The sequence below is a fragment of the uncultured Mobiluncus sp. genome (genome assembly GCF_947254095.1).
In the GTDB taxonomy this organism is placed as follows: Bacteria; Actinomycetota; Actinomycetes; order Actinomycetales; family Actinomycetaceae; genus Mobiluncus.
Genome location: NZ_CAMYBV010000007.1, coordinates 57,088 through 104,187, shown reverse-complemented (window position 1 = coordinate 104,187; position 47,100 = coordinate 57,088). Strand labels below are relative to the sequence as shown.

Here is a 47,100-nt window from a genome sequence, read left to right as displayed (position 1 = left end):
CGCTAAACTCAGCCGACCATTTTCCATTCACACCCAACGCTTTCAAGGGAACCTGGTGTTCCCCGACGTCACCCTTAACCGGGGTGCCGGTGAGCGTCCCGTCCGGTTTCAGGGTGACCCCGGCCAGTCCGGGCAGCTTTTGTGGCGCATTGGGGCAGTTAGCCGAGGTGTAGTTTGCGGGCACAAAGCACTCGATTTCGGGGGAATTCTCCGCGTCAACCGCCCCGGTCACTTTCGTCGGGGCAGGACTGGAGGAAACCGGAATGCCCTGTTCCAGGCTGATGGCGACATTATTATTCGTCTTAGGGGTGCGCTGGTCCACCACGTGAACCCGCAAAGTTACAGTGCCTACCATTCCGTTAGCACCGGTGACTTTCAGGGTGACGGAGCCCTTATTGCCCGCCTCAGCCTGATTGGTGGCTACCAGAGTGTACTCCCCGGTGGTTTCGTTAACCTTGAGGGTGACTTCTGGCAGATTCAACGGGTTGGTTATTTCAAATTTCGTGGGCGTGCCCGAGGGGTCGTTTACCGGCAAGAACCCGGTGACTTTTTCCCCTACGTTCGCCGTGATGGAAGCATCCTCGGCCACACTCGGACGCCGGTCATCGTCCCGTTTCAGGTTCAAGCCGACATTCACCGAACATCCCCGTGGGCAAGAAACCGGGTCAGAATCGGTCACCACCACCCGCAGCTGGGGGAAGCCGGCGGTGCCCATAGTTGCCCCCACCAGTTTGCCGTTGCTATCCAACAACAGGCCGGAGGGGTTATGGTTTGTGTCCGCATTGGGAACCTGGTAGCGGCCCCCGGAAGTGGTGGCATTCTGCCATGAACCATTACCGTCCTTGTATTGCAGTTTGTAACTGTAGGGCGAAACCCCACCGGTAATGCCAGCATCAGAACTCACGTCCAGCAGCGGCTTGCCGGAAGTGTAGGTCGTTCCGCCTTGAGCAGTCGCGGACAGGGTTTCTGTTGTCGCCTTCAGGTCAGTTTTGATGCACAGATGGAAAGTGACGGAAGTCGAGGAGCGTTCCGCCGCGGTGCCGTCCTTGCCCCGCAGGTAAACCTTGACACTCACCCCTTCTTGCTTGGTGGTTTCCAAAGGCGTGCCAGTGATTACACCATCGGCGTCCATGGTCAAACCGGCCGGCAAACCGGCAGCGCTGAAAGTGTAATTCGCGAACTTCCCGGTGCCGCCCGACAGATAGGACTTTACGTTCCGAGTCCCGTAATCGGTACCTTTCGTACCATCGGGCAGTTTCGTGCTGGTTACGCCAGAGGCGGGGTTGGTGTCCGCCGTGATTTTTGGCAGCAAAGTCATCTTTATCCAGCCCTCCGACCCGTTCAGGGTGGTCAGGGCTTTCACTTGGGGCAGGGTGTATTTGGCGCCGTTCAAGGTGCGGCCATTTTTGTCGGTGTATTTCACCTGCAGGTAATAGGTCGTAGCCTTGGACACGCTCGGGGTGCCGGAACAGAGAATAAATTTCCCGCCGCCGAAAGTATTATTCTGGATCTCACATTTCACCCCGCCAATGTTGGTTGCATTGACTGAATTATTGGGATTGTCGCCGTCATACACCCCCAGAATTTCGGCATTAGCGTAGGTATTGCGGGACAGCTCAGGACCACCACTGACCTTCAATTTATTGGCCGTGGGTTCCCCACCGGAAACCCAAATCACAATGGGGGTTCCGTTCGCGTTCTGGTAGACACTGCCACCAGTGCCGGTGGGCAGCTGGGCACGCTGCAAAATCAAGGGCGAGCCGGGGTGAATTTCATACTTCATGGCGGGGGTGACCCCACCGTCCTCGTCGGTGGCTTTCACCCAGAAAACGGCAGATTCGTGCTCTTGGGTGGTGCCGGTGACTTGGCCGGTCGCCGTGTTGAACTTCAAGCCGCTCTCGCCCAGACTTACCATCCCGTTCTTGTCGGGCACGAGCGGGGTGCCGCCGCTCCCCGGGTCAGTGTCGAACACCTGATAGGTGAAGTGCCGGCCTTGCCAATCCGGGAAGGGCGAAACCAAACCGGAATAGGGCACCCCAACGGCGGGGAACTTTTCCAGCGGGGAGTACTGGCTCACCTCAGAATCCGGGGTCTCCGGTTCTATCTGCGGTTTTAGACGCGGCTCGACTGTCCAAGGCAGATACTGCACGATGGTGTGCGATTTGTTATCTGTGCCGTTGAAGGTGAATTTGACCCACAGCGAGTGAGTCCCGGATTTTTCCGGTGTACCGCTAAGCGTGCAGCCGTTACTGCTCGTAGAAGTATCCCGCGTCAGGTTATAGGGCAGGGCATCTGTGGCGGCCGTGGTATCAGTATTTGAAACCGCCTGGCACTCGGTGAGCTTGACCCCTTTGTTCTCATCCGGAGCCGTCTGAGTGATTTTAAAGTTTCCATTTTCGTTTACCACTCCAGGACTGATTGCAAGCTGAATCGGTTTGTACAGGAAACTTTGCGAAGCCAACACCTGCAGCTCAGGGCTACCAGTGGCGGCGATTTTTTCAGGAACGACATCGACCCAGTATTCCTTAAAGGTGTCGCCAGTCAGTGGCTCGGGAAATTCAATCGACCCATCAATATCATCGGCGGTAAACGAAACGTACTGCTCCGGTTTCCCGGAGCCACTATCGGTCAGATTTCCATTGTACAAGCGCGCCACCAGCGGGGTGTTCAGCGGCAATCGGCTGTAATCCACTTTGACTGTATCCCCATAGAAGGATTGGGTACCCGAATCCTTTCTCAAACTTTTCCCGTGGGGCAGCAGCTGCATTTGCAGCGGCCGCAACAGTACCCGAACCTTGTCCTCCCAGCGGGTGCCGGTCCAACCCTGGTTGGCGCTGCCGGAGATACCGTTAAGCGTAGTTCCCCAGCTATCAACCGTGGTGGGGAACGGACTCCAGTAGGCCATCCGCTTGGGCAACGGTTTGAGTTCGACTTTACTCGCGTTGCAGGTGCCTTTGAACACCTGGAACTTCATTTTATTAACATCAACATCGTTGTTAAAGTAAATCTTCCAGTTAGGGGATCTACCGTCATCACTCGATAGGTTCGTGGTAGTGGTGCAGCGAGCCTCGACACTGTTGTCTTTATTTTTCACTGCCGCGACCACCACATAGCCTTCGACCGGGGTATTCGCCGGATAATCTGCGATGTTCGCTCGCCCCACGTAAGCATTGCCGCCGCCCCTGTTAAGGGTTTGGTTTTCCCAACGCACATAGCCTTTCAAAACCTTTTTTCCGGTTCCTGCTTGAGATAAAGAGGGCTCAATCTTTACCCCGTCGAGCCCTAGTTCCCCTTGCGACTCCGCGACTTTAATGAGACCGATATTCACCTGGGATACCTGGGTAGAGTTCTGGCCTACAGAAAGGAAACCCCACTGCATCATCTGGCTGGCAGTCCAGTTGAAATCTTTCCTGGTGGAGTAACCTTGGATGACCCCGCCGGTTCGTTCCGAGAAAGTCAGGCGGTATCCACGAACCTGTTCGGGGTTAATCCACACCTGGAGACGCTGTGCCTTGCCTTCGCCGGGGCGGAATTGTCCCAGTTCCCCGTTGTAATCAACGAAGTCGCGCATTTTGATGGCATAGTTCGAGAGCCGCCCAGTTTTCGACTTGGTTGGGCTTGAGGTGGTGGTAGCTTTGAAAATCGGCGACCACGCCCCATTATTGGCCTGGTAGCGGGCAAATACATAGATACCAGCAACGGGCTCCTCACCCTGATCATCAGTCGCGCCAGCGCGTTCCCCCGAGAGATAGGTAACGACTTTCCCGGTCACCACCCAGTTATCCTGCGGAGAAGCATTGGATTCAATCGGTTCGCGTCCCCCGATAATCCAAGTCGGCAGGTCAATAGCACCGGGGAACGCGGCACGTTCCTGCGCCACCGCCATAGTTGGAAAAACCAGCCCCAACAGGGTCAAAGCCAACGCGGTGCCCGCGACAGTCAAACGACGCAAGATGCTCATCGTTCCCGCCCCCCTTTTTTCTTTAAAACTTAACTACTTCTCACACTACATGTTTTACATCGGCACTGCGGGGAGAAATCTTAGGAAAAAGTGGAGTCGTTTTGAGACTGACCAGGATTTATTCAAAATCCACGACCACCGGAGCGTGGTCGGAGGGCTGTTCCCCGTCACGTTCCGCAGTATCAATAAACGCGCCGGCCACACGCGAAACCAGGCGTGGAGTAGCCAAGGCGAAGTCGATTTTCATGCCTTGGTTACGCCGCCAGCGGGCACGTTGATAATCCCAGTAGGTCCAGCCGGGAGCGAACTTTCGAGTAATTTCGGTCAGATTTCCGGGCAAACCCGCGATGAGGTCATCGTGGAGGGTAACGGCATCGGCGACCGTGTCGGGGTCCAGGAGCTTGGCAAACACTTGCCGCTCCGGTTCGGAGACATGGGTCGCCTCGGCAAAGTCCGCCATGTCCCACACGTCCTCGTCACGGGGAGCCACGTTGAAGTCCCCCAGGTATAGACCCAAACTCTCCGGATCTGTGTCCAGAGTGCGAATCACGTGGGAACGCAGGGAATCGAGCCATTTTAATTTGTATTGGTAGTGAGGGTGGCCGACTTCGCGCCCATTGGGAACATAGAGCGACCAGCACTCCACCCCGGCCACACGTACCCCCAACACTCGTGGTTCCAGCTGGGGCGGTTTGGGCGGGACAGAAAAGTACGGTTGGGCGATAGCGCCGTAAAACTCAGTACCCAGCAGGTGAGCGCTAATCCCTTGGCGCACCGCCACCGCTACCCCGTTCCACTGATTCAAACCGTTAACAAATACTTGGTAACCTGCGGTTTCAAAAGCGGCAGTAGGGAACTGATCGTTGCGGCACTTGATTTCTTGCATCGCCAGAACGTCGATGTGTTCGCGTTGCAGGAACGCCGTCACTCGATTCAAGCGAGTGCGAATCGAGTTCACGTTCCAAGTCGCTATACGCACCGTTACCTCCCTAAGAACCAGCGTTTCCAGTCTACCGAATTCCCATTTTCCCTGGGCAAAGATGACTGATTTCGGGCAGCCTTTGCGAGAGCTTAACGCGCACCAACTATCAATCGTGAAAGACTCGCCCCGCGAGGTTACACTCGCGGGATGATGTCGACAATCGAGTCCACGACTTCGTTAGGCCGATATGAAAAATCCGTGATGTGTTCACGATGCGTGGAACCGGTCAACACCAGGAACGTATGCAGACCGGACTCTACCCCCGCCAGCATATCCGTATCCATCCGGTCGCCAATCATGGCAGTTTCCTCGGAGTGGGCACCAATCTTGTTTAATCCCGTGCGAAACATGACCGGGTTGGGTTTGCCGATAAAGTACGGATTCTTGCCGGTAGCGGCCGTAATCATGGCAGCGATAGCGCCGGTGGCAGGAATGGGGCCGTCCTTGGTGGGGCCGGTCATGTCAGGATTCGTGGCGATAAACTTGGCGCCCTTACTGATGAGCTGCACCGCCGTGGCAATCTGGTCGAAAGAATACGAGCGCGTCTCGCCCAACACCACGTATTCCGGATCTGTGGAAGTCATGATATAGCCCGCCTGGTACAGGGCGGTGGTCAAACCGGCTTCGCCCACCACATAAGCGCTGGATTTCGGGGACTGGGTTTTCAGGAAAGACGCGGTGGCCAGCGCGGAAGTCCAGATGCGTTCCTCGGGGACCTCCAGGCCGGAAGCCGCCAGACGTGCGGAGAGGTCGCGAGGCGTAAAGATGGAGTTGTTGGTCAAAACCAGGTATTCCCGGCCCTTGTCCCGCAGGGCTTGCAGGAACTCTGCCGCCCCTGGAATCGCCTTGGTTTCATGCACCAGCACGCCGTCCATGTCGGTCAGCCAGTATTTGATGGGTTTTTTAACCGGATTGATTTCCTTTTCCCGGTCCTCTTTCGTGCCGAAAGTCGCGTCCATCATCGCTTCGAGTTTGTCAGCTGTTTGGCTTTTCAATGTGTTCCCCTCAATTTTCTTCGGTCCCCAGATTCTGAAGTGGCGACAGAACCCAAACGCCGGAACACACCGGCAATGACTACCGGACGCGCCGGCTTTGGCAACTCAAACGTTCACTTATAAGGTTATGCAATAGAAGAATTTATTGCAATGATTGGGTGATTTTTGTGGCGAAATGGGCGCTGATTACAGGGGCTTCCAGCGGTTTAGGTGAGGAGTTTGCCTGGCAATTGGCTGCCGAGCCGCTCAACGTCGTGTTGGTCGCCAGGCGTCAAGACCGTTTGGAGGCTTTAGCGCAGCGGATTCACACCACTTTAGGTGTTGAAACGGAAGTTTTGGTCGCAGATTTGTCCACCAAGGCCGGTCAGTACGCGGTCATTCGCCGCCTGCGCGACGACTCCCGCCCGGTCGCGGTGCTGGTCAACAACGCGGGTTTCGGTTTGGGGCAAACTTTTGTGGGCGGAAAGTGGGACCGCGAGGACGCAGCCCTAGAGGTGATGGTGCGGGCCTTGTGCCGGCTGACGTTTGAGGGAGCACAAGCGATGGGGTCGCGTACCCATCGCCGCGCACCTGGCAAAGTGGAACGGTTGTTACAAAAGTTGACCGGCCAGCCCGCACTGGGGAAAGCCTCGGGCGGCGGGGTCATCATCAACGTTTCCTCCGCCACCGCCTACACCGCTATGGGCACCTACGCAGCGATGAAAACCTGGGTGCGGTTCTTTAGCGAGGCTGTTTCTACCGAGCTGCGCGGCACCGGCGTATCCGTCACCGCCGTGGCACCGGGACTGATGAAAACCGAGTTCCACCAATCAGCCCAGATGAACGCCTCGGTCTGGCCCGAGTACGGCTTTGTCGACCCCGAAACAGTCGTCAGAGCCGCCATCGAAGCAGCTCGCCACCGCCGCGTCCTGGTCACCCCGACCGTTCGGTACAAAATCGCGATGGCGGGCGCGCGCCTGGCTCCCCGCTGGCTCATGCGCGCCCTGTTCGACTCCCGCCTATTTTCCCGGGCGCTGAACCCCGAACCCAAACGGAACGCAAACTAAAAAAACGGAGGGGAACCCGGGCGGGCTCCCCTCCGTAAGACAGATGCGGGTTACTTCATCTTTTTGCCAACAGACCCCAGACGTTCGCAAGCCTCGACGACGCGCGCGGCCATCCCGGCTTCTGCCGCCTTGCCCCAAGCACGCGGGTCGTACTGCTTCTTAATGCCTACTTCGCCGTCAACCTTCAGCACGCCCTCGTAGTTCTTCATCATGAAGTCCACGACCGGACGAGTGAACGCATACTGGGTATCGGTGTCAACGTTCATCTTGATGACGCCATTGGCCACAGCGGTGGCGATTTCCTCGGCCGTGGAGCCGGAGCCGCCGTGCATCACCAGGTCGAACGGGCGGTTGCCGGCGTTGAAGTGCGCGCCGACTTCCTCCTGAATGGTGCCCAAGAGTTCGGGACGCAGCTTGACATGGCCTGGCTTGTACACGCCGTGGACGTTGCCGAAGGTCAAAGCGGTCAGGTACTGGCCGTTTTCGCCCAAGCCCAGCGCTTCGACAGTCTTAATACCGTCCTCGGTGGTGGTGTAGAGCTTTTCGTTGATTTCCCCAACAACGCCGTCTTCCTCACCGCCGACGACGCCGATTTCGACCTCCAGGATGGTCTTGGCCGCGGCTGCCTTAGGCAGCAGGCGCTTGGCAACTTCGAGGTTCTTTGCCAGAGGAATGGAAGAACCGTCAAACATGTGAGACTGATAGAACGGCAAGCGGCCGGCCTTCACTTCCTCGATTTCCAGGTCGATGAGCGCTTCGGTCCAGGAGGCCAGCTTGTCCTCGGTGCAGTGATCGGTGTGGATAGCCACGTTAACCGGGTAATTCTGAGCAACTTCACGAACGTAAGCCGCCATAGCCAGCGAACCCGCCACGCGATCCTTAATCGTTGAGCCAGACCAGTATTCCGCACCGCCCACGGACACCTGAATGATGCCGTCAGATTCGGCTTCCGCGAAACCACGCAGGGCAGCGGTCAGCGTCTGGGAGGAAGTCACGTTGATAGCCGGGTAGGCAAACTTGTTTTCCTTGGCGCGCTTGAGCATTTCCTTATAAACTTCGGGGGTTGCAAGAGCCACAATTATCTCCTTTTATATAGCGTCGGTTTGTCTGATGACGTGTCCCATTCTTTCATTTTTGGGCGCAGTTTTCGCGTCTTTCGCGGATTTCCCAGCCCGGTTTTAGCTAGCAAAGGCTGGACGGCAAAAGTCATCTGCCCCGTCACAAGGGGTGTCGGCGGCACGGCGGGCGAGGCGGGTTGGCGCTAAGGAAGGTTACGCCAGTCCCAAGTCCGCTAGACCCAGCGCTGCAAAATAGGGATAACCGGCAGATTCGATTTTTTCTTTCGCCCCGGTGGCGCGGTCGACTACCACGGCGACAGCAACGATTTCAGCGCCCGCGGCTTTCAGAGCTTGGGCAGCTTGCAGGGGGGAACCGCCGGTGGTCGAGGTGTCCTCCAGGACGACGACACGCTTACCCGCCACCTCTGGGCCCTCAATCTGACGTTTCATGCCGTGGTCTTTCGCTTCTTTACGCACCACGAAAGCATCGAGGCTCAAGCCTCGGGCCGCCGCCGCGTGCAGCATCGCCGTGGCGACCGGGTCGGCGCCCATCGTCAACCCGCCCACGGCGTCGATTTCCGAAACAGGGAACCCATTTTCTTCCAGCAAATCCAGCATGACATGACCAATCAGCGGGGCAGCCTCATGGTGCAGGGTAGCGCGGCGCATATCGACATAAAAGTCAGATTCTTTGCCTGATGCCAGGGTAACTTTCCCGTGGACCACGGAGAGGGTTTTCACAAGTTCAGCGAGTTTTGTTAGCTGCGGATCATTCTTTTTCACGCTTTAAGCATAAAGTGTAAAGCGTGGATGAAAGCAATATATCGGCGGATAGTCCCGCAGATTCGGTAGATTTAGCGCCTGGAACGGTGGGGGTGGGACCTTGGCCGGCTGATCGACCCGTGCCGGTTGGCTCCCAATACGACCCTGAGTTACTGCGGGTCGGCGATACTCGCAATGTGCCTGACCGTTACCGCTATTGGAGACTGGAGGCGATCAGCGAAGATTTGGACCGATTGTTACAGTCTGGACCGGGGGAACCCGCGTTGGAAATCGCGATTGAAAACGTCGGTCACGATTTCAACACCGGTTCCATCATCCGAACCGCGAACGGTCTGGGAGTGCGCCACGTACATATCGTGGGCAGGCGGCGTTTCAATCGGCGCGGAGCGATGGTTACCGACCGTTACCTGCACCTGCACTACCACCCGGAGGTACGGGACCTGGTGGCATACGCCACCGAGCAGGAACTCACGATAGTGGGGATGGATAATTTCCCCGACGCCGAACCGCTAGAAACCGTCACGCTGCCCCCGCGCACCCTGATGGTTTTCGGCGAAGAATCGCAGGGTCTGACCCCAGATATGCAAAACGTATTGGAACGATTAGTACAGATTACGCAGTATGGTTCCACTCGGTCACTGAATGTGGGCCACGCGGCCGCCATCAGTATCTGGGCTTGGCGGCGCACCTATCCGCCGCGCCTGACCAGCCTCGCAAGCTCGTAACCCGCCAGGACGCAACCCGAAAAGCCCGCACGTCACTGCTGCGCCAAGAGAGCAAGCTCACGAATCTGAGCGTTAAGGTCGGGCCACAGTGCCTTGTGGACGGGACCAAACTTTTGCGCGCCCAGGAATGCCCCGGCTGTCCCGGCCGCGCGATCCACCCAGATGAACGACCCGGACTGGCCGAAGTGCCCGATGACTTCCGGGGGAAAGGACGCCGGCAGATAGTGGGGCGACTTTACGCCGTGCAGTTCCACCCCGGTTGCCCAGAGGTTGTCTTTTTGCGGTCCGTATCCCGGCAGTAGTCCGCGCAGCCCGGGATGCTGCGGGGCACAGAATCCATCGAGGTCGCGCTCGGTAAAGCCGAGAACCCCGGTTTCGGGGCTTAGCAGCTCCCCCGCCAAGCGCGCCAAGTCGCTCACCGGACCCACCGCGCCCCACGCCGGGGAATGCGACAAAACTGTACCGTTCATTCCAAGGGGTTCCAAGACCGTTTCTCGCACCCATTCCGTCCACGGTTTGCCCACGACCTTTTCCGCTATCGCCCCAGCTAACTCGAAGTTGTAGTTCGAGTAGATTCGCTTAGTAAACGGCGCAATCGCACGCGCATCAGGGCGGGCTATTCCGAACTTTACCCCCAGGCGAGACTGGTCAGGTGAGGTCACCGGAGCGTCGAAAGGCAGACCGGAACAGTGTGAAAGCAAGTCCACCAGCTTGACTCCCGAAGCCGCCGGGGAGCCGACCGAGGTATGGAGAGACAGCGCGGGCGTGGCTAGGGATTGGCGCCAAAATCCAACAGCCACCAAGAACTTGGTGACCGACATCCAAGGAAAAGATTGGTTGAGGTCCCCGGGGTCGGAAGCGGTCGTCCACACGTAGACATTACCGTTGGATTGACGCGACAAAATCGCTAGGGCATAGGGAAAGTCAAAGCCCCGGCGTGCCGGTAGGTGCGCCGCCTCGAGGGAGCCGAATGCTAAACTCATCAGTTTTAAACCAATCGGTACAAATTATTGAATCCAGCCGGACTCCCGGTAGTGCAGCAACAGTTCCTCGCGATACTCGGGCAGGAACATCGAGAGGAAATAATGCGCCAGTTCCGAGGCAGCGTTGAATTCCCGGTCATAAAGCCAGTGAATCATGATTCCGTTATAGACGGCGGCCTGGATTTCAGCTAAATGAGTCGGATCCTCGGTGGCGGCGACTTTTCCATCCTGCTGCAGGCGAGACCAAACCCGCTTTAACATGGTGAGCAAACGTTCGGAGCGGCGCATATAGTGATCGTGCGCGGGGTGAGTCTCAGATGAGGCCTCTACCATCATCATGCATTCCACTTCGATAATCATGGGATTTTCGTTCAGCCGTGAGGTGACCTCTAAAAGGGTATCCAACACCGGCAGCGCGTCCAGCCTCTCTAGGCTATCCAGGTCAAAACCTAGCTGTGTTTCGTAGCGCTGTACCACGCTCATTAACAGGACTTCTTTGGAGGGGAAGTGATAGATGACCCCCGGATGTGAGATTCCCACGTGACGGGCGACGTCACGCAGAGACATACCGTGGTAGCCGACTTCAGCGAGTAAATCAACAGCCGCGTCCAGGATTGCTTCCCGCCTCGCTAAGCCCGATTGATAGGGGCCGCGCTCCCGTTTTTCCGCAACCATAACCTCTCCCGCTGGAAACCAACACTTAAAAGAGCTATTCCCAGCAAAACACCAGGGAACACACACTCAATCGTAACTTACCACTCGGTAAACTTCCACATTTTGAGACGCCTTCTTTGGGAAAAAACACGTCAAGGCGGCACGAAAACGCTTCCGTACCGCCTTGAACAGGTAATTTATGGAATTATTGGGGGTTTTTCACCCGCAACTCCAGCCGATACTGATCTGACATTGGTCCTGTCAATTCGCTCAGGTCCCCAGATTTTATTAGATCAGTAGGACTGAAGTCAGGCATATCCACGACCACCGTCGAACCAGGTGTGATGTCGCCAGCCAGCAGCTTTTCAGCCAGCTGGTCGCCGATTTCACGCTGTATGAGGCGGCGTAGCGGGCGCGCTCCGTAAGTCGGGTCATAGCCGGTGACCGCCAGCCAGGAACGCGCGGCCTCGGTGACTTCGAGGGTCAGCTGCGTTTCCGCCAAGCGCGTGGTCAGCTGGTGAATCTGAATGTCAACAATCTGTTCCAGATCCTCGGTAGACAGAGACTCAAACATGATGGTTTCGTCCAGACGGTTGAGGAACTCCGGCTTGAAGGCGGCACGCACCAAGTCCAAGACTTGGCGGTGCGCCTCAGCGGGGTCGGCCGCGCGGTCAATCAGGAACTGGGACCCCAGATTCGAGGTCAGCACCAGGATTACGTTTCGGAAATCGACCGTGCGGCCCTGGCCGTCAGTCAAACGGCCGTCGTCCAAGACCTGCAGCAAAATGTCGTACACATCCGGGTGTGCCTTTTCGACCTCATCGAGCAGCACCACCCCGTAGGGACGCCGCCGCACGGCTTCGGTCAGTTGGCCACCTTCCTCGTAACCGACATAGCCCGGAGGGGCTCCAATCAGGCGTGCGACCGAATGCTTCTCACCGTATTCACTCATATCAATGCGGGTCAAAGCCTTTTCGTCGTCAAACAGGAACTCGGCCAGAGCCTTAGCCAGCTCGGTCTTGCCCACACCGGTGGGGCCGAGGAACAGGAAAGAACCCGTGGGACGATTCGGATCAGACACGCCGGCGCGCGCCCGGCGCACCGCGTTCGCCACCGCCCTCACCGCGGCCTTTTGCCCGATGAGACGCTGTCCCAGGTATTCCTCCATATGCAACAGCTTTTCGGATTCTCCCTGGAGCAGCTTGCCGACCGGAATTCCGGTCCAAGCGGAGACCACTTCCGCGATTTCAGCAGCATCGACTTTCTCGGCAATCATAGGACCGTCCTCGGCCTCGCTGACGCCAACAGAACCCGATTTTGTACTGTCCGTTCCAGAATCTGCGGAAGCTGCAGACGATTGCCCCGCCGAGCCCTCGCTCGCCGAGTCGCCTTCCGCGGCCGCGATCTGGGCTTGAATCGCTGGAATTTCGCCATTTTGCAGACGTCCCGCGTCCTCCCAACGGCCCTCACGCATAGCTTGTTCCAAAGCCGTATTCAGTTCGTCCAACTTCACGCGCAGTTCGCCGACCCGGTTATGACCGGCCTTTTCGGCTTCCCACCGCCGGTTCAGACGGTCCAGATGAGCCTGCTTTTCGTCCAGGCTGGCCTGCAACTGAGCCACCCGCCCCTCGGTCGCCGGATCGGAGCGATCCGGGTCGGAGGCGTTCAGATAGGACAGCTCCATATTGACCCGCTCGACTTCGCGGCGCAGAGAATCGATTTCCTCTGGAGAGGAATCCAGTTCCATCCGCAGCCGAGAAGCTGCCTCGTCAATCAAGTCGATAGCCTTATCGGGCAGCTGACGCCCAGAAATATAGCGATTGGAGAGTTGCGCTGCCGCCACCAAAGCCCCGTCCGAGATAGTCACCTTGTGATGGGCCTCATACTTCGGGGCAATGCCGCGCAAAATCGCGACGGTGTCCTCCACGCTGGGCTCACCCACGAACACGGTTTGGAACCGGCGTTCCAAAGCCGGATCCTTTTCGATATGTTCGCGGTATTCGTCCAAAGTTGTGGCCCCCACCAAGCGCAACTCGCCGCGCGCCAACATGGGTTTCAGCATATTCGAGGCGTCCATCGACCCTCCGCTGGCTCCCGCCCCGACCACGGTGTGAAGCTCGTCAATAAAAGTCACCACTTCACCCTCGGCGTTCTTGATTTCCTCCAACACCGCCTTAAGGCGTTCCTCAAACTGGCCGCGGTATTGCGCGCCCGCCACCATCGCCGCCAAATCGAGGGCGATGAGGTGCTTGTGCTTCAAGGAATCCGGCACGTCTCCCGCCACGATACGCTGCGCTAGGCCTTCCACCACAGCGGTTTTGCCCACGCCGGGTTCCCCGATGAGCACCGGGTTGTTCTTAGTGCGCCGACTCAGTACCTGGATAACGCGCCGAATTTCGGCGTCACGCCCAATGACCGGGTCAAGTTTGCCGTCCATCGCCCGCTGAGTCAGGTCGTCACCGTATTTTTCCAGCGCTTTAAACGTGGCTTCAGGATTCGGGGAAGTCACTTTGGTGTCTCCACGAACCTTTTCAATGGCTTGGCGCAGCTTTTTGTCGCTCGCTCCCGCGTCGCGCAGAATCTTGCCGGCTTTGCCTTCGTTGTCAGCCAACCCCAACAGCAAGTGTTCGGTAGAAACGTACTCGTCGCCCCGCTCCTCGGCTTTCGCGCCAGCCGTACTGATGACCTTCAACATGGCCTGGGAGGGCTGGGGCTCCGCCACGGATTCGCCGGTTGCTCCCGGCAAAGACGCAAGTTCACGGCGCGCTTCCCGACCGATAGCGTCGGCATCAGCCACGCTGCGGAGGACCTCGAAAGCAATCCCCTCGCGGTCCTCCAGTAACGCAGACAACAGGTGTATCGGTTCCAGCATGGCATTGCCAGCCGCCCCTGCGGTGCGCAACGCCGTTGCCAGAGCCTCCTGAGACTTGGTCGTAAATTTTTGGTCCATAATTATCATTCCCTTTCGCCTTTCGGCACTTAAATAAACAGTATTTACGGGCGGCGCATTCCGCGATAGATAAGTAAAATCTGGGTTTTCACTCTCTGCATAATTTGGTTAATTCCCCTCCGCGGTGCGGTGAAGTCTGATAGAAAAGAATTACCAATTTCAATTTTCGAGTACGAAGGAGTTTTCATGGGTTTGGAAGATTTGGCTGGTAAAGCTAAGGACTTGGGCGAAAAGGCCAAGGATGCTGCCAAGGATTTGGGCGATAAGACCAAGGACGCCGCCAAGGATTTGGGCGATAAGGCCAAAGACGCGGTGGACTCCGCCAAGGACGCGGTGACTTCCGAGGACAAGACCGACAAGATTTTGGACGACGTTGCCGGCGCTGCCAATAAGGTGACCGGCGGCAAGTTCGCGGACAAGATTGACGCTGCCCGCGATGCCGCTGACGACAAGCTGGGCGGCAAGTAAGACATCGAATGATGGCTTCGTAATCCCTGATTAAGCGGATTTTTCCGGGGGACGCTGGGAATACCGGCGTCCCCGCGGTATTTAACCGAAAGTGTGGGCCCACCAAGCAACACCATTCACCCCCACACCCTATTGACCCCACACCACCAGGGCGCTCGACTGAGAAGATGCCCCAAGGGGGAAGCCTATTGATTGTGTCTTTTCGGGTCGCTGCCCGCGATTAAGTTTCGTAACTTCACCGCTGGAGGAGGCGGCAAAGACCCGATTTTGCCGGTTTGCCGCCAGGGAGAGCGCCGCGTTTTCTGCTTCGAGTTCATCCACGCGGCGCTGCAAATCCATGATGCGCCGAATGCCCTCTAAGTTCACGCCCTCTCCCTGGGACAAACTCTGAACCTGGTGTAGTCGCGCCAAATCCCGCAGCGAATAGCGCCGTCCACCCCCACCGGTGCGTCGCGGCACCACCAGACCCAGCCGATCATATTGACGCAGGGTCTGGGGGTGGATGCTCATCATTTCGGCGGCCTGAGATACCCGAAACCGGGGCTTCACCCACACCTGTTGGGCTTCGACCTCGCTGAGCCCGGCAGTGCCGTGAGCCCCTCCGAATTCTTTGGTCAGAATGGTCTCCACCAGCCGCCGATTGTTGGAACACAACAGCGCCAGGGCCGCATTCATCTCATCGATTAGGCTCATGACATCTCCTAAAGCGCAACCTTCCGATCTAACTCGGCGCGCGGATTAGCGCTGCTGGTTGCCGCCGCGAAATCATCAACGGCTTTCTTGGCAGCCCGCGAGAGCTTCTGCGGGACGGCTACCTGCACGGTTAAGCGCAAGTTCCCGCGTCCTTTCTTGGTGTGCAAGCCGTATCCGGGAATCCGAATCTCCTCACCAGATTGTGTACCGCTCGGTACATTAACTTTCACGGTCGAACCATCCGGCAGCGGTACTTCAATAAGTGCCCCGTTGACGGCTTCCGCAAAAGTAATGGGCAGAGTGAACAGCAAATCCTTCCCATCCAACTGCAGGAAGGGGTGCGGAGAAACACTGCAGGTCACCACCAGGTTGCCCGGTTCGCCACCGTTTATGCCTGGCTTACCCTTACCCTTCAGGCGAATCTTTTGCCCGTCCCGAACCCCCGGAGGAATCCGCACGCTAATGACTTCACCGTGCAGCTTGAGCCGAATGGTGGCGCCGTTATACGCCTGTTTAAAGGTCAGTTTCGTGGAAGCCGTGAGGTCAGCACCGTCTTGGGCACGGAACGCGAACTTGCGCGCCCCCGCGGTGGATGCTCCGGCACCGTAACCTGGGTCAGCCGTGGGTCGGGCTCCTCCCGGAAAACGACCCGAAAAGCCTGGTCCAAATCCGGCGTAAGATGCACCCGGACCAGCTCCATCCGCACTATCCGCATAGCGGGTAAAAGTGTTGAGGATGTCGCTCAAATCCGGACCGGCACCACCGTAAGTGCTACCACCAGCGCCGTAACCGCCAGAGAACATTGCCGAAAACACGTCCTCAAAATCGGAGGCAGAACCGTGGCGGGACCCCCCAGCCTGAAACCGAGGACCGCCAGAGACCATCGCTCGCAAGGCATCGTACTTCTGACGCTGTTCGGAATCGGAGAGAACCGAGTAAGCCTCGCCAATCTCTTTAAACTTTTCCTCAGCCGCTTTATCGCCGGGATTCTGGTCCGGGTGATACTGACGCGCTAACTTGCGATAGGCCTTTTTCAGGTCTTTATCCGTCACGTCCTTTGAGACTCCCAGGACGGCGTAATAATCCTTATCAATCCAATCATTGGTGCCCATCGCTTACCCCCTTTCCATTTCTTGATTCACGATTCATGCCTCTGAAGTTTGGTCGGCAGAGGGACTTTTCTCAACTCCCACCACCACCATGGCAGCGCGCAGAACCCGTTCTCCCATCAGGTAGCCCGGCTGCGCCACCGCGTCGATGATATGTTCGCCACCGTCATCTGCACCCGGAGCCATTTGAATGGCCTGGTGCAGATTCGGATCGAAGGTGTCGCCGACCTTTCCGTAACGCTTGACTTTAAACCGCGTCTGCAAAGTGGACTCCAATTTGGTAGCCACCGCGCCAAACGGACCCTCCAAGTCTCCGTGCTGACGAGCCAAATCAATGTCGTCCAACACTCCCATCAGGGCATCAACCACCGAGGCGACCCCCGCTTCTTGCTGCTGGGGGATTTCCGCCTTGGTGCGTTTGGCGTAGTTGCTGTACTCCTGTTGGAGGTTATACAAATCCGCCCGCGCCCGCGCCAAGTCATCCTTGGCGCGATCGAGGTCTTGGTTTAGCGTCGCGATACGGTCCTCTTGGGCATGAGCCAACTCGCCGGTCAGCTCATCCGCTTCATCCGCGGCGGGCTGTCCACCCGCCTGAGCCGCGCCCCCGTTTTCGTGACCAGCAGAGTCACCGGGGGAAACATGGCTGTGTGAGGAATGCTCCGCCGCGGAGTCGGCATTTTTGCCGTTCTTGGAGCCAGACTTGGCTTTGACCTCGGTCTCTGCGGAATTCTGTGCCGCGCTGGCCTTTTCGGCTTCATGAGCAGCGGCTTCATCGAATTCTTTCTGAGCTTCGGCGTACGCCTTGCGGGCCTCTTGACTGAGTTTGTCCTCGCTCACTTGTTATCACCCTCATCGTCTTCATCAATGACTTCGGCGTCGATAACGTCGTCATCATCGGTGGAGGCGGTGTTGGGTTCCGCAGCAGCACCGTCCGCCGGCGCCGACTCGTTTTCCTGCGCGTGGGCGTACAGAGCCTGTCCAATGGCTTGGGCCTTTTCCTCCAGTTCGCTCATCGCCGTCTTGATAGCTTCGATGTCTTCACCTTCGTTGGCCTTCTTAAGGTGTTCCAAAGATTCCTTCACCGGAGCCACCACGTCCTCAGGCAGCTTTTCAGCGTTGTCCTTCAGTAGTTTCTCGATACGGTAAACGGCCTGTTCAGCACCATTACGCACCTCAGCTTCGTCACGACGCTGCTTGTCTTCCGCAGAGTGCGCCTCGGCTTCCTTAATCATGCGGTCAATTTCGTCCTTCGGAAGGGAAGATCCGCCGGTGATGGTCATGGACTGCTCCTGACCAGTGCCGCGGTCCTTTGCCGAAACGTGCACGATACCGTTAGCGTCGATGTCAAAAGTGACTTCGATTTGCGGCAGTCCGCGTGGCGCAGGAGCGATTCCGGTCAGTTCGAAAGTGCCCAGCGGCTTGTTGTCGCGAGCGAACTGACGTTCCCCTTGGTAGACCTGAATCAGCACGGAAGGCTGATTGTCCTCGGCGGTCGAAAAGACCTCGGAGTGCTTGGTCGGAATAGCCGTGTTGCGCTCAATCAGCGGGGTCATAATGCCGCCCTTGGTTTCGATACCCAAGCTCAAGGGGGTCACGTCGATGAGCAGGACGTCCTTGCGGTCACCTTCAATCACGCCCGCCTGGAGAGCGGCTCCCACCGCCACGACCTCGTCGGGGTTCACGCCCTTATTCGGCTCACGCCCCCCGGTCAGCTCCTTGACCAGCTCGGTTACGGCAGGCATCCGGGTGGATCCGCCAACCATCACCACGTGGTCGATTTCGCTGAGCTTAATGCCGGCGTCTTTGATGACCGCGTTAAACGGAGTCTTGCAACGATTGAGCAGGTCTTCCGTCATTTCCTCAAACTTGGCTCGCGTGAGTTTTTCGTCTAGGTGAATCGGGCCGTTTTCGCTCATAGACAGGTACTGCAGGTTAATATTCGTGCTCATCGCGCTGGACAGTTCTTTCTTGGCCTGCTCAGCAGCGTCACGCAGACGCTGCAACGCGATTTTATCCTTGGACAAATCCACGCCGTCCTTGGTCTTAACCTGGTCAACCAACCAGTCGACGATGCGCTGATCCCAGTCGTCGCCACCCAGTTTGTTATCGCCGTTGGTGGCGCGCACCTGAATGGTGGAAAAACCGTCGTCGTCCTTGCCGACCTCCAGCAGGGACACATCGAAAGTGCCGCCGCCCAGGTCGAATACCAGGATTAGTTCGTCCTCCTTGCCCTTTTCCAGACCGTAAGCCAGCGCTGCGGCGGTCGGTTCGTTGATGATACGCAGCACCTTTAAGCCTGCAATCTGGCCAGCTTCCTGGGTCGCGGTGCGCTGAGAGTCATTGAAGTATGCCGGAACGGTGATGACCGCGGAATCCACGCTTTCACCCAGGTAGGCTTCGGCGTCCTGCTTGAGTTTGCCCAAGATACGAGCCGAGATTTCCTGCGGAGTGTATTCCTTGTCGTCGATGGCGACCTTCCAGTCGGTGCCCATGTGACGCTTCACCGAAGATATAGTGCGGTCTACGTTCGTGACCGCCTGACGCTTGGCGACCTCTCCCACCAGGACTTCGCCCGTCTTTGAGAACGCCACCACGGAAGGCGTGGTGCGCATCCCTTCTGCGTTGGCGATAATCGTGGGTTCACCACCTTCCAAAACGGCCAGAGCCGAGTTTGTGGTTCCCAAGTCGATGCCTACTGCTTTTGCCATTGTGTTTCTCCCCTTTTTCGTTGTGTGTTCGTATTCTTTACATTTCAAACCCAAGAATAGGAATCTTGAGTTCTAACGACTCAAGTTTAGCTCAGGTGATTTTCCTTGTCTACCCGAAACTGTAGAACTTGAGTCTATCTAACTCAACTTCTGAAAGGGTGGTTTTATTCCCGCAAAACGCAGGCCGAAACGAAAAACGATGAAACGCCCTTGTGAACTCAAATCCAGAAAGGGCAAAGCGCCCGGAAAAACTCCGGACGCCTTGCCCCAAAGGAGAACATCATGAAGAAAAAAGAATGTTGTCCAAACCCCGCAAACTAGGCGGCAAAGCCCTGGTTAGCCACCGTGCGGGAACTGAGAATCCCCACGATTCCCGAAGCGGGAACGTTGAAGGAGGGACGACCTACCAGCTTGTTTACCGCGTCAGCCAGCGTGCCAGACTTGAAAGCCCGCGCGTCGCCATCCGCCCGATTCACGTTGCTGGGAGCGACAACCTTGGGGAAAACAGGAACGTTATCGTAGGCGCTGCGGCCAGCCGTGGAGGCCACAGCCACCGCAAACATCTGAGGTGTCTGCAGCTTGTCTGTCCCGCTAAGTTGCTCGCTCATTTTCATCCCATCCTTGGATCGTCATAGTCTCTGACTCCAAGACACCGTTGCCGATGACCTTGGTGACAACCGTAACTATCGGCCGGTTTTGGACTTCATTAGGTTCTTTACGGATTTTTCTGACCAAAGGGGGTTTGAGCAGGCAATCAATGTTCAAAAGGGGGACTTTGTCAGGACAAATGATTGTTTCGGGGTGATTCCCCGCCACTGCCGCGCGATGTCAAAAATCCCTCGAAACCGCCACAATCCAGCCAGAAAGCCAACTGGAAGGCATGAAACAGGTAAACTTTGAGGGTGGCTGAAAAGGAAAAGTCCTCGGGAACATTGGTAATCGGCTTGGGCCGTTTCGGGTCCGCGGTGGCGATGACGCTGAATTCACTGGACCGCGAAATTCTGGCGGTCGAAAGCGACCCGGCGCAAGTCGAGCGGTTTTCCCCGCTCTTTCCCGTAGTGGAAGCGGACGCGACCCGCCTGGACGCGATGGAACAGCTGGGTGCCAAAGATTTTTCGTCCACCGTGGTGGGGGTCGGCGCTCTGGAAGCGTCGGTGCTGATTACCGCCAACTTAGTCGATTTGGGGATGGAGCAAATCTGGGCCAAAGCCATCAGCCGCGAACAGGGCAAAATCCTGCGTCGTATCGGCGCCCACCATGTCATTTACCCCGAATTTGATGCTGGACGGCGTACCGCGCACCTGGTTGACGGCAGGATGCTGGACTACGTAGAGATGGATCGGGAAGGGTTCTCGATTGTTAAGATGCGCCCGCCGGCAGAGATCCAAGGATTTACCCTGCTGGAATCCGATGTGCGCCGCCGCTACGGGGTCAATATCCTGGGTGTAATCTCGCCTGGACAGCACTTTGAATACGCCGGGCCGGACACCGTAGTGGCAGCCAACGACCTGATTATCGTGTCGGGCGACGGAAAACTGCTCGAAGATTTCGCGAACCGTCCCTAGGGGAACTTTAGAGGTTCAACCAATAGGTCGAACCGGGCACCACCCGATACATGACCGCGGTGAGGCGTGCCCCTGCACACGATTGCGCCAGCTCACCTAACTCACTCGCCTCGATGTCTACGCCCACGTCGGCGCAGTCCAAAACCGCCGCGAACCCGAAAAACACCACGTCGTAGTCCTGGCGAACCCGCTCCCAATCGACCCCCAGAAACACCGCGTCTTTGCCGCTCAAGCGTTGGAACTCCTGGCGCACTTCCAGGTTGGTGAACTCCAGCGGATAGCGCCTGACCAGCTCACGCCAGTTTTCCAGAGTATTCACTTGATAGACACGGTTAAAGCTGAGGGGCGGAATCTGATCAAAGTGGAACGGAATCTCACGCGCCTGTTCCGGACTGGCTGCCCACACCGGGTCAAACAGGTCGCGCGTACAGGCGAACTGGAGCAACGGCGCTTGTGGGAAGTGCAAGCCGGAAGTCGGATCGGGGATGGGAGGAACCGGACCGATGAAACTCGTCACAAAGGGGAAAGTGTGGGGATTCGTTCCCCCGTGAGGCGCCCCGTAGCGCGGTAGCTGCCCGGAAGGGCGCTGCACAGCGCTGGGGTCGGAGGGCTGGCGCAGCGTCACGGCATCCAAAGAATCAAACCGCAGATGATGCGCCCGCGGATGAAAACGCTGCTTGAGGTACTTTAACAGGGGAAACTCCAGCCACTGCTGGGCTAGGGCATCCGCGATATTTCGGCCACTGGGACCGATGACCCGATCCGCAATCCGCGGCTGCATATCCTCACAAAAAGTGTAGTCACACACAGCCGAGGAAAGCCGCTCCACCAACAGGGGAAGCTGTTGCTCGGAAAGACCCTGAGCATTTTCCTGACTGAGCTCATCGAACCGGGCTTTAAACACTTGAATCGCTCTGTCGGCACCGGGAATGTCGCGCACATCAGTGCCGTTTTGCAGCGCCTTGAGGGCGTGCTTTTCCTTGCGCGCCCGCGCCCGCATATAGGAGTCAAGCAGTTTGCGGTGCAGAGGGTCGTCTGCCATTCCCAAACAGAACGATTCCAGGGTCGAACCCGCGAAAATTTCCCGGTACAGATTGGGAAAAGCCACCAGCACCACCCAGTATCGGCGCCACGCCCCCGGCTTCGCCTCCAGGTTAGGGAACGCCCAATTCGTTACTGCCATCGTTGAATTCTCGCTATGTCCTATCCAATACTGGGGGCCTCTTCGGGAAACCGTATCACCCGACGGCGGTTACGCATGGCGAGGGCGGCTCCGAAAGTCATGGAACCCACCCGGCCGGTAAACATCAGCAGGGAGAGCAAAATTTTCCCTGAATCCGGCAAGGAACCGGTGATGCCGGTGGACAGACCGACGGTACCGAACGCACTGTTGACTTCGAACAGGGCTTTCGATAACGGCAGGTCGGTTATCAGCATCAGAATGGCGGTAGACAAGCCTATGACCAGGGAACTCATGGCGACAACCGCCACTGCCAGACGCACCGTGGAGGGACCAATACGCCTCCCGAACGCCTCGATGTCACGATTGCCGCGCACCTCGGCCAAAATCGCCAGAACCATTACCGCGAAAGTCGTGACCTTGATACCCCCGGCGGTGGAAGCCGAGCCACCACCGATAAACATCATGATGGAAGAAACGAACCAGGTCGCCTCGTGCATCGAACCCACATCAACCGTGGAAATCCCTAGTGACCTCGCGTTGAACGCGCCCAGCAAAGCCGCCAGGAATTTACCCGGCAGGTCCAGGGCTCCCATAGTTCGCGGATTGTTCCACTCGATAGCCGCGGTGATTCCGCCGCCAACCACGGACAGTGCCAGGTAGGTGGTGACGGTCAGTTTCGAGTGCAAACTCAAGTGTTTTGGCCGCCGCCAGTTGCGGGCTAGGTCCAAGGAAACCGGGAAACCAATGGCACCGATGAAAACCCCCAGACACATCGGGCCGATGATGCCGAAGTCGGAGACGAACTGTTCCACCCCGCCCGGCACTATGACGAAGCCGGCGTTGTTGAACACGCTGACCGCCATGAATACCGCATACCAGGCCGACATGCCGACACCGTAGTCTTGCCGGATGAACTCGGGAAAAAGCATCAGGGCAATGACCGATTCAACCGAAACCGACACCAAGAGAGCCATTTTCCCCAGCGAACCGACTTCCCCGAGAGAGGATTTCTTTTCCCCCGCAGCCAGGATGCGGGCGGTCAAGCCAATGTGGCGCGAAACAGCCAGGGACAGCATAGAGGCTAGGGTCATGACCCCGAGTCCCCCGATTTCTACGCCGAGCATGATGACCACCAGCCCAAACGGCGACCAGTAGGTGTCGGAAGGTACCACGGTCAAACCGGTCACACACACTGCTGAAGTACTGGTAAACAGCGCGTCGACGAAGCGGGCGTGACTCGGATCGCGGGTGGAAATCGGCAAGCACAGGATAGCGGTGTGGATGGCGATGATGGAGAGGAACACCGCCAGAGTCAGGCGAGCGGGGGCGCGGCGGGCGAGATCATCAAACCACTTCCCGCTTTTCTCGCGCAGGTTCGCAAAAAACTTCAAGTTCGCCCGTTCCTTTTTCCCGACAGAGATTTTCCGGCTGGTTTTCTGGCGGAGCTTTCGCTGCCCCGGTGGAGTCCTGACGGAATCCACGTGAGGAAAACTCGGTTACAACGTTACCCTCTGGCAGAGTAAAACCGGAATAGTAGCCCCTCAAAAATGAGTAATTTCGAGGAAATTCCTGGGTTTAGAGAAAATTGTGAGCTGAGAACTAACACTTTTAGGCAAATTGCCGCTATATTTTTGTATGTAACGCGTGTTAAGTGTGGGACTAAAGTGGCTCCAGTAACGCGTCTAGGTAATTTTAGGATGACGGGAATGACTCAGAACCAGGCACCACGGTTCCTCACCGTAGCGGAAGTTGCGGATTTGTTGAGGGTCTCAAAGATGACTGTTTATCGCATGGTTCATGCTGGCGACCTTCCCGCCGTTCGTGTCAAGCGTTCGTTTCGGGTGCCGTTGAAGGCGGTCGAAGAGCTTTCCGCGTCAAACCTGGAAAACTGGATGGTTGGCAACGAGGACGAAGCTGTCGCGCAATAGTTTGTGACGTCACCGCGAGTCTGGGCTCTTTCGTTTTGGCTAGGGTGTCTGAAAAAGGTAAACTTGTGGGGTTATTTGCTGCGCGACAGGCGGCAGCAGTTATTTTAGGAGGTCGGCGTGGGTTCCGTTATTAAGAAGCGTCGCAAGCGGATGGCGAAAAAGAAGCACCGCAAGTTGCTTCGTAAGACGCGTCATCAGCGTCGTAACAAGAAGTAGACGTCGGCGGGCTCGGATTTTACTCCGGGCCCGCGCACGTTTTTCTGGGCGTCTCATCAACACTTCAGTAAGATTGATTCGTGGCGAAAATCGCAGCTTTTTTTGATGTCGACGGCACCTTGATTCGCGGCGCCTCGACCTGGTACCTGGCCCGGGACTTATACTCCCGCGGCTACTTCGGGCTGGATTTTTTTGTGTTTGCGGCTCGCCAGGCCTTACTTTATGTCATTTTCGGGGAAAACATCCACCGCGTCGAGCAGGTGAAAAAACGGTCCCTGCAGATTATCGAAGGCAAACTGGAATCGGATTTGGTACTGGTCGGCGAGGAACTCTACGACCGTTTCCTGCAGGAACGGCTTTTTCCAGGAGCCTTGGACATTATCCAAAAGCACCTCGATGCCGGGCACGATGTCTGGCTGGTTTCCGCCACCCCCCGAGAAATCGCCCAATCTATGGCGCACCGCTTGGGCCTGACCGGGGCTTTGGGCACGGTAGTGGAAGTCGATGAGTGGGGACGCTACACCGGAAAGATGCCGCAGTCTCTGATGCACGGCACCATGAAAGCCAAAGCGGTACTGGAACTGTCTTGGGAACACGACTATGACCTGAAACAGTGCTATGCCTATTCCGACTCCATGTCCGACGAAAAACTCTTTAACCTGGTCGGACACCCCCGCGTGGTCAATCCTGAACCGAAGTTACGCCGGATTGCCAAACGTCGGCACTGGCCGGTTTATGATTTCGCGCACCGCCGCCTGGATATTGCCATCAAGGTGCGCAGCCGCTACCTGCCCGCCATCACGATAGGTTTCCTGTGGACCCTGCGGGTTCTCTGGAGATACGTGATTCGCCGGATTTTGCGCGCCTTGGGGCGGGCATTGCATTTCCTGTTTCCTTGGCGCCGATAGCTGCCCAAAACCCGATAACCGCTGACCGTCAACCCTGAAAAGTGAGGAACCATGGCTCTGACCACCGTCCACCTGATGCGCCACGGCGAAGTCGATAATCCCGAAGGGGTGCTGTACGAACGGCTTGACGGCTTTGGGCTGACCGAGCGGGGCCGGGAAATGACGGCGCTGACGGCTCGCTGGCTGGCAGAGGAAAACCGCGATATTGCCATGATTATGTCCTCCCCGCTGCAGCGCGCGCGGGAAAGCGCCGCCCCCGCGGCCGAAATTTTCCAGCTGCCCGTTTTCACCGATTCGCGTCTGACCGAGGCGGGCAACAAGCTGCGCGGGCAAAAGATTCACCGTTCCTCGCTGACCTTGGCCCACCCGCGATACTGGCCGCTGTATGTGGCACCCTGGCTGCCGTCCTGGGGGGAACACTACCGGGATATCGCCCAACGCATGTTTCGCGCGGTCGCTCACGCGAGAGCCCTGACTCCCCCGGGCCGGGAATCGCTGGTCGTTTCCCACCAGTTGCCGATTTGGACTCTGCGGCGTTTTGTGGAGGGAAAATCCTTAGTTCACGATCCGCGGAAACGCGAGTGTGCCCTGGCCTCCGTGACCTCGTTTTATTTCGATAACGCCACCTTGATTGGCTTGGACTATGCCTCACCAGCGGAATCACTGGTGGCTCAGTCCCGTGACGTGACGCCGGGCAGTTCCAGTGCCGCGGTTAATACCGGTCGCTGATTCGTGAAATTGCGCGATTTCTGAAGTGCGGGTCCCCGCGGGGTCGCACCGCTCACGCTTGCTTAAACTGGCTGTGATACAGCTGGTAGTATGCGCCGCGTTGGGCCAGCAATTGTTCATGATTGCCAGATTCCACCAGGCGTCCCTCGTCAATGACCAGGATAATGTCCGCGCCGCGAATCGTGGAGAGCCGATGCGCGATGGTGAAAGTCGTCTTGCCGCGGCCCAGCCGCGACATCGCCTTGGCCAGCTGCAGTTCAGTGCGGGTATCAACCGCGGAAGTCGCCTCGTCCAGAATCAGGATAGACCGGTCGGCGTAAAACGCCCGCGCTATGGTGAGGAGCTGTTTTTCCCCAGCTGACAGTGCCGTGGAATCGTTGTCAATCAACGTGTCGTACCCAGCCGGCAGGGCTTTCACCAGGGAGTCCAGTCCGGATTGAGTCGCTGCCAGTTGCACCGCGGTCGGGTCGGGCGCGGGCTGGCCGAAAGCAATGTTGGCGCGAATCGTGTCGTCAATGAGCCACGGGTCTTGCGCCACCATGCCGATTTCGGCCCGCAGCCGCTCAATCGGAATTCGACGGATGTCGAGACCGCCCAGGGTGATGGTGCCGCTATCAGGGTCAACGTAGCGTTCCAACAGGTTCACTAGGGTGGTTTTGCCCGCTCCGGTGGGACCCACGATAGCGATGGATTGGCCCTTTTCTACGGTCAGGTTCAGGTCTCGGATGACGGGTTTGCCGGCCACGTAAGAGAACGTCACGTTGTCGAACACGATGCGACCGTCCTGTAGCGCCGCGCCACAGTCGGCTGTCCCCTCGTCCCGGTCAGAAGCGGGGTCGGGCCCGCAGATGAGCGGGGCCACCCGGTCGGTTTCGATTTCGGAATCGGTTTCGTCAATGAATCCGAACAGGCGCTCGGCGCTGGCCAGTGCGCTTTGCATCAGGTTCAAAATTTGCATGACCGCGGCTAGCGGCATAGAAAAGTTGCGTGAATATTGGATAAACGCCTGGACTCCCCCGATGGTCATCATGCCGGACAGCACAAACCAGGCACCGATTACCGCAACCAAAACAAAGGACAGATTAGACACCAATATCAGCATTGGCTGCATCAGCATGGAGATGAACTGGGCTTTGAAACTGGCTTGGGTGAACGTCTCATTTTCCCCCGCGAAGCGTTGGGAATAGGTCGGTGCCAAACCGTGCAAGGTGAGGATTTGTTGCCCGGAGAAGGATTCCTCGACCAGGGTCGAGACCACCCCGGTTTGGTCCCATTGTTGCTTAAAGTAGGGCTGGGACTTTTTCATGATGAATCCGGCTCCCGCCCCGACGATGGGCAAAATCAGCAGGGTCAGCAACGCTAGCCACGGGGAAATCACGAACATCATCACCGTGACCGCCACAATGGAAATGAGCGAGTCCAGGGCTCGCCCCAGAACCTGCTGCAGGGTCTGGGTGATGTTATCGACATCGTTAGTGGTGCGAGACACCAGGTCACCCCGGTCGTGAGACTCCAGGTAAGACACGGACAGCCGGTTGACTTTATCGTTGGCGGCGTTTCGCAGCCGATAGCCCAAACGCTGCACCACCAGTCGGTTGATACGTTGCCCCAGGTAGCCCAAGATTGCGGCGACCACACTGAGGCTCAACGCCACCAAAAGGTTTTGTACCAGCCGGTCCATTTTTCCGGCCAGAATGTTATCCGTGGCGAAACCGAGAATTGCGGGAACCAGGCTCATCGAGATGGTTCCCGCCAGAATCATGAAGAATTCCAGCCCGATTAATCCCAGGAAAGGCTTGAGCTCAACGAATAGCCGCTTCCAAGCCGCGCGGGCGTTGCGGGGCTTATCGTGCGGGTTGGGTGCCCCGTGCGGGCCCCGCCGAACAGAGCGTCTCTGATTTGGAGGCATTATGGCACCTCCTCCAAGGACAGCTGGGACTCCACGATTTCTTGGTAGGCTTCGCAGTCAGCCGACAGCTGCTCATGGGTTCCCAGACCCACCATCCGACCCTCATCCAACACGATGATTTGATCCGCGTGGCGCACCGAAGCGATACGCTGCGCCACAAAAATCAGGCTGACCGGCCCCTCCAAACTTTTGAGCTCGCCACGCAGCCTCGCTTCGGTAGCAAAATCCAGAGCCGAGAACGGATCATCGAGAAACACCAGCGCAGAGCACCGGAACAGGGCTCGTGCCACCGAAAGCCGCTGACGCTGCCCACCGGAAAAATTCTTGCCCCCGGCACTAACCTCAGCGTCCAAGCCGCCGTCCAAGGCAGACACAAAGTCCCCCGCTTGTGCCCGACGCAACGCCACCCAGACCTTCTCACGTACCTCATCCGTGATTTGCGTCGGCTCCAAACCGGAAACAGTGGAGGCAATAGTGCCCGAGAACAGGTAACTGTTTTGGGGAACGTAAGCGATGTGGCGGTGCCACTGGTGCAGGTCGAGGTCTCGCAAGTCCACTCCGTTGACCGTGATCTGTCCGGCGGTAGGGTCCAAGGACCGCATCATCAGGCGCAAAAGGGAGGTTTTGCCGCTGCCGGTGGAGCCGATGATGGCGGTGCTCTGGCCCGGCTCGATACGGAAGTTCAGGTCCTGCAGCAAAGACCGGCTGGCACCCGCAAAACCCACCGAAACTCCCTCGAAAGCTAAGGTAAACGGCTCTGCGGGGAAAGCCGCAGGAGTGCGGGGCGTGCTGATTTCGGGAGGGGTCGAGATGACTTCAGTCAAACGTTTGGCACACACCTCGGCACGAGGCACCATCACGAACATGAACGAAGCCATCATGACCGCTCCGAGCAGCTGCATCAGGTAGGTCAGGAAAGCGACAATATCCCCGATTTCCATTTGACCCGAAGAGTAGCGGCCCGCCCCGAACCAGATCACCCCTATCGAGGAGAGCATCACGATGAGCTGTACCGCGGGAATCATCAGCGCGAACAGGTTACCCAGGCGCAAAGCGACATCACGCAGATCCCGATTAGCGGTATCAAAACGTTCGTTCATGAACGTTTTGCGGCCAAAAGCCCGCACGATACGCACCCCGGAAAGCGCCTCGCGGATACGCGCCGCTACCGCGTCGATACGTTCCTGCTGAACTTTGAACAAAGGCGACATGAAGTGCATCAAGATGCCCACCACGACCAGCAGCACCGGCACCGCCACCAGGAACAGCAGGGACAGCGGGGCGTCTAGAGACACCGCCATGATGACCGCGCCCACGCCCATTATGGGGGCTTGAATCATGATGATGAAAGTCATCAGAATCACGCCTTGCACCTGGTTGATGTCGTTGGTGGCACGGGTAATCAGCGAGGCGGAACCGAAGCGGTGCATTTGGGACGAGCTGAAAGTCAATACCTGGTCATAGACCTTTTGGCGCACATCGCGACCAATCCACATGGCAATTCGACCGCTGAAATACGCCGAGACGACCATCCCGAGGGTCTGAATGACGGTCGCGACCAGCATGATGCCGCCAAGTTTCCAGATCAGGGCGAGGTTTTCGCCCACGATGCCGTCGTTGATGATGTCCGCGTTCAAAGTCGGCAACCACAGGCTGGCTAAACATTGCACCACCTGGGCAATAATCACTATTACCAGGAAGGCCCAACGCCGCGGCATATGCTCTCGCCACAGCTTAAACAGCATCAGGACCTCCGAGATTAGTTAAATATTTTAAAAACCAGTAGTCAGTTTGGCACAAATTCTCAGGGGACGCATAACTTCGCTTTTTCGCTGAAACTGGCGTACATTTCCCGAGGCTTCGGGCAAGAGCACCTCCGGACGGTTAGAATGAAAAGGTCACGTCACCGGGGAAGACCCCCGAGAAACGATTGAATAGGATTTTATGAGCGAGAACGCCACATACGAACAAATGCTGGCCCAGATTGACCCCCGGATTGGGGTGGAGTACGTGTTCGCCAGCGTCACCGAGCTACCACCCGACGTGGAGCCGGTCGCGTTGATTCGCGAACCGGAAGGCATCACTATCGGGGTGACTTTGGAAGAAGCCGCCCGCGCCGGTCTCAGCACTGCGGACCCCTACACGATTATTACCCTGTCAGCGCCGGGATCTTTGGACGTGGTGGGGTTAAACTCGGGGATTGCCCAAGTACTGTCCTCCCGTTCCATTCCGGCAAACATTTTTTCAGGTATCTATCACACCCATATTTTTGTGCCGTCAAAACTGGCGGCCGAGGCTAAAGCCGTACTCGAAGATGTGTCCGGCCAAGCCAAAGCCTGGCTCAATATGTAAGCCCGGGCGTCAACCCCAAAGGAATACTGTTCAGAATGAAGGATAGAAACCCTCTCCTGCTGAATCCTGACCCGATGGATCGGATGGCAGACGGAACCATCAAACAGCGCAATCCCCTGACCGGGACCCAAGTGTGGACGGTGACGGGCCGCGGGAACCGTCCCCACTCCCACCGGCGCGTTCTGCTCGACCGGCCACGACTGCTGCTTCCTTCCGAGTTCACCAACACCTGCGCCTTTTGCACGGACCGATACTTCGACACCCCGCCGGAAAAATCCCGATTGGTCAAAGGCGTGGACTCCAAGTTCCACATCATTGAAGGCCTACCCGCCGCCTCCATGCACGACATGGTGGCAGAGTTTCGGCGGATTCCCAACCTTTTTGAGATTGTTTCCTACGACTACTGGCACGAAAACCACAACCACTACCCCACCGAGGCCCAGAATCGGCGCATGGCTGACTACCTGGCTTCTGCCGCGGGGTATGACCACGTTTTGCACGTGGTGAAAATGCGCCTGGAGGCTTCCGGTGAGGACCACCTGGAAACTATTCCCGATGATGCCCTACTGCAATACGCCAACGGCCTGTTTGCGGGGGGACACGACGTTATCGTGGCACGGCGCCACTACGTGGACGGGGCGACCCGGACGGATCAAAACGCTTCAGCCGGGACCTTGAGTGTTGCGGAACACCGTGCCTACATCGGCTACACCATCGCCGCCCTGAAAGATTTGTACAACTTGAATCCTGCCGTGAAATACGTCACCGCTTTCCAAAATTGGTTGAAACCGGCCGGAGCTTCATTCGACCACCTGCATAAACAGCTGGTGGCGGTGGATGAATACGGGGTTCAGATTGAAGCCGAAGCGGCGCGGGTGGCAGCAAACCCGGCGATTTACCGCCAAATCCTGCACTATGTGGGTCACCGGCAAATGATGATTCTGGGCAACGACTACGCGGTAGGGTTCGCCGACTTCGGTCACCGCTATCAGACCATCGCGGTCTGGCCGCTGGGACCGGCGCTGCTGCCGTGGGAATACTCGCGTGAAGAGGTCGATGGGATTTCTGACGTGTTGCACGCGCTGCACTGTGCGGTAGGTCCCGCGGTACCCACCAATGAGGAGTGGTACCACCGACCTGTTGACCTCGATGTCCCGCTGAGGTTCCGCATCCTCTTAAAGCAACGCACCTCGACCTTGGCAGGCTTTGAAGGTTCCACCCGGATTTACCTCAACTCGGTCGACCCGTGGACGCTGCGTGACGAAATGGTGACGCTGCTTGAGAAAAAACGCGAACAAGGCCTCATCGCACCCTCGCTGCGGCTGGGCAACGAATATCGTCTGCCAAAAAATCCCCTGGGGGAATAGCTCGCCCCGCGCGAGCGCATCGGCAAAACCCGCGGCGGTACTCTCGACCGAACCGAGGCCTGACCCGATAACATGGAGGGGACGCTGTTGTTTGGCGTAAACCTGACAAGGATTTAAGGAGAAAACGTGGACATCGGACAAAAAGTTGTGAATGTGGCGGCTGTGGCCGCGGCCGGTCTGGTCAGCGACAACATCGTCAGGCTGGGATGGAGGATCGCCACCGGAGCCAATCCTCCCAAGGAGGACGACATCGAGGTCGGGTTGGCTCAAGCCATCGTTTTCGCGGTTCTTTCCGGGGTTTTGTTAGCCATTATCAGGCGTTTTACCGTGCGTACCGCCAGTCAGTGGTGGATAAACAAGCACAGCGAAGCCGGCATCGAACGCGTCTAGGGGCGCCAAAGTTCGGGTTCGGACTCAGAGGGAAACGACAAAATCGTCCTGGTCAATGACGACCCCGTGAGTCGCTTCGGCCAGCTCCCTGGCCACGGCTTCTATGGCATCAATGACGGTCAGCCGGTCCAAGCGCATTGCGCGTTTCAGTTTACTTTCCTCAGTGATGGTGATTTCCGGGGCTATCCAGGAAATGGCGTAGCTCACGCAGCCATCTTCGGCGTGTCCCAAGGCCGGAGGGATAGCGGTTTCCCCCTGCACAACCACGTGAACAGCTGATTTTTGGGTCACGTCAGCAGCGATGGCGTAAGCGTCGACCATCATGGGCATGGACATGGCAGCCTCGTCGTAGGCTTCCGCTTCCGCGTGTAGCCACGCGCGCTCGTCCGGGCTGACTCCGGATTGGATGCGGGAGCGCAAGCCGTCGGGGTCATAGTTGGCGCGCTCCTCGGGGGTGGTCAGTTGAGGTGTTTTAGGTCCCGAGCTGCGCTGTGTCTGTTCGGTTTCGTTTCCCATCAGCAGGGTCGCGATAGGCAAGGCTCGCTGCACCACCTGGAGGCAGGCCGCGGGCTCCAACCAAATTTCAGACAAGACCCGCAAGCTCACCGCGGAATCCGGATCCGGCACGATGATGGGCCCGGTCGAGAACCGCAAGGCGCCAGCCAAACGCCGCGCCATGCGCCGCAGCCCTTGCAAAACTTCGAGTTCCAACCCTTCTGGGCCACCTTCTCGAAACGCGTCCCACAAGGGGTCGCGGTCCTGCAGCCACTGCGGCACCGGTTTCCCGCGCAAAGCAGGAACCCCCGCCAAATACGCGAACTTCAGGCGGCTGGGCAGCCCCAATCCCACAATCGCCTCCGGCGTCAAATCCCAAGGACCGGTCAGATACGCCTCTTTCTCAAGCTCTAAAAGCCCCGGCCCCAGGCGAGAACACCCGGTCCAGATTTGCCCGGCCAGAATGTCGATTTCTTCGGGCTGCACGTCGTCGGCGACCGCCAGCAGGTGAAAAGGCTCGGCGGCGTGCAAATCCAGAGAATCGTGGCGATTGGCCGGTGACAACATGATTTTCTTCCTTCCTAAGTCTGGTCTGGGGGCCGTTACCGAGGCTGCGCTGCCGGGGGTGGCACGTCTGGATCGCGGGGTGCAAGCGCGTTCGCGGCGTTTGTCCACCGCGCCCGCGACGGGAGAAAGCGGTTCACAGCCCCAGGTCGGGGTGTGGTACAGCCACAATCCCGCGCCCTTCCGGGACCTCCACCCGACTGAAGTTCAGGTAAGAACGCGAGGCGGTAGGGCCGCGCTGACCCTGGTAGCGGGAGCCTTTCGCGCCGGAGCCGTAGGGAGCCTCGGACGGGGAGGACATCTGGAAGAAACACAGCTGACCGATTTTCATGCCCGGGTACAGGGCAATCGGCATGGTCGCCGTGTTGGACAGTTCCAAGGTGATATGCCCGGTAAAGCCCGGGTCGATGAATCCCGCGGTCGAGTGAGTCAAGAGGCCCAAGCGTCCCAGCGAGGATTTGCCTTCCAAGCGCGCCGCGACGTCATCGGGCAGGGTCACGTGTTCAAAGGTGGAGCCCAACACGAACTCGCCCGGGTGCAAGATGAGCGGTTTGTCACCGGTATCCACCAGGCGCGTCAGCTCAGTTTGCTCTTTCGACGGATCGATTAAGCCGTATTTGTGGTTATCGAACAGGCGAAAGTATCGGTCCAGGCGAATGTCCACCGAGGCGGGCTGTACCGCGTCAGGATCCCAGGGATCCAGCACGACTTTGCCTTGGGCTACCAGAGCACGAATATCACGGTCAGAAATCAGCATGGCACCATGCTATCGCCTCTAAGAAGCGGGTTGGGCGTCAACGATTTCCACATAAAAAGCCAAAGGCGAGTTTGGCGGAATCGCCGGCGGACGGCCTTCCTGACCATAAGCCATCTCAGAAGGAATCCCGAGGATAACTTTCGCCCCGACCTTTTGCCCGGCTAACCCCTGAGTCCAGCCGGCAATCACATGCTGCAAGCTGAAAGATGCAGCTTCCCCACGAGCAAAGGAAGAATCAAAGATAGCCCCTTGGCCCCACACTTGACCCACGTAGTTAGCGGTGACGGTGTCGGTCTCACTGACCACCGCGCCCGTCCCCTCTTGGACGACCCACGCCGTGTTTTGGTCCGGGGCGGGCATATCCTGAGGGAACCCTACCGCGGTCTCGGCTCCGGAACCGACCACCTGGGGGCGGTCGCCCTCGACGACGGCAGCAGGGGTGGACTTGGGTTCTTCAGGAGTGGGGGTGGCGGAGTTGGACGCGGCCGGGCTCTGGCTGGCGGCCTGGTCTTTGGCCTGGGTCGAGCAGGCGCTCAAGCTCAAGGTCAGCGCCGCAGCGCCAGTGAGGAGTAACAGTTTAGGAACAATTTTCACAGTCATGATTCCACCCTACCCGACCCACAGCTGTTGGTCGAAAAGTAGCTATTTCTCTGCCGGATTGGTGGCGCGGGCATGACCTGGAGTTTCGTCAAGTTCATTGACCAGTTCCGTCATCCGGTTGAGGGTGTCCCGATATTCCTCACGTGCCACGCCGTGCAGGATTTCCAGCATACGGCGCAGCTGCTCGGGAACGATGACCGCTCCCGCTCCCCACACCGCAATCTCAGTGACCGCCAGTTCCAGCAGCTCATCGGCAGTTTGTGGACGGTAAACCAGACGGATCGTACCCGCTTCGTCAGTCACATAAGGTACCGGAGTCTGTCGGGTTACCGCCCTTATCAAGATGGTGTGCAGGGCGTTGATGGCTTCCACCGCGGTTAGGGGGTCGTTGATGCCCGGAGACAGGGCCCGGCTGGCAATGTCGACAAGCTGGCGGATGCCAAAGCCGATGTCTTGGCGCAGGGAACGCTGCGGGGAGAGAACCAGGCCTTTTTGGATTTTTGTCAGTACAGCCTCATCAACGTCGGCATAAACCACGCCGACCTGGGTGCCAGCTCCGAGATAGGAACCAACTTGCGTGGTTAGTTCAATGGTGGTGTCAAGCGTTTCAGCTAGTTTCACCAGGTAGGGGTAGTCGATGTCGCTGAGACGGTCGTCAGCCTGCTCCAACACAATCGGGGTGACAGCACCGTCGCGCGGGGGGTTCCATTCCCGAGCGCCCTGGCGAGGCTGGATCGTTGAGCCTCCCGGAATCATGCAGTCCATGGTGTCAATAGTGCGTCGCGACAGATCTCGGATTACGTTTGTGACCCGGATAGAGGTGGTGATGTGGTGAATGAAAGCGAGGAAAAATCCCACGCTGACAATAACCAACAGGAAAGCCAAGCTGGTGGCGATCTGGGGAACGAACCCGGCATCCGTATCAGTTTCACTGTGTACACAGCGCAACACCGTCAGCGCATAAAGGAACGTTCCAGCAAAAACCCCGAGAGTGGTCTGTGTAATGCGTTCTTCCAGGAAAGATTCCAGAATACGCGGGGTGAACTGATTGGACGCCAGTTGCAAAATCACCATAGTGACGGAAAACACCAGGCCAGTGACCGAAATCATGGCGCTGCTGATAGTGGTGAGCACGCTACGAGCCCCATCGGGACCGCCCTCGAACAGGAAAGGTAGGGACTGACCCACCGCCCTATCGATTTGGGGAATGACCAAACCAGCCACTATTGCCGCGGCGCTGAGAGCCAGGGGAATCGCCCAAAATCGCGTCCAAAATTGTTTCCACCAGTTCCAGCGAGGGACTTCAGGTAGCCAATGACCATAGACTACGGGTTCATCTTTCGTCTCACTTTTGGGTATTTCGGTGTCACTCACGATTCCACCCTATCGCAGTATCCGAGTCGAAAGTGAGCTCACTTACAGGCTGGAATACCCATAGGTGCCGCCCTAACGGTTTCAATCTGCCCTGACGAGAGCGTAGAGCTATTAAAATTTTGACTGCAGATTGATTCCCAACCAGGAGGTTCCATGTCTACCCCTCATATCGCTGCCGAGCCCGGGGATTTCGCTCCCGCCGTATTAATGCCAGGCGACCCGAAACGAGCCGAAAAAATCGCCCATACCCTGATGAGTGACGCCAAATTGGTCACCGACGTGCGTTCCATGCTGGGCTTCACCGGCACTTATCAGGGCAAACCGCTGTCGGTGATGGGGTCGGGAATGGGTCAGCCCTCTCTGACTATCTATGCCACGGAACTGTTCAAGTTTTTTGATGTGAAGCGCATTATTCGGGTGGGTACCTGCGGTTCTATCTCTGCCCAAGCCGGGGTCGGCGACACGGTGGTGGCGATGAGCGCCCACACTGACTCTCACATCAACGTGGCGCGTTTTCCCGAGATTACCTTTGCTCCGTGTGCTTCGTGGTCCTTGCTTTCGGCCGCCATGAAAGCGGTTGACGAACTGCCCGAGGCTGACCGCGACCGGGTCCATGTCGGGACTGTGTTCTCTGAGGATCATTTCTATTTCAAGGTTCCGGGTTTGCTGGAACGCTTGCGCGCCTACGGCACCCTCGCCCTCGAGATGGAAACCGCCGCTCTCTATGGAGTTGCTGCCGAATTTGGTCGTGAGGCCCTGACGGTGCTGACCGTCTCGGATAGTCTGCTAGACCATTCTCAGGACATGACCCCGGAGCAACGCGAAACGAAGTTCGCCAACACGCTGGCTCTGGCCACCGCGGCCGCCCTGTGCTAAAGACCCGCCGCACTGACGGCCTTCTGAACTGGCAGAACTTTCTAAAACTAACGGAACGCCCTAGGCAATCCGGTCAATAATCAAGGGCCCTGCCCCGGCAAAGGTGTCCGAGATTTCCCAGCCGCCCTGTAGCGCTGCCAGCGCCCGCTCGAAGCGCTGCGGTTCATCTGCGTGCAGGGTAAACAGGGTTTGACCTGCCTGTACCCGGTCGCCCAGTTTGGCGTGCAGGGTTATTCCCGCCCCCAAGGACACTGCCTCGCCCGGACGGGCTCGCCCGGCACCGGTACGCCACGAAGCCACCCCGACAGCCAGTGCGTCCAGGCGGCTCAGTACACCGCTGCGCTCCGCCTTTACTTCGCAGTGTTCCCGAGCCGAAGCCAGAGGTGCGTCGGGGTCCCCGCCCTGGGACCGAATCATTTCCCGCCAGGTGTCCATCGCGGCACCCGAAGCCAAAGCCGCGCCCGGATCGGCATCGGGCCGCCCCGCGGCCGTCAACATTTCTCGCGCCAAAGCGACCGTGAGCTCCACCACGTCGGCGGGACCCCCGCCTGCCAGGACTTCCACCGCTTCGGCGACTTCCCCCGCATTGCCGACTTCCCGGCCTAGTGGAGTGGACATATCGGTGAGCAGGGCCACCGTGTGGGTGCCGGCATCTTTACCCAAAGCCACCATGGTTTGCGCCAGCTCGCGGGCTTGAGATAGCTCTTTCATGAAAGCCCCGGAACCGACCTTGACATCCAACACCAGGGCGGCGGAGCCTTCCGCAATCTTCTTTGACATAATCGAGGAGGCAATCAGCGGGACACAATCAACTGTGCTGGTCACGTCCCGCAACGCATAGAGTTTCCGGTCGGCGGGAGCCAGCCCCGCCCCGGCCGCACACACGACCGCCCCGCAGCCGGTTGCCAGAATCTCGGTAATCCGCTCATTGCTCAGCTCGGCCTGCCAGCCAGGAATAGCCTCCAGCTTGTCCAAAGTGCCGCCCGTGTGTCCCAAGCCACGCCCGGAAAGCTGCGGTACGGCCACCCCGAAACTCGCCACCAGCGGCGCTAGCGGTAGGGTGATCTTGTCCCCTACCCCGCCGGTGGAATGTTTATCCGCGGTGGGACGCGGCAGGGAGCCAAAATCCAGGCGTTGCCCGGAGTCAATCATCGCTTGGGTCCAGTCGAAGATTTCGCGCTGGTTCATGCCCTTGAGGAACACCGCCATCGCCAGGGCCGCCATCTGTTCGCTGGTAACCCAGTCGCGGGTGTAGGCCTCGATGACCCACTGAATCTGAGCGGTAGATAGCTCCTGACCATCGCGTTTGGTCCGAATCACATCGACAGCGTCAAAGGGTTCCACCATGATTTTCCTTTCCGGGGCTTTGGCTCAAAATTCCGGCCCAAAGATTCCAGCCAAGTTTTCCTGAACACGCCCCTAACGACCGAGTATGAACGGCGTCAACTGCCCAGACCAGCCAGATTCATCGGCTAGTAATTTACCCAGATTCCGGTGTTTTCGGAGGCGTTTCGGGGGAGGGATTCTGTTCCTCGACCGGTTTTAGCGAACACGGACCACGAGTTAATTTCTGCATTTCGGGGATATCCTTGGATTTCAGAACATAACATGGAAAAAGCTCGCTCGGAGGGGGACCGGCAGATGTATATGGACTGGCTGGAAAACGACCCCGATCCCCGCGACCGGGAAGCCCTGCAACGCCTGCTCGACACGGATACTCCCGCGGCAAAAGCTGAACTTGCCGCGGCTTTCGAGTCAGAAATCGCGTTCGGCACCGCCGGTCTGCGCGGAGAAATGGGTCCCGGACCAGCCCGGATGAACACAGCGGTGATTCGCCGCGCCACTTGGGGGCTGGCCGCGGCCCTGCGAGCAGCCGTCGGGGACGACTTCCTGGTGGTGATTGGTTTCGACGGTCGACATCGTTCCGCCGACTTCGCCCGCACGACGGCGGGAGTGATTACGGCAGCCGGTGGAAAAGCCCTATTGATGCCCCATATTTGCCCCACCCCCCTGCTGGCCTACGCGATGGGCCAGTATCACGCTGACGCCGGAGTGATGGTGACGGCCTCGCACAATCCCGCGAAAGACAACGGTTACAAGGTGTACCTGGGAGGGCGGGTCGTCACCGGTTCGGGTTGTCGGGCACAACTCGTGCCCCCTTGGGATTCGCGGATTTTTGCCCAGATTCAGGCTGCCCCGCCGGCACGTGACGTGCCCTGCGCCGAGTCGGGGTGGGGTTTCATTGACGAGGATTTGTTTACCAGCTACATTCAGCGCACGGCGAGCCTGGTTAGCGCCGATTCCCCGCGGGATTTGCGGCTGGTGCTGACTTCGATGCACGGGGTCGGGGCTGATGTTTGCGAAGCCGTGCTAGCTCAAGCCGGATTTAGCGAGGTGTTTCCCGTCGCCCCGCAGCGTGAACCCGACCCGGATTTTCCGACTATTCCGTTCCCCAACCCGGAAGAGGCCGGGGCCCTCGATATGGCTATGGCATTGGCTCGCGAAAAACACGCGGATTTGATTGTCGCCAATGACCCGGACGCGGATCGTTGCGCGGCGGCGATTCCTGACCCGGACTCACCAGGGGGTTGGCGCCAGTTGAGTGGGGACGAAACGGGGGTTTTGCTGGGGTATTACCAGTGTCAAGGCCGCCGGGGTTTGTCAGCCACGGTGGCTCGTTCTCTCGTTTCGGGGGAACTGTTGGACCGGGTGGCCGCGGCCGCCGGAGTCACTCCGATGGTGTCCCTGACAGGTTTTAAGTGGATTGCCCGCACCCCGGGGCTGATTTTCGGATATGAGGAAGCCATCGGCAATTGCTGCGATCCTGACAGCGTGCGCGACAAGGACGGGATCAGCGCCACGGTGAAACTGTGCGAAATCGCCGCCATGTTGAAGGCGCAGGGCCAAACTATTGACGATAAGCTCAATGAGCTTTATCTCGCTCACGGGCTTTATGTCACCACACCGCTGACATTCCGGGTGGCGGATGTGAGCTTGATTAGTGAGGGAATGCGCCGTCTGCGGGCTCGCGGTTTGACGGATTTCGGTGGGGAACCCATCGTGTTTAGCCATGACTTGTCAACCAATTCGATGCCTGATGAGCTGCACACCTCCGTGCCGTCAGGGTGGGATTATCTGCGGGAGTTGCCGCCTACGGACGCGCTGTTCTTTGGCACGGCTTCCGGATCGCGCGTGGTGGTGCGCCCCTCCGGAACCGAACCAAAGTTAAAGTGCTACCTGCAAGTGGTGATACCCGAAGTCACCACCCAGACCCTTGTGACGGCAAAAGCCCAGGCCCGCCAACGTTTGGCGGCCATCAAAACGGATTTGAGAGAAGTTTTAGGGTTTGACGCGCCCTGAGCCGCGTGTCCGCGGGTTCGACTGGGCGGTTTCAAAAGGTTCTATGGTCGCGTTAGAGCGTCTCCAAGACTTTGCGGGTTCCCGACAGTCCCAAGCGTGAGGCCCCGGCCTCTACCATCGCGAGGGCTTCGGCTCCGGTGTGGATTCCTCCCGAGGCTTTCACTCCCATCGTGTCTGACACGGTTTGGCGCATCAATGCTACCGCGTGGGTGGATGCCCCGCCGGCGGGGTGGAATCCGGTGGAGGTTTTCACATAGTCAGCTCCGGCAGCTTGAGCAGCCTGGCAGCACTTCACGATTTCCTCATCAGTCAGTGCCGCGGACTCGATAATGACTTTCAACAGTTTCGGGGCGGGCACTTCTTTCTTTACCGCCGCGATGTCGGAGCGCACCCGGTCCCAGCGCCCGTCCTTCACCCACGACAGATTGACAACCATGTCAACTTCATCTGCGCCTGCGGCCACGGCTTCACGAGCCTCGACAGCCTTGGTAGTTGTCGCATGAGCGCCGGAGGGAAAACCGCAAACCACGCACAGTTTGAGAGACTCAGGGACCTGGAGCGGCACCTGGCTGGGGGAAACACAGACGGAATAAGTCCCTAACTCAACGGCTTCCGCCACCAGCGCTTCTACTTGGGCTCGAGTTGTCTCCGGCTTTAACAAAGTGTGATCAACCATGGCCGCTAACTGCGCTTTTTCCATTGAATCCTCCAAATGCTCGAAATCGCGTTCCAGCGATTATACGCCAACGCCGCCCCAAACACTCACGCTGGAGCATTGTATGGGTTGAACTTTTGGTAAAATTTGGGGCGGGAAGGAGCACCCATGAAACACTTTATTTTCACGGTAATTTTGCTGTTAAGCGTGGGTCTGCTGGGGGCATGCACCGGCAGTGGGGATGTCACGACGGCCACGGGGGTTACGAAAGCCACAGGTACGCCTACCAACACTGCGGACACCCCCGGCGCTTTGCCACCGATGGTCCAGGTTCGGGGCGACGTTTATAGGGAAACCGGCTACGTCAACAGCGGGGTGACGTGCGGAACTGCTGACGGCACGATTCGTACCAGTGTCGACGTGACGAAAACCCCCAGCGCAGACGATGAATCAAACTTTGGGACGGGATATGAATATCAAACCTGGGAACCCGGCTATTTGAATGTAAAGAGGGGCGAACGCTGGATTCTTTTCCAAGACATCGCCATGAACTCGACACTTATGCCCAAAGGTGTCGCCAACTTCCGCGCTGAAGTAAAGGAAAGCGACACGGATAGGCTCATGGTGCAGGTAGTGCAGGTGCCACCGGAATATGCCTGGATTTTTACGAAGGGACAAAACCAGCCTGATTTAGACGTGAACAGTCTCAAGCCGATTGCTTTGCCGGTCGATAACTTGGATTACACGAAAGACGGGAAAACCGTAGATGCCACGGGGCTCACGGGAAAAACCGTCACGGTCTGGTTTGACGGCACCATCAGCGGCACCGAACCTCAAATGTCCTCCCCGGCTCAGCTCGGCCAGGTTTACAAAATCAAAGTCGAACCAGACGCCGATTAGGGCGGGTTTAGGGTTGCATACCGAACTGGGACATAAGTTTGATAAAAGTGTCTTGCCCATCGAGGCAAGTCTCCCGTAGGTAGCCTTTTTCGTTTTCCCACTGCGAAAGGCCACGATAGTAAAACAGTTTCTTTGAGTCCTCGATAATGAACGGGACAATTTCGTGACGTAGGCATTCTTTCAGGGCAATGAGACGACCCACCCGTCCGTTCCCATCCTGGAAAGGGTGTATCAGCTCAAACTGGTAGTGAAACTCTACTATGTCATCGAATTCGACCCTGTTTAGGGACTCGTAACGTGACAGTAACTGTTTCATTTGGCTGGCGACATCTTGCGGTTTGGCAGTCTCACGCCCGCCCACCATATTGGGGCGTCTTTTGTAGTCCCCAACGGCGAACCATTCCAAGGAGGATTCCGTGGTGCCCTGTTTCAGTATGCGATGCAGCTCCTTAATGATTTCTTCGTTCAAGGGTTGTTCTGCCCGGTCAATGACAAAGTCGATGCCGCGAAAATGGTTGGCCGTCTCAATGATGTCGTCCACCGGGAGTCCTGAATCGGCACCAAACGTGTTTGTCTCAAAAATGAGTCGGGTCTGGTCCTCACTGAGTTGGCTACCCTCAATATGATTTGAGTTATAGGTCAGGCGGACTTGCAGCTCATGGTACAGCCCCCCAGACAGGCGGACGTTTTTCTCATCGCGCAAGGTTTGCAGCAGCACATTGTCCGTGCGACTTTGACACAAATCCTCCGGGTTGCACTCCAAGAACACCGCGATTCTGGCCAACACGTGTCCGGCAATCGGTTCGCCTCGCCCAATTTTCGCTATCGTTCGGGAAGAAATGCCCAGCTCGTGAGCCAGCCCAGTCTTGGTGAGGCCCTTTGCGTTGAGCCTGCGCATCAGGCCGTCGTAAGCAATCATCAGCACGCACCCCCTCTACCTTTACTTATTATCGTCATTTTCCCCAATAAGTAAAGGTAAATTTAGCGCAAGTAAAGGTTACCCGCCACGACCACACTTGTGCGACAGTCCCCGCAGATCCCCGAACCACGCCCCCTTGAGCTATAGAAATCAAAATGGGAAAATGCCACCTGTGAAGGAATTAGCCAATCAGCATAGTAAAGTGTCGCGGTTCACGACGCTTGCAATTATTGTCGTTCTCGGTATTGCCACGTCGGCTGTTCTCTTTAAGGTTTTGGGAGAGCCGGTCATCCCTCGGTGGTGGGCGGTCTTGTCTTTCGTAGTACTGATTGTGGCGAGCGTTCTGGCAGGGAAACAAACCGTGAATGTAAACCGACCATGGGTTTACGTAGTTGACGTGTTGCTGGCCGTGCTTCTCGGAATCGCATTTTTGACATCTCAGGAAAACGAGCCTCTTTCCGGCTTTGCCGCGTTTGCGTGGAATATTTTGAGCCTGCTCGTCATCGCTTCCTGTGCCGCACACTACCTCGACAAACGCCACCCGAAAGCTTCAAAAGAATCCGCGGCTTCCCCCGATCCCGAGACGCCTAGCGAAAACTAGCACCCCCAGGGGACTGGCTTTCAGGGCGCACCGGGTGGCTCGCGCTTAGTTGCCCGATTCGTAACCGAGGTAGCCCACGATTCCGAAATCGTCTCCCGAAGAAGTGGCATAAATCCGATGCTGATATTCGATGAAATAAGGGATATCTTTGTATTTCTGGCTCCACAGTTTCACAAATTTTCCGTCCTTCCAGGCAAAGGATTTGAGCTTTACCCCCCCATTTTCCTCTTCGTCATCGTAAGTCTCAACGATAAAACCGCTGTCGGCGCGGTAGATGTCTTGGGCATCTCTCAGACCTCCCATCGGCACGGTTTCGCCGGTATTGGTATCAAGCAACAGTCCACTATGATCCTCCGGGGCTCCGCCACCACCGCAGGGGAAGTCCCACCCCCAAATGAACTGTTTATCCGCTCCTAAGGCACAGCCGATTCCGGCATCCTCATTGGTCCACAGTTCCTGACCGGTCGCAGGATCGAGGCGCGTGGACTCTTCCAACTCGTCGTAGTTTGCAAACTCATGGGAAACCACCAGCACTACTCGTTCATCGTCTGCAAATGAGAAAAATGCGTTGTCATAAGTCTGGGAAAGCGGCTGGCCCTGTGCGTCAACTACGACAGCATGACCCATAGGGGTGTCCCCACCTGTTTTTGTGGAGTATTCCGCGGCAAAGTTGCCTTTTGCTAACGGCGTGAATGAATAGGAATCTTCCTCCAAGTCCTCAATCGAATCGATGAAAGTTTGTGCAAATGGAGGCTGCGAACCGTCTTGCAGGTTAAACAGCTGCCCCCAGTCGTCGCTCTCCCATATCATTCTGAGCCACCCGGAGTCATATTCCCGAACACCGTACCCACAGTCCTCCACCGGCTGGCTCCACAGTTTCTTGTCGGCGCTGGCCACCCCGTCGTAACGGGTAAGCTCGTTGTTCTCGCAGGTCACGAGACTGCCATCCTTGAGTAACTCCATGAAAGAATTGACTTCATCGGAATTCAGTTCTTTACTGGTAACAACTTTGCCGTCCTTGGCAGAAATCACGGCATAGCGGGTTGTTGTCTCGGAAGAGCAGCTCATCAGTGCCAAGTTGGAGCTCGATTCATCCCGGTCGACGAACCAAGGACTGTATGCCGGGTCACAATTCAGTTCCTCTATCACGTCACTACTGCGCCAGATCTCTTGTTGGGACTTGAGACTGAAAGCCCAAACCTCATCTCCGTCCGTAGCCAGCAGTGTGTCCCCCACAAAGGCGTAATCTTTGCCGGGGTCATTGCCCATGTCTATGAGTTGCGGTTCTTTCTCGGATTGGGTCAGCCCGGAAATAACATTGTCTGGAGACGCGCTCGCAGATCCACCCGCTGCCTTGGATCCACCGGGCAAGGAAAGAAACCCCGTAAACAACAGGATAAAAAGGACCACCGCCAACACCAGAACCAGCGAGACAGCCAAAATACCAATTACCAGCCCTCGGCGCGACTTAGTCACCGGGACAGCTGCCAGCTGCCCATTCGCAGCCACGTACCCCGAAGGTGCCTGATAGGCCGACCCATTTGGCGCCGCCGGTTGGTTCTGAGGCATCGCCGGCTGGTTTGAGAAAGCGGAAGACGCCGGCCCAGATACCTGTGGCGGGACTCCGTTGGGGGTCTGCGGCGGTACCCCGTTGGGGATGTCGTTTGGAGGGAAACCGGGATTTTGTGGAGAAGTCATTGCCGTATCTTTCTATTTTTATCTGTTCACAACTGTGACGATTCACCCTCGAGGGGATTTGAAAGCCCAAAAAGCCAGCGAGCCCTGCGTGTTCCTCAGAGAATCACACAGCTACAATAAAACATTTTAATGCATCAACACAGATGATTTCGGGACTACCACCGCCCATTTCATCTCAAAAGCACCCCGAGCATATCCGGCCAACTCGGTGGACCACCCTTCTCCGTCGCGCCCGTAACAACAAACGCGACAGAACCGCCCTTGTGACAGGGACGCCAGCACCTAGAAAAAACGGTAGCTGGCGTGAAAGCAGTGAGCTAAAATTGGAGCTGGCCCTTCGCCCACCCTTTCTATCGAGGAGATATCTTCCGATGACCAAGTAATCTCTGCTCAGCCCGACTGAGACGCTTCCCGTTAAATTCTTGCGTCCTGGAGATTACTATGCCTGTCATCAACCTCGTTAATATTTCTTTTTCCTATGCAACTGTCCCGGTGCTCAATGATGTCACTTTGCACGTCAGCGACGGTGAGCGCGCCTGCCTGGTCGGACCCAACGGGTGCGGCAAGACTACGCTGCTGCGTATCGCTTCGGGCGATCTACCGGCACAGCGGGGCAAAGTCGAGGGAACCGAATTGGAGCGCTTCGGGGTTCCCAACGTCGAACAGTTTGATGGTAGCGTCAGCGACTACCTTGACGCCGCGTTGCATCCACTTCGAGCCGTAGCCGACCAGTTTGCGGAGGTAACTTCGCGAATCGGCGAGGGCGGCGCACTTGGCGAGTTGGAGCGAAAATATGACCAGCTGCTGGCTCAGATGACGGGTTTTGATATTTGGTCGCTCGACGCTCGGGTGGCCGAAGTATTGGCAGGGCTCGACTTAATGTCTTTCACAAGGTCGGGGCGGAACCGGGAGCTGTCTCTGTTGTCTCCCGGTCAGCGCGGCAGGCTGCAATTAGCGGCGACCCTCATCTTGAAACCGGCAGTGTTGATTTTGGATGAACCTACCAACCACCTCGATGCTCAGGCGCTCAGTTTTCTGACGCAAACGGTCAATAGCTGGGGTGGTCCGGTACTGATGGCCAGCCATGATCGGGCCTTCATCGAGGACACCGCCACAGTGATTTACGATATGGACGTGGAGGTGTTCAATGCTTTGGCAAAGGCCGAAGGGGCGGGCGAAACCGCAGGTCTTTACCGTTGCGCGGGGGCTTACTCCGACTATCTGGCTGAAAAAGCCCGTGCCCGCGCCAAATACGTGGAACTACACGCTGCCCAGCAAGCCGAAGCGCGTAAGGTGCAAAGACATCGGCAGGCGGCGGGAAAAATCTCTCGTGGAGGTGTGCGGCTCGCCAGCGCTCAAGGCAAAGCGAAGAAGTTTTTTGCCGACCGTGCCGCCGCGACCGCCACACGTCGGATACGAAACGACGACCAGCGCTTAGACACCTTAGCGACGCGAGAAGTGCGCAAACCTCGTAACTATGAATTGTCCTTCGCGTTTGCCCAGCCTGCCAAGCGCGCCGGGGTGGCGGTATCTGTAAGGCTTGCAAGCGTGGAACAGCGTCTCGCGCCACTCAGTTTCGATGTCGTTTATGGCGAACACCTGCTGGTCACCGGCACCAACGGGTCGGGGAAATCCACACTCTTGAACTGGATAAACTCTGGGCAGCCCCCTGCTGACGCCTCGGCAAGCGGAACCATCACACGCGACAAATCGGTTAGCTTGGTGCCCCAACATTTACCGAGAGTCCGTGATTTTGGATTCACCACCGAAGTCTGGAGAGGGGGAATTGGCGAAGCCGGGAAAGGAATCTTGCACCCCGCAATGTGGGCAACCCCTATCCCCGAACTGTCTGCAGGCAACCAGCGCCGCGCACAAATCGCCCTAGCCTTGGCCTCAGCCCCTGCCATCCTCCTCATCGATGAGCCGACCAATTTCCTCGACCTCGACAGTATGCAGGCCTTGGAAGATGCGCTGAGTAGGTGGAAAGGAACATTGATTATCGCCAGTCACGACCGCTGGCTCATCGACCATTGGCGCGGCTCATTACTAACAACCAGATAGTTTCTTCCACTTCCTGATTTTGGTGCGAAACGTAGTAAACGGCGCGACTGTGTTGATATGTATCCACTTCCACACCGGCCACGCCGACGGGGTAGAGGACGCCCACGCCCGCTTCCCTGACTCGAACAACTCCGCTTCGCTCAGACCGTTAACCAGTTGAACTACTTCACCCAGCAGGACTCCAAATCGATCAATCAGATCATCAACGGCGATAGTTCCCCAAGTCTGATAAAACGACTCATACAGACCTCCCAGCTGATTCCATTTAAATCCCGGCGCTGGAGTTACCACCGTAGCGCCAGCCTGTTCCTCACGCTCCCAGCTCAGCAACAGTTCCATCCAACCGAGCTGATAAGCAATCATCTGACGGGGCGTGCGATCCACCCCATCAACCAGCTGATCCCAACCTTCCTCTGGTACTTCAGCAAACTCACGGATAAATAAACCACCGCGCTTAGCAATCTCAGCCGCCAACGCAGCACCCGACTCGTAGGTCCTCACCACACCCCCTCTCACAGAGCAGCCTAGCTCACAATCTATCAAGGTATTCTAACTCGAACACCAGTGTGACCAGGAGT

42 protein-coding genes are annotated in these 47,100 nt (G+C 57.5%); 16 read left to right on the top strand and 26 right to left on the bottom strand.

The genetic code is table 11. The annotated features are described in order from the left end of the window. The 3 genes from Q0X47_RS03920 to Q0X47_RS03910 all read right to left on the bottom strand — a co-directional run. The coding region (locus Q0X47_RS03920) for a putative Ig domain-containing protein (RefSeq protein ID WP_297723097.1) at nt 1–3,961 on the bottom strand (3,961 nt) is incomplete at its 3' end. Nucleotides 3,962–4,079: 118 nt separating this feature from the next. Then, nucleotides 4,080–4,940, bottom strand: coding sequence for an exodeoxyribonuclease III (locus Q0X47_RS03915; protein ID WP_297723095.1), 861 nt, complete (start codon nt 4,938–4,940; stop codon nt 4,080–4,082). Nucleotides 4,941–5,077: 137 nt separating this feature from the next. Continuing rightward, complete coding sequence (locus tag Q0X47_RS03910) at nt 5,078–5,902, bottom strand: HAD-IIA family hydrolase (RefSeq protein ID WP_297723107.1); 825 nt, start codon at nt 5,900–5,902, stop codon at nt 5,078–5,080. 203 nt (nt 5,903–6,105) lie between these two features. On the opposite strand from Q0X47_RS03910, the gene Q0X47_RS03905 reads away from it, so the two are divergent. Then, nucleotides 6,106–6,984, top strand: a complete 879-nt coding sequence (locus tag Q0X47_RS03905; protein WP_297723105.1) for an SDR family oxidoreductase — start codon at nt 6,106–6,108, stop codon at nt 6,982–6,984. 50 nt (nt 6,985–7,034) lie between these two features. Here the strand turns inward: Q0X47_RS03905 and fbaA are convergent, their stop codons facing one another. After that, nucleotides 7,035–8,060 carry a class II fructose-bisphosphate aldolase gene (gene fbaA, locus Q0X47_RS03900; protein ID WP_297723094.1) on the bottom strand — a complete coding sequence of 342 codons (1,026 nt, stop codon included), beginning with the start codon at nt 8,058–8,060 and terminating at the stop codon, nt 7,035–7,037. 195 nt (nt 8,061–8,255) lie between these two features. Continuing rightward, entirely contained in the window at nt 8,256–8,825 is a 570-nt protein-coding gene (gene pyrE, locus Q0X47_RS03895) for an orotate phosphoribosyltransferase (RefSeq protein WP_297723092.1), read from the bottom strand. Between the two features lie 23 nt (nt 8,826–8,848). Between pyrE and Q0X47_RS03890 the strand changes: the two genes are divergently transcribed. Further along, complete coding sequence (locus Q0X47_RS03890) at nt 8,849–9,550, top strand: RNA methyltransferase (protein ID WP_297723090.1); 702 nt, start codon at nt 8,849–8,851, stop codon at nt 9,548–9,550. A gap of 32 nt (nt 9,551–9,582) precedes the next feature. Here Q0X47_RS03890 and Q0X47_RS03885 read toward each other — a convergent pair whose 3' ends face one another. The 3 genes from Q0X47_RS03885 to Q0X47_RS03875 form a co-directional block, all read right to left on the bottom strand. Beyond that, nucleotides 9,583–10,533, bottom strand: a complete 951-nt coding sequence (locus Q0X47_RS03885) for a serine hydrolase domain-containing protein (protein ID WP_297723088.1) — start codon at nt 10,531–10,533, stop codon at nt 9,583–9,585. Between the two features lie 24 nt (nt 10,534–10,557). Then, entirely contained in the window at nt 10,558–11,208 is a 651-nt protein-coding gene (locus Q0X47_RS03880; RefSeq protein ID WP_297723086.1) for a TetR/AcrR family transcriptional regulator, read from the bottom strand. Between the two features lie 184 nt (nt 11,209–11,392). Further along, nucleotides 11,393–14,137: an ATP-dependent Clp protease ATP-binding subunit gene (locus Q0X47_RS03875; RefSeq protein ID WP_297723084.1), complete on the bottom strand. Its 2,745-nt coding sequence runs from the start codon at nt 14,135–14,137 to the stop codon at nt 11,393–11,395. A gap of 186 nt (nt 14,138–14,323) precedes the next feature. On the opposite strand from Q0X47_RS03875, the gene Q0X47_RS03870 reads away from it, so the two are divergent. Continuing rightward, nucleotides 14,324–14,605, top strand: coding sequence for an Rv0909 family putative TA system antitoxin (locus Q0X47_RS03870; protein ID WP_297723082.1), 282 nt, complete (start codon nt 14,324–14,326; stop codon nt 14,603–14,605). Nucleotides 14,606–14,734: 129 nt separating this feature from the next. Here the strand turns inward: Q0X47_RS03870 and Q0X47_RS03865 are convergent, their stop codons facing one another. From Q0X47_RS03865 to Q0X47_RS03845, 5 genes are all read right to left on the bottom strand, one after another. Beyond that, nucleotides 14,735–15,298, bottom strand: a complete 564-nt coding sequence (locus Q0X47_RS03865; protein ID WP_297723080.1) for a heat shock protein transcriptional repressor HspR — start codon at nt 15,296–15,298, stop codon at nt 14,735–14,737. Between the two features lie 8 nt (nt 15,299–15,306). Then, entirely contained in the window at nt 15,307–16,410 is a 1,104-nt protein-coding gene (locus Q0X47_RS03860) for a DnaJ C-terminal domain-containing protein (protein WP_004007966.1), read from the bottom strand. A 33-nt stretch (nt 16,411–16,443) separates the two neighbouring features. Continuing rightward, nucleotides 16,444–17,244: a nucleotide exchange factor GrpE gene (locus tag Q0X47_RS03855; RefSeq protein WP_297723076.1), complete on the bottom strand. Its 801-nt coding sequence runs from the start codon at nt 17,242–17,244 to the stop codon at nt 16,444–16,446. Beyond that, nucleotides 17,241–19,115: a molecular chaperone DnaK gene (gene dnaK, locus Q0X47_RS03850; RefSeq protein ID WP_297723074.1), complete on the bottom strand. Its 1,875-nt coding sequence runs from the start codon at nt 19,113–19,115 to the stop codon at nt 17,241–17,243. The genes Q0X47_RS03855 and dnaK overlap by 4 nt, the downstream gene beginning before the upstream one ends. A gap of 317 nt (nt 19,116–19,432) precedes the next feature. Next, nucleotides 19,433–19,723 (bottom strand): hypothetical protein, encoded by a 291-nt coding sequence (locus Q0X47_RS03845; RefSeq protein ID WP_297723072.1) that lies wholly within the window; start codon nt 19,721–19,723, stop codon nt 19,433–19,435. 294 nt (nt 19,724–20,017) lie between these two features. Here Q0X47_RS03845 and Q0X47_RS03840 point away from each other — a divergent pair, with 294 nt between their 5' ends. After that, nucleotides 20,018–20,680: a TrkA family potassium uptake protein gene (locus Q0X47_RS03840; RefSeq protein WP_282922304.1), complete on the top strand. Its 663-nt coding sequence runs from the start codon at nt 20,018–20,020 to the stop codon at nt 20,678–20,680. A 7-nt stretch (nt 20,681–20,687) separates the two neighbouring features. Here the strand turns inward: Q0X47_RS03840 and Q0X47_RS03835 are convergent, their stop codons facing one another. Together Q0X47_RS03835 and Q0X47_RS03830 are read right to left on the bottom strand one after the other, a co-directional pair. Continuing rightward, complete coding sequence (locus Q0X47_RS03835) at nt 20,688–21,863, bottom strand: DNA mismatch repair protein MutL (protein ID WP_297723071.1); 1,176 nt, start codon at nt 21,861–21,863, stop codon at nt 20,688–20,690. A gap of 20 nt (nt 21,864–21,883) precedes the next feature. Beyond that, complete coding sequence (locus Q0X47_RS03830; protein ID WP_297723069.1) at nt 21,884–23,254, bottom strand: TrkH family potassium uptake protein; 1,371 nt, start codon at nt 23,252–23,254, stop codon at nt 21,884–21,886. 315 nt (nt 23,255–23,569) lie between these two features. Between Q0X47_RS03830 and Q0X47_RS03825 the strand changes: the two genes are divergently transcribed. The 4 genes from Q0X47_RS03825 to Q0X47_RS03810 all read left to right on the top strand — a co-directional run bounded on the left by Q0X47_RS03825 (nt 23,570) and on the right by Q0X47_RS03810 (nt 25,644). Continuing rightward, nucleotides 23,570–23,791: a helix-turn-helix domain-containing protein gene (locus Q0X47_RS03825; protein WP_297723067.1), complete on the top strand. Its 222-nt coding sequence runs from the start codon at nt 23,570–23,572 to the stop codon at nt 23,789–23,791. Nucleotides 23,792–23,908: 117 nt separating this feature from the next. After that, nucleotides 23,909–24,007, top strand: coding sequence for a 30S ribosomal protein bS22 (locus tag Q0X47_RS03820; protein ID WP_003792170.1), 99 nt, complete (start codon nt 23,909–23,911; stop codon nt 24,005–24,007). An 80-nt stretch (nt 24,008–24,087) separates the two neighbouring features. After that, a complete protein-coding gene (locus Q0X47_RS03815; RefSeq protein WP_297723065.1) occupies nt 24,088–24,915 on the top strand; it encodes an HAD family phosphatase in 828 nt (275 codons plus the stop codon). 51 nt (nt 24,916–24,966) lie between these two features. Beyond that, nucleotides 24,967–25,644 (top strand): histidine phosphatase family protein, encoded by a 678-nt coding sequence (locus Q0X47_RS03810; protein ID WP_297723063.1) that lies wholly within the window; start codon nt 24,967–24,969, stop codon nt 25,642–25,644. A gap of 52 nt (nt 25,645–25,696) precedes the next feature. Here the strand turns inward: Q0X47_RS03810 and Q0X47_RS03805 are convergent, their stop codons facing one another. Further along, entirely contained in the window at nt 25,697–27,553 is a 1,857-nt protein-coding gene (locus tag Q0X47_RS03805; protein WP_297723061.1) for an ABC transporter ATP-binding protein, read from the bottom strand. After that, a complete protein-coding gene (locus Q0X47_RS03800; protein WP_297723059.1) occupies nt 27,553–29,298 on the bottom strand; it encodes an ABC transporter ATP-binding protein in 1,746 nt (581 codons plus the stop codon). Before Q0X47_RS03800 ends, Q0X47_RS03805 begins: the two co-directional genes overlap by 1 nt. A gap of 199 nt (nt 29,299–29,497) precedes the next feature. Here Q0X47_RS03800 and Q0X47_RS03795 point away from each other — a divergent pair, with 199 nt between their 5' ends. From Q0X47_RS03795 to Q0X47_RS03785, 3 genes are all read left to right on the top strand, one after another. Then, entirely contained in the window at nt 29,498–29,905 is a 408-nt protein-coding gene (locus Q0X47_RS03795) for an ACT domain-containing protein (RefSeq protein ID WP_297723058.1), read from the top strand. A gap of 35 nt (nt 29,906–29,940) precedes the next feature. Beyond that, nucleotides 29,941–31,272, top strand: coding sequence for a DUF4921 family protein (locus tag Q0X47_RS03790; RefSeq protein WP_297723056.1), 1,332 nt, complete (start codon nt 29,941–29,943; stop codon nt 31,270–31,272). A gap of 126 nt (nt 31,273–31,398) precedes the next feature. Beyond that, the gene (locus Q0X47_RS03785) at nt 31,399–31,662 is read left to right on the top strand and encodes a DUF4235 domain-containing protein (RefSeq protein WP_297723054.1); all 264 of its coding nucleotides are present in this window, start codon (nt 31,399–31,401) and stop codon (nt 31,660–31,662) included. A 24-nt stretch (nt 31,663–31,686) separates the two neighbouring features. Here the strand turns inward: Q0X47_RS03785 and Q0X47_RS03780 are convergent, their stop codons facing one another. The 4 genes from Q0X47_RS03780 to Q0X47_RS03765 all read right to left on the bottom strand — a co-directional run bounded on the left by Q0X47_RS03780 (nt 31,687) and on the right by Q0X47_RS03765 (nt 35,452). Continuing rightward, nucleotides 31,687–32,724 carry a hypothetical protein gene (locus Q0X47_RS03780; protein WP_297723052.1) on the bottom strand — a complete coding sequence of 346 codons (1,038 nt, stop codon included), beginning with the start codon at nt 32,722–32,724 and terminating at the stop codon, nt 31,687–31,689. A 133-nt stretch (nt 32,725–32,857) separates the two neighbouring features. After that, complete coding sequence (gene dcd, locus Q0X47_RS03775) at nt 32,858–33,478, bottom strand: dCTP deaminase (RefSeq protein ID WP_297723050.1); 621 nt, start codon at nt 33,476–33,478, stop codon at nt 32,858–32,860. An 18-nt stretch (nt 33,479–33,496) separates the two neighbouring features. Then, nucleotides 33,497–34,078: an FKBP-type peptidyl-prolyl cis-trans isomerase gene (locus Q0X47_RS03770; RefSeq protein WP_297723048.1), complete on the bottom strand. Its 582-nt coding sequence runs from the start codon at nt 34,076–34,078 to the stop codon at nt 33,497–33,499. Nucleotides 34,079–34,120: 42 nt separating this feature from the next. Then, nucleotides 34,121–35,452, bottom strand: a complete 1,332-nt coding sequence (locus Q0X47_RS03765) for a DUF2254 domain-containing protein (RefSeq protein ID WP_297723046.1) — start codon at nt 35,450–35,452, stop codon at nt 34,121–34,123. Nucleotides 35,453–35,605: 153 nt separating this feature from the next. Between Q0X47_RS03765 and deoD the strand changes: the two genes are divergently transcribed. Beyond that, complete coding sequence (deoD, locus tag Q0X47_RS03760) at nt 35,606–36,328, top strand: purine-nucleoside phosphorylase (protein ID WP_297723044.1); 723 nt, start codon at nt 35,606–35,608, stop codon at nt 36,326–36,328. A gap of 60 nt (nt 36,329–36,388) precedes the next feature. On the opposite strand, the gene Q0X47_RS03755 is transcribed toward deoD, so the two are convergent. Continuing rightward, a complete protein-coding gene (locus Q0X47_RS03755) occupies nt 36,389–37,675 on the bottom strand; it encodes a thymidine phosphorylase (protein ID WP_297723042.1) in 1,287 nt (428 codons plus the stop codon). A 261-nt stretch (nt 37,676–37,936) separates the two neighbouring features. Here Q0X47_RS03755 and Q0X47_RS03750 point away from each other — a divergent pair, with 261 nt between their 5' ends. Then, nucleotides 37,937–39,688, top strand: a complete 1,752-nt coding sequence (locus tag Q0X47_RS03750; protein ID WP_297723040.1) for a phospho-sugar mutase — start codon at nt 37,937–37,939, stop codon at nt 39,686–39,688. A gap of 52 nt (nt 39,689–39,740) precedes the next feature. On the opposite strand, the gene deoC is transcribed toward Q0X47_RS03750, so the two are convergent. Next, nucleotides 39,741–40,388 carry a deoxyribose-phosphate aldolase gene (gene deoC / locus Q0X47_RS03745; RefSeq protein WP_297723039.1) on the bottom strand — a complete coding sequence of 216 codons (648 nt, stop codon included), beginning with the start codon at nt 40,386–40,388 and terminating at the stop codon, nt 39,741–39,743. Nucleotides 40,389–40,511: 123 nt separating this feature from the next. On the opposite strand from deoC, the gene Q0X47_RS03740 reads away from it, so the two are divergent. Next, on the top strand, nt 40,512–41,243 hold the full coding sequence (locus tag Q0X47_RS03740; protein ID WP_297723037.1) for a hypothetical protein: 732 nt from the start codon (nt 40,512–40,514) through the stop codon (nt 41,241–41,243). A gap of 7 nt (nt 41,244–41,250) precedes the next feature. On the opposite strand, the gene Q0X47_RS03735 is transcribed toward Q0X47_RS03740, so the two are convergent. Then, a complete protein-coding gene (locus tag Q0X47_RS03735; RefSeq protein WP_297723103.1) occupies nt 41,251–42,162 on the bottom strand; it encodes a Fic family protein in 912 nt (303 codons plus the stop codon). 172 nt (nt 42,163–42,334) lie between these two features. Between Q0X47_RS03735 and Q0X47_RS03730 the strand changes: the two genes are divergently transcribed. Continuing rightward, complete coding sequence (locus tag Q0X47_RS03730) at nt 42,335–42,763, top strand: hypothetical protein (protein ID WP_297723035.1); 429 nt, start codon at nt 42,335–42,337, stop codon at nt 42,761–42,763. 45 nt (nt 42,764–42,808) lie between these two features. Here the strand turns inward: Q0X47_RS03730 and Q0X47_RS03725 are convergent, their stop codons facing one another. After that, nucleotides 42,809–44,332 (bottom strand): hypothetical protein, encoded by a 1,524-nt coding sequence (locus Q0X47_RS03725; RefSeq protein ID WP_297723033.1) that lies wholly within the window; start codon nt 44,330–44,332, stop codon nt 42,809–42,811. A gap of 570 nt (nt 44,333–44,902) precedes the next feature. On the opposite strand from Q0X47_RS03725, the gene Q0X47_RS03720 reads away from it, so the two are divergent. Then, entirely contained in the window at nt 44,903–46,522 is a 1,620-nt protein-coding gene (locus Q0X47_RS03720; RefSeq protein WP_297723031.1) for an ABC-F family ATP-binding cassette domain-containing protein, read from the top strand. Here Q0X47_RS03720 and Q0X47_RS03715 read toward each other — a convergent pair. Beyond that, entirely contained in the window at nt 46,508–47,023 is a 516-nt protein-coding gene (locus Q0X47_RS03715; RefSeq protein WP_279059442.1) for a ClbS/DfsB family four-helix bundle protein, read from the bottom strand. The two genes, Q0X47_RS03720 and Q0X47_RS03715, sit on opposite strands and share 15 nt — an antisense overlap. Nucleotides 47,024–47,100: the final 77 nt, after the last annotated feature.

Excerpts from the sequence above, each read along its gene's own strand:
- Q0X47_RS03910 (WP_297723107.1), bottom strand. The coding sequence starts at position 5,902 with ATGGACGCGACTTTCGGCACGAAAGAGGACCGGGAAAAGGAAATCAAT.
- Q0X47_RS03885 (WP_297723088.1), bottom strand. The coding sequence starts at position 10,533 with ATGAGTTTAGCATTCGGCTCCCTCGAGGCGGCGCACCTACCGGCACGC.
- Q0X47_RS03880 (WP_297723086.1), bottom strand. The coding sequence starts at position 11,208 with ATGGTTGCGGAAAAACGGGAGCGCGGCCCCTATCAATCGGGCTTAGCG.
- Q0X47_RS03875 (WP_297723084.1), bottom strand. The coding sequence starts at position 14,137 with ATGGACCAAAAATTTACGACCAAGTCTCAGGAGGCTCTGGCAACGGCG.
- Q0X47_RS03870 (WP_297723082.1), top strand. The coding sequence starts at position 14,324 with ATGGGTTTGGAAGATTTGGCTGGTAAAGCTAAGGACTTGGGCGAAAAG.
- Q0X47_RS03865 (WP_297723080.1), bottom strand. The coding sequence starts at position 15,298 with ATGAGCCTAATCGATGAGATGAATGCGGCCCTGGCGCTGTTGTGTTCC.
- Q0X47_RS03860 (WP_004007966.1), bottom strand. The coding sequence starts at position 16,410 with ATGGGCACCAATGATTGGATTGATAAGGATTATTACGCCGTCCTGGGA.
- dnaK (WP_297723074.1), bottom strand. The coding sequence starts at position 19,115 with ATGGCAAAAGCAGTAGGCATCGACTTGGGAACCACAAACTCGGCTCTG.
- Q0X47_RS03845 (WP_297723072.1), bottom strand. The coding sequence starts at position 19,723 with ATGAGCGAGCAACTTAGCGGGACAGACAAGCTGCAGACACCTCAGATG.
- Q0X47_RS03835 (WP_297723071.1), bottom strand. The coding sequence starts at position 21,863 with ATGGCAGTAACGAATTGGGCGTTCCCTAACCTGGAGGCGAAGCCGGGG.
- Q0X47_RS03825 (WP_297723067.1), top strand. The coding sequence starts at position 23,570 with ATGACTCAGAACCAGGCACCACGGTTCCTCACCGTAGCGGAAGTTGCG.
- Q0X47_RS03810 (WP_297723063.1), top strand. The coding sequence starts at position 24,967 with ATGGCTCTGACCACCGTCCACCTGATGCGCCACGGCGAAGTCGATAAT.
- Q0X47_RS03805 (WP_297723061.1), bottom strand. The coding sequence starts at position 27,553 with ATGCCTCCAAATCAGAGACGCTCTGTTCGGCGGGGCCCGCACGGGGCA.
- Q0X47_RS03800 (WP_297723059.1), bottom strand. The coding sequence starts at position 29,298 with ATGCTGTTTAAGCTGTGGCGAGAGCATATGCCGCGGCGTTGGGCCTTC.
- Q0X47_RS03795 (WP_297723058.1), top strand. The coding sequence starts at position 29,498 with ATGAGCGAGAACGCCACATACGAACAAATGCTGGCCCAGATTGACCCC.
- Q0X47_RS03790 (WP_297723056.1), top strand. The coding sequence starts at position 29,941 with ATGAAGGATAGAAACCCTCTCCTGCTGAATCCTGACCCGATGGATCGG.
- Q0X47_RS03780 (WP_297723052.1), bottom strand. The coding sequence starts at position 32,724 with ATGTTGTCACCGGCCAATCGCCACGATTCTCTGGATTTGCACGCCGCC.
- dcd (WP_297723050.1), bottom strand. The coding sequence starts at position 33,478 with ATGCTGATTTCTGACCGTGATATTCGTGCTCTGGTAGCCCAAGGCAAA.
- Q0X47_RS03770 (WP_297723048.1), bottom strand. The coding sequence starts at position 34,078 with ATGACTGTGAAAATTGTTCCTAAACTGTTACTCCTCACTGGCGCTGCG.
- deoD (WP_297723044.1), top strand. The coding sequence starts at position 35,606 with ATGTCTACCCCTCATATCGCTGCCGAGCCCGGGGATTTCGCTCCCGCC.
- Q0X47_RS03755 (WP_297723042.1), bottom strand. The coding sequence starts at position 37,675 with ATGGTGGAACCCTTTGACGCTGTCGATGTGATTCGGACCAAACGCGAT.
- Q0X47_RS03750 (WP_297723040.1), top strand. The coding sequence starts at position 37,937 with ATGGAAAAAGCTCGCTCGGAGGGGGACCGGCAGATGTATATGGACTGG.
- deoC (WP_297723039.1), bottom strand. The coding sequence starts at position 40,388 with ATGGAAAAAGCGCAGTTAGCGGCCATGGTTGATCACACTTTGTTAAAG.
- Q0X47_RS03740 (WP_297723037.1), top strand. The coding sequence starts at position 40,512 with ATGAAACACTTTATTTTCACGGTAATTTTGCTGTTAAGCGTGGGTCTG.
- Q0X47_RS03735 (WP_297723103.1), bottom strand. The coding sequence starts at position 42,162 with ATGATTGCTTACGACGGCCTGATGCGCAGGCTCAACGCAAAGGGCCTC.
- Q0X47_RS03725 (WP_297723033.1), bottom strand. The coding sequence starts at position 44,332 with ATGCCTCAGAACCAACCGGCGGCGCCAAATGGGTCGGCCTATCAGGCA.
- Q0X47_RS03720 (WP_297723031.1), top strand. The coding sequence starts at position 44,903 with ATGCCTGTCATCAACCTCGTTAATATTTCTTTTTCCTATGCAACTGTC.